Here is a 46,236-nt window from a genome sequence, read left to right on the forward strand (position 1 = left end):
GGATTGGTAGGCCTGATTCAGCGCATAATGCTCTGAATCCAGAGTTTGAAAGCTGTTATTCAAATCCAGAAAATGTTGACTAGAGAAAGCAAAAGCGGACTCAGAGGACGAATCCATTTGCCGTGTTTTGCGCTTGCTTTCTAAGGCTTTTATTTGGTCAACAAGGTGATCATTTTCTACTTTTAATTCAGCGTACTGAGATTCTAGACTGTTTCGTAAACGCCTTTCTTTTGCCAATGCCAACAAAGATTCGGCGTCTGCCTCACCCGACTCCAGCAAAGCAATGGCGCTGTCTTTTTTATCAAGCGCGGTATGAAGGTCCACTAACTGGGCATCATTATTTGCCAACGCTTTTTTTAGCGCCGCAATTGCTTGTTGGTTGTCCCTGTTTGTCTCAGCAAGCTTGCTACGATATTCAGCGAGGTCAGCGGTGGTCGCCTCTCCTTCGATCTGTTTGGTGCCTTGATCTTGGGATGTAGAAGTCGTTGTCGTAGTGCATGCTGACGCCATTAACCCTAAAGCAACAGGAATTAAAATAGTCATGCGCGTTGTCATTATCCGCTCCTTAATAAACCCAAGGTCAACAATAAGTTAGATCACTTATGCCAGATTTCAAGGTGGAATGCAAAAAAGGCGTCAAGTTCGTGTTTTTATTTTGTACACACTAACTCAGTCACGTCGCGACTAGGCACTCTCAAGGCGACAAAAAAATACCCCACGCCAGACATGACGTGAGGTATTTGAAACAGTACTAAAATATCACATTTAGACGTTAAACAAGGCTTTTAGAAACCACCTCATAAACATCTTTAGACAAGTCTTCTGCCAGAATGCGCTCAAGCTCTGCTTTCATTTTAACGCTGAGTTCTGGTTTCAGTTTTTTCCATCTTGTCAGTGGTGTACACAAGCGAGACGCCAGCTGAGGGTTACGCTTATTCAGCACAATGATCTGGTCCGCTAGAAAACGATAGCCGGAGCCGTCTTCTTTATGGAAGCCTGCCACGTTTTGACCAAACCCACCCAATACAGAACGCACTTTATTTGGGTTTTTCAAATCAAACGATGGGTGAGCCATCAAACCTTCTACCACAGCCAGCGCATCGTCAGCATCTTGAGAAGCGCTCAACATCAACCATTTGTTCACGACCAAGGGCTCATTTTTCCATTGCTCATAAAACGCATTGAGCATGCTCGCGGCGTCTGGATGAGCAGAGTGCACAGCAATCGATAAGGCGCCAAATTGGTCCGTCATGTTGTCTGCGTTAGCGAATTGCTCAGCAATGGCGGCTTTTGCCTTGTCATCTGAAGTCTCAGACCAATAAGACAGCGCCATGCTCTTGAGCGAGCGACGCGCGATGTCTTGTGCGCTAGGCTGGTAATCAGAGGTAATGATGTTGTTTTGGTAAGTTTGCGCAAATTGCTCAGATAACGCATTAGCAATTGTTTCTTTTAAGAACTGACGGGCTTTTTTGATGGCCAACGGGTCAATCGTTTCAGCCAACTCAGACAAGTAAGCCTGACTTGGCAAGGCAAGAATCAACGCCACCATAGCAGGGTCCAGAGATTCATCCGCCAATAAGGATCGTAATCCTGCCACCAGCTGAGACTCGATTGCTAACGGTTGACCTGATGACGCCTGCTCAATCAACTGAGTCAGCTCATTGACCGCCAATTGTTGCGCCGCACTCCAACGATTAAAACCATCGCTGTCTGCCGACATAAGCAACAACAATTGATCGGCCGTGTAGTTATAACGCAGTTTCACTGGCGCAGAAAAAGAACGCAACAAGGATGGCACCGGCTTGCTGCTCACTTGAGTAAACTCAAACGTTTGTTCACTTTCGCTCAACAACAAGGTTACATCAGTGGATTGCTCGCCTTGGTATTGCGCTTGAATTTCTTGCCCTTGCTCATTCAACAGACCAACACGAATTGGAATATGAAGCGGCAGTTTCGTAGGTTGCCCAGGGGTCGCTGGCGTTTCTTGTTTTATCGTGAGTAGATAACGCTGCTCTTCTGGAAGATAGGTATCTTCAACCGTTACAATCGGAGTACCCGCTTGAGAATACCAACGCTTGAACAAGGTCAAATCAATGCCTGAAGCATCTTGCATGGCCGCGACAAAATCATCACAGGTCACGGCTTGCCCGTCATGGCGCTCGAAGTAAAGGTCCGACCCTTTACGGAACAACTCCTCACCCAACAAGGTATGTATCATACGGACAATTTCAGAGCCTTTCTCGTACACAGTAAGGGTGTAAAAGTTAGAAATCTCAATAAACGAAGAAGGACGCACGGGGTGTGCCATTGGGCCTGCGTCTTCTGCAAACTGTGCGGTTTTCAAAAAGGAGACGTCTTCCACTCGCTTAACCGTTGCAGAGTGCATGTCAGCCGAGAAAGATTGGTCACGGAATACCGTAAAACCTTCTTTCAAACTTAACTGAAACCAATCACGACAGGTCACGCGATTGCCCGACCAGTTATGGAAATACTCGTGCGCCACGACCGCTTCAACACGTAAGAAGGCGTCGTCTGTGGTGGTTTTAGGGCTGGCTAACAAACAAGAAGAGTTAAACACGTTCAACCCTTTGTTCTCCATTGCGCCCATATTAAAGTCGTCTACCGCGACAATCATAAAAATATCAAGATCGTATTCACGTCCGTATTTTTCTTCATCCCAACGCATAGAGCGTTTCAGCGCTTCCATGGCGTAATCCACTTTGTCGATGTTATGGGACTCAGTGAAAATTTGCAGTTTTACATCACGACCACTTTGTGTGGTGAAACGGTCATTTTTTACCGCCAAATCACCCGCTACCAAAGCAAACAAATACGCAGGTTTCGGGAAAGGGTCATGCCAAACCACGACGGTTTTGCCTTCGTCGGTTTTAGCGCGTTCAATCTCGTTACCATTGGACAGCATCACAGGGTAACGCGCTTCATCAGCAATGATGGTCGTGGTAAACACCGACATCACATCAGGGCGATCAAGGTAATAGGTAATGTGACGGAAACCTTCCGCTTCACATTGGGTACAAAACATCGACGAAGAACGATACAAGCCTTCGAGACGCGTGTTGTTTTGCGGCTCAATCAAGGTTTCGCAGGTCAATATAAAGCTGTCTGCGGTGGCGGTGATAATCAACTTATCGTCCACCAACTGATACTCTTCTGGCGGTAAGGCATAACCGTCCATCGCCACGCCAATCAGCTTAACATCTTCACCGCCATCTAAAACAAGAGGCGCATTGGATTTACCATCCAAAGGGTTACGGCGCATGTGCAATCTGGATGTGACCACTGTGGTGGCTTCATCTAGGTCAAACGTCAGTTCGGTTTTATCAATGAGAAAAGGAGGAACCTTATAATCTTTTAAATAAATTGCTGAGGGTTGGCTCTCTTTCATTTGCTCTCTCCTAAAATGTCAGTGATGCTTGGTAACCGGTGTATTTACGAATGTTAATAACGCCCGTGTCGAGTATCCAGTACTGCCCTTTTATCCCCATTAGCACCCCTTCTATTTCAGGTGTTTTTTCCGCATTCAGACTGGTGACCTTAGTCGGGTATTCTAAAACGGGGTAGGTAAATTCGTGCGTTTCGTTTTCATCAGAAAGGTCAATAATGGATTGCAAGCCAAATTCATGTTGTAAGGCATCTAAGCCATCATAAAGTAAGCCAATTAACCGTTCTTGTTCATGTTCAAGATTGAGCTCTACCGCGGTGCCTTTGAGCATGTTGCGCCAATTGGTTTTGTCCGCCACTTCATTTTTAAATAAGGTTTCCACCAGACCAGACATGCGGCGGTTCACCACACGAAACAAGGCACGCCCCTGGGTGGCGCCTTGATCTAGCCAACGTGTTGGCAATTGATCGCCACGGGTAATCCCCACTTTAAGACCAGATGAATTGGCCAAGTACACATAGTGATCCTGTAAACAGTATTTTTCTGCCCATTCTGGCTCACGGCAAGTGCCCAAGTGATAATGGCATTTTTCTGGGCTCATAATACAAGTATCGCAAGCGGCCAGTTTTTTAAAGCAGGGAAAACAAAAGCCTTGGCTAAAAGACTTTTTAGTCACTCGACCACAATGGGTGCAGTTAATCGCGCCTTTAAAATGCAGCGCAATTTTTTGGCCAATCAGGTCGTTCATATTGAGGCTGTCATCGCCTAAGGTTAACCTGTATTGAACTTGTCCTTGAGGCGCCGTCGCCGACATTTTTTTCAGATTGCCAGACAACATTAAGCGTTTTCCTCAGGGCCATCGTTCACCCATTTAATGCTGTCCACCTTGTCTTGATTATCGGCTTCAAATTTGGCTTGTTTGCTACCACGATCAATATAGCCAACACGGCTTTCTTCAGGCTTATTGTTGTAGTCATAAGTGATCACAGCCTGTAAGCACAGCTCGCTTTGCTCTTTTGTTAAGCGTACGCCATTAGGCCATTTACCCAATTCAACCGCTTGCTTTAGGCTGACATAAACCTCTGGAGACATGTTGTCGATCATTTCTTTAAAATTCATGGAATACTCTCATTAACCGTCGCCCAAACAATCAGGCGTTTTTAAATTTTTTTAAAGGCCGTAAAACGGGTGATTAACCAATACAGCACCGCCAATACCAAGCCCGCCCCTAGACCAATCGTATGGGCGGTGTTTGCGATCCGGCCAAGGCCGATCATCTCAGGAAATTGGGTATAGCCGATCGCCAGCCAAACCATAAAAAATATCATCAATGGCTTGCTGACAATCATCGGCCAGCGTGGGCTCAGCACAGGCATCAGCCAAGCAAAACCAATCACCCCATACACCACACCAGAGAGCCCGCCAAACAATGGGTTCCCCGTCAATTGATATTGCAAAACATTACTAATGATGGCGATCACCACAACACCAAGCGTCCAAACCAAAGACCCCACTATTTTTTCAAGACGGCGACCAACATCCCAAATCCATAAGGTGTTAAACACAATGTGCATGATGCTGAAATGCAATAAAGCAGGAGACAATAAACGCCAATATTCACCGCGTGCCAGCACTTCTGATAAGGGATAAAAGCGCAGTTGATTGCCGACCACATCAAATGGACTAATGGTGAAATAACTGAGCGTTGACAGTTCTGAACCAAGCTGGGTAACAAAGGCAATCAATATCGCCGCGAGAATCACAATCGCGGTGGCTGGTGCGTCCCGTAGTTGACTAAGAAGGCCACCAGAACGACGCGAAGGTGCGGCGGCTTGATTCCGCTCGACCTTAGGTAAGGCACTGGGGTTTTCTTGCCAGAGTTGAATTAATTGCAGCGTCGGTGTTTGGTGTGAAGGGTCGGTGATCCACAGTTCCTGTCCAGTCTTGCCCATCACAATTTGATGGCCTATTTTCAATCGCCATAAGGTCTGGCTAAGCAACGCTGGATCTGCATTTTCATCAAATTGATAAACTAACAACATAATTGACACTGCACCTTTTCACACCGTTATAACAAATCAACTGGCCCTCAATGAATCCTTGCCATCATCGAGGGCTACTCTTGAGAAACCGCTCGTTATCTAAGGTCGATAACTGCTTTGCCAACCAAGTTTATCGCGACACACATTATAAAAATCGTGATTTTTAGGGTGTATCAAACGAATATTACCGGCCTTTTTGGTGATGTGGATTTCGTCACCTGGCGCTGCGGTAATGTTTAGCTGTCCATCACAACTGACGCTTGGGTAGGTCAAGTTCGATTCACAAACAACGATACGAATGCGTGCATTAGCATCGATCACTATCGGGCGATTACTTAATGTATGAGGGTGCATAGGCACTAAAACAAGCGCATCAAGCTTTGGCAGCATAATTGGGCCACCAGCAGACAAGGCATACGCGGTAGAACCGGTTGGCGTAGCAACAATCAAACCATCGGATTTTTGGTTCATCACAAACTGATCATCAATAAACAGATCAAAACGTATCATTCGTGCTGACTTACCTGGGTGCAACACAAGGTCATTCAGTGCAATGCCTTCACCGCTCGGACGGTTCTTACGCTTAATCTTGGCTTCGATCATAAAACGCTTTTCTTCATGGTACTCACCACGAAAAATAGGCTCCAACTCTTCTTGAAAAGAATGCGGGGAGATGTCCGTTAGAAACCCTAAGGTGCCACGGTTAATACCAATCACAGGAACATCGTAGTTACTAATGGCTCTAGCAGCGCCTAAAAAGCTGCCATCGCCGCCGACAACCATCACTAAGTCACAATGATTGCCCAACTCTTTCAACGGGGAAGAATCCACTTTAATGCCGGGCAGCATAGTGGCTAAATCGTGTTCTAATACCGGTTCTGAGCCCTTTTCTTGCAGGTATTCCATCAGCTTCTTAACGGTATCAAGAATCTGAGGTTTATCTAATCGAGCTATTATTCCAACACGCCTAAAAAGACCCATGTGTCATTCTCTTTCTGTCTGTCTGTGTAATGGTAAGCAACTTGATAGGCGATTTAAGATCGCTTTTATTATGAAAAGCCTTCAACCAAGTGCCGCGCCACTTTAACATGAAGGCCTTACTTTTCGCCATCCAGAGAAGAGGCGATATATGGATTCAAGGCCGCTGAATACCCTCTCCACCCTTGCAAACCACCCGTATGAATCAATAAGGTACGTTTATGGGGCCATTTTCCATCACGAATCCTATTCATGACATGAAAAAGGGTTTTGCAGGTATAAACTGGGTCCAGCTGTTGAGCTGGGTTTGCGTCTGTAAAAAGCCTCAGAAACTGCTGCAATGCCTGACTCTGCTTAGCGTAGCCGCCTTCGTGAGCATCACTATGAAACGTCATTCTCTCTTCCAAAGCCGCAATATTCGTTTGATCCTCAGACACTAAACTGGCCAAAGAGAGGATCTCATCCGCTTGCGCAGCGGCCCCTTTAAGCGCACTAACAACGTGTAAATACGGGGTTTTCTCTGACGCCAATAAACCTGCCGCCGTGGTTCCTGTGCCAGCCGACACCACCCAAGCGTCACATTCACTGTCTAAATAGTCTATATCGTCCGCCCAATCTTGGCAGCCTTTGGCCCCTAATACCCCGCCGCCGCCTTCTGGGACCCAATAAATGCCTTCATATTGCCCATTAAGGTAAGACACCAACTCTGATTGTTCTGCTAGACGATAGTCTTGTCGAGTACAAGGCCACAAACTGACGCCCGCATTTGCCACATCGTACAATGTCGGCGTCAACCTAGGCTGAAGTTCGCCTCGCACCACGGCAATCCCCGCCATCTCAGTATCACGTAATGTGGCGGCAAAGGCGTGCAGATGGTTGGAATAAGGACCACCAAAGGTGGCCATATAGCGAGCCCGAATGCGTTTTGCTTCGCGTAAATGGTACTTTAATTTGTGCCACTTGTTGCCTGGCGCTTGCGGGTGTTCAAGATCGCCACGGTAAATAAAGAGCTCACAAGAAGCGTGTGGATGTTGCCACTTGGTGGGAATATGAAGCGGTTGGATAATAGACAAAAAAAGGCCTCGGCTAAACAGTCGAGGCCATAATATCATAAGCGGAAGTCAGTAAAATAAGGGAAACTCATTCCCAACTTAATGATCTTGGTTTTGACAGACCTTTTCCCATTAAGTTCCTTTCGTGAAGCTCATAAAAGATTCATCCGACAAAAGCATTATCTTCATCATTTCTTTGTTAAAATCCCCGCAGCCATCATTTGCGGAGAATGAAACACCATGATTCCATCACTTTCTGAGGTCTCGCCGATTCAGGCCAAATACCTTTCCTTTATTACACGTTTAAAGGCTTCAGGATTCTCAGGCGATAGTAATTTGGATTACGCCAATCGCGTGGTGCTTTCTACCGACAACTCCATTTATCAAGTGCTACCTCAAGGGGTCGTCTACCCTAAAAACACATCAGACTTACAGCAGCTTGTGACCCTTAGCAATGAGCCCGAATTCCACGACATTGTATTAAGCCCTCGTGGTGGAGGCACCGGCACCAACGGCCAGTCTCTCAGCGATGGTTTGATAGTCGATGTGTCTAAATACATGAATCGCATACTAGACATCAATGTGGAAGAAGGTTGGGCGCGCGTGGAAGCAGGCGTGGTTAAAGACCAACTCAACGCCGCGGTGAAACCTCATGGCTTATTTTTCGCGCCAGAACTCTCCACCAGCAACCGCGCGACCATTGGCGGCATGATTAACACCGACGCCAGCGGCCAAGGCTCGGTGACTTATGGCAAAACCCGCGATCACGTTCTTGAACTCACCACGGTACTTCTGGATGGCGGCTTACTCATCTCATCGCCTATTGACGATGAGGCACTGACCTCAATACAAAATGGTAGCGACTATGCCGCCCACGCTCATCGTGTTGTTGACGCCATTCAAAAAAGCAAAACGGCCGACATTGACGCAACATTCCCGCCATTGAACCGTTGTTTAACAGGGTATGATTTGGCCCACATTCGCTCAGACGATGGTTTGTTTAACATCAACTCTGTGCTGTGCGGCTCAGAAGGCACGCTGGGCTTCATTACTGAGGCCAAGGTGAATTTGCTGAGCATCCCAAGTCACGCCGCCTTAGTCAATATCCGCTACAGCAGCTTCGAAGCCTCGTTACGTCACGCCCGTGAATTATTAACGGCGCAGCCCACATCCATAGAAACCGTCGATTCAAATGTCCTAGCGCTTGCCAAAGGCGACAATATTTGGGGTTCTGCGGCGGAGTTTTTTCCCGACCTACCAGGGCAAGACATACAAGGCATCAACCTGGTGGAATACACAGGCAACAACGAGCAGGAAGTGGCCGACAAAATAAAACGACTGACAGATCAGTTGGATCAATTCGCAAAAAACGGCGACAGCAGTACGCTGGGCTACACCATTGCGATGGGGCACAATAATGTCAAAAAACTGTGGGCGATGCGCAAAAAATCAGTGGGATTGCTTGGCAACGTACAAGGGGAAAAGCGTCCTATTCCTTTTGTCGAAGACACCGCCGTACCGCCAGAACATCTAGCGGATTTCATTATGGAATTTCGCGCGGTACTCGACAGTCATCAAGTCCAATATGGCATGTTTGGTCATGTCGATGCTGGCGTGTTGCATGTGCGTCCTGCTTTGGACTTAAAAGACGAATCACAAGAACCCATGATCCGAGAAATCACCGACAAGGTGGTGGCTTTGACCCAAAAATACAATGGTTTGCTGTGGGGCGAACACGGCAAAGGGGTTCGTTCTGAATACGCCCCCGCTTTTTTTGGCGACTTATACCCCTGCATTCAGCAAATAAAAGGCGCTTTTGACCCGAGAAACCAACTTAATCCTGGCAAAATTGCCACGCCTTTTGAACTAGCGGCTGATTTATTAAAAATAGACGCGGTTCCGCTGCGCGGTCAATTCGACCGTCAGATCCCGATTCGAAATCGGGAGCAATTCAAAGACGGCCTCTACTGCAACGGCAATGGTGCCTGCTACAACTTTGACCCTAATGACGCCATGTGCCCTTCTTGGAAAGGCACCCGTGACCGTCGCCATTCACCCAAAGGGCGCGCATCCCTCATGCGAGAATGGCTCAGAGGCATGAGCGCTCAAGGGGTAGACACCCAAAAAGCCAGCAAAGAGGCCAAAGACAGCCATTTTCTGATGAGCTTTATTCCACGCCTCAAAAACACACTTGCCAAACGCCGTGGGGATTATGATTTCTCCCATGAAGTGCATGATGCCATGATGGGCTGCTTAGCCTGCAAATCTTGTGTTGGGCAATGCCCTATCAAGGTGGATGTGCCTGAGTTTCGAGCTAAATTTTTAGAACTCTATTACGCTCGCTATTTGCGCCCGATGAAAGACTATTTGGTTGGCTCATTGGAATTTATGATGCCGACTCTGGCCATTTTCCCACAACCTTACAATTGGTTGGTCAGTCGGCGCTGGGTCAATCATTTAACAAGCAAATATTTTGGCTTAACAGACAACCCAAAGCTGAGCCCCATTAATTTAAAGAAAGAGATGTCGCGACGCGGCATTCGACTTGCCACCCCACTGGCAATTGAAGCCCTGAACCCCAAAGACAGAAAACGTGCGGTGATTGTCGTGCAAGACGCTTTCACCAGTTATTTCGAAACCGAGCTGGTGCTCGACACCATGGAAATGCTGACACGATTAGGCTTCCAGGCCTATCTGGCACCTTATTTACCCAATGGCAAACCGCTGCATGTTCACGGCTTTATGAAAGCCTTTCAAAGAACCGCACGCAAAAACTTGGACATGCTACAAAGCCTATCCTTCTATGGTTTGCCTTTTGTGGGCATTGATCCCTCCATGACACTGACCTATCGCGCCGAATACATGAAAACCTTCAGCGACAGTCGCCAAGTGCCGAGCATCCAATTAATGCAAGAATGGCTCGCCAGCAAAACAGAGCATTTAAACAAGCAGCCATTGTCTTTAGATGGCAGCGTGTATCATCTCATGACCCACTGTACCGAGAAGACCAACGCCAGCGCATCGATCAAAGACTGGCAAACGGTTTATCAAACCCTAGGTTTGGAGCTGATCGTTGAAGATGTGGGCTGTTGCGGCATGGCTGGCACTTATGGCCATGAAGCCGCCAACCAAGACACCTCAAAAGTCATTTATGAGCTTTCTTGGAAAGAAAAGGTCACGAATCCGGCGCTAGCAGGTAAACTCCTCGCCACGGGCTACTCTTGCCGGAGCCAAGTGAAGCGCTTTGATCAAGTCCGCATTCTGCATCCAGCACAAATGTTGCTGCAGCACCTTCGTAGCGCTTCAACAAAAGCACCATAAACACCATAAACACCCGATATTGACACTGTTCGGCCGACAATTTACCGGCCTTATTTTATGAAAGGACAAACATGAATTATTTAAACTTGCTGCACGATAGCGCGGACGAGTACGGCCCTATTCGAGTCTTTGATGATGGGAAATTTCGCATCCTGTCGTTCGCCGATGGTGACGAACAAAGTCGTATTAAATTGTCTACGCCACATATTTTGCAGCATGAATACACACAAGCCATGACACTGGCTTTGTTGTTTAACCAACCCAAACGCATAGGCATTTTAGGCCTTGGCGGTGGCACACTTCTAAGCGCCTTATACCATGCGGTTCCCAGCGTACAAATTACGGCCGTAGAGTTACGCCAAGAAGTCATAGATGCGGCCGAAATGTATTTTAAAGTACCAAAAGGCAAACGCATTCAAGTTGAGAATGCGGATGCGCAAGCTTATATCGAAACCGGCTTCGATAAAAAAGTGGATATCTTGATGACCGACCTATACAACACGGACGGCATGGAACGCGGCGTACTGCAAACCACCTTTCTTGAGAATTGTGCGAAAAACATCAAGGAGAATGGCTGGTTGGTGCTCAACTGTTGGCTGGATCACAAAAACGATACTGAGCTAATCGACAAATTAAAGCGCATTTTTAGCGATGTCAGAGCACTCGATACCGGCAGTGGCAATTGGGTGGTGCTGGCAGGCAAACAGAAAAATGAGCTAAACGGCAAAGAACTCAAAGCCTGCGCACAAAAAATCAGCGCACAACTCGGCTTTCCCCTGTCTCGCTGGCTATCTAAAATGTACAGTGTCTAAAATGCACAGCGCCTAACCTGCAACACAAACAAAAAAGCTTACTCATTAAGTAAGCTTTTTTGCTCTCTATTATCCGTCATTCAAACGTTTAATTCAGTGCAACACCTTAAACAGACAACACACTGTCGACCAGTGCCTTCGCCTCTTCTTCCAGTTTTGCCAAATGGGCTTCAGAGACAAAACTCTCAAGATAAATCTTGTACACATTTTCAGTCCCGGATGGACGCGCTGCAAACCAGCCGTTTTCAGTCGAGACTTTTAATCCCCCAATGGCCGCGTTATTACCGGGCGCATGGGTCAAAACACTGACAATTTTTTCCCCTGCCAATGTTGTCTGCGTCACGTTTTTCACATCCAGCGCCGCCAAAATGGCTTTTTGCTCTAAGGTCGCAACTACGTCAATGCGCTTATACAAGGGCGTACCATAGCGCTCTGTCATGGCATCGTAATGCTGCTGTGGATCTTTGCCCGTTACCGCCAAAATTTCAGCGGCCAACAAAGCCATGATAAAACCGTCTTTGTCTGTCGTCCAAACAGAGCCGTCTTTACGCAAAAAAGACGCACCGGCACTTTCTTCGCCACCAAACGCCATGCTGCCGCTATAAAGCCCTTCAACATACCATTTAAAACCAACAGGCACTTCACACAAGGTGCGCCCTAAACCTTCTACCACACGGTCAATCATGCCACTTGAAACAAGCGTTTTCCCCAATTGAGCCGTTTTAGGCCAATGAGGTCGGTGCGACGCCAAATACTCTATCGCAACAGCAAGAAAGGCATTTGGATTCATCAAACCAAAGCCTGCACAGACAATACCGTGGCGGTCATAATCTGGGTCATTGCCCACCGCAATATCAAAATCGTCTTTGAGTTTCAGTAAGTTCTGCATCGAATAAGGCGAAGAACAATCCATGCGGATACGACCGTCTTTGTCTAATGGCATAAAGCGGAACGTCGGGTCTACGTCTCGATTTACTAAGGTAATATTAAGACCGTATTTTTTCGCCATTGGCTCCCAAAAATGGATGCCGGAGCCACCCATTGGGTCTACCCCTATTCTAATGCCAGCGTCAGCAATCGCCTGCATGTCCACTACATTGTCTAAATCATCAATGTAGTGGGTAATGTAATCGAACGGCTCAATTAAGCCACTTGCTGCCGCTTCTTTTTGGTTCAAATACAAGACACCAGACAAGCCATTGGCAAGCAACTCATTGGCGCGCTTAGCCACCCAATCGGTAATGTCTTTATCCGCAGGACCACCTTGCAGCGTATTGTATTTAATGCCGCCGTCTTCTGGTGGATTATGAGAAGGGGTAATCACAATGCCATCACTCAAATCTGAGGCGTCTGCCGATGCATTGTGAGTCAGAATCGCATGGGATATCACAGGCGTAGGGGTAAAACCGCCAGACTCTTGCACGCGCACTCTCACCCCATTGGCGGTTAAAACACCCAGGGCGGTTTGATAGGCGGCTTCTGATAAAGCGTGTGTATCTTTGCCCAAGTACAAAGGGCCAACAATATTCTGTGCTTTTCGGTATTCTGCGATGGCTTGGCAAATGGCCAAAATATGCTGTTCATTAAAGCTGGTTTTTAACGCGCTACCACGATGTCCTGAAGTACCAAAACTGACCTGCTCTGTAGGATTCGCCACATCGGGCTTATTGATAAAATACGCGGTCATTAACTCAGGAATGTTAACCAAAGACTGGTGAGACGCAAGCTGTCCAGCTTGAGGATGAATTGCCATATGAAAAAGCCTCATTGAGCAGTAAAAAAGGGATAGTGATTAGTCTCCCTCATATTTACAAGCGTTTCAACGAGTTATCATAACTTCATTAGATAATTCATGGATCTTACCAAACCCTGATACGCCGTTTTAGAGCGGCTAGCCACTCACGATGACGCCTCCACATCGATCAACAAAATAGTATTGTCATTTAGCTGTACCGATAAAGTCTTGCAAGGCGTACTCGTTTCAATATCTAAATATTCTTGCGACAACACCCTGCTTTCACCGGCAAACAATTGATAAAAATAGGCACGCCAAGACCAGTTATAACCTTTGAATCTCGCGTCTTCTATCCACACATCGCCCTCCATAGGACGCGCATAGTTTACCGTCAATTGCTCACCCGTTGAGTCAGCCGCGTAAAAACGTATCACCCCATTTATGGCTCGCAAACTCTGTGAGACAAACTTAACATCCACAATATCCAGCATTTTATGGTGTTGTTGAATGGACTCGACTGCTTGCATCAAATGCTGATAAGAAGCTCTCGCTTTCTGTGCTTTTTCTTTTTGTGCCGCAAAAAAGCGTGCACGAAGCTCAGCCACTTGCTGGCTAAAAGCATGACAATCGGCAAAATCTTCTGTCGCCTGAGAAAACAAAAAACCCTGCATATGGCGCGCGCCACAACGTAAACCAAAGAAAAACTCTTCTTCTGTTTCAACGCCTTCACACACAATAACCGCACCACTTTTTGCACAAAAAACGACCAGAGATTCGACCGCCGATTCCGCCATTCCACCCTGAGCGCCTTGCTGAAACAAGCGCATGTCTAGCTTAATAATGTCTGGTTCTAAAGCGATGACTCGATCAATCTGTGAGAAGCCGGCACCAAAATCATCAATCGCAATGCGCACCCCCGCTTCACGATACAACTTCACCGCACGACACAAGCTGTCTAAGTCACCATTGAGTTCAATCAATTCAATCACTATGCGACTGGGGTCCACCTTGTGACGATGCAGCATATCCAGCGTCGGCAAAGCGTCTGTCGTGGTCGCCGTTAACCATTGCGGCGATATATTGAGTGTCATGCGGGTTTGATCTGGAAGCTCATGAGCCCGCCTCACGGCTTTTTCACGAACTAGGCGATCTAGTCGCCTCTTGTCTTCTGTACTAATACCTTCATCAGTAAATAAATGCCCCGCAGACACGGCTTCGCCATTCGAATTGACATAACGCGCCAGCGCTTCATAGCCTGTCACTCGACCACTTGATACTTCCACAATAGGCTGAAAAAATGGCTTTATACTATCCCATTCCTCTTGCACGTTTTCAGAAGTACTGAATACCACATTTTGCACACTCCGCTCCTACTAAACCAGTTAACCGACGCTCACTTCAAACGTACTGACTAACGTGGATAGGTCCGCCGACCGATTTTTGACTTGATTAGAACTCATTTGTAACTGCTGCATACAGTTACTCATTTGTTCAGCGCTAGCGGCAACACTGAGAGTATGATCACCATGCTGATGGCTATTGCTAGAAATAAGTTCAATCACATTGAACATATTATCGGCTACTTTTGCGAGCGCTTCACTATCATTTGATGCAACTTCATTATTCACCAAGCTTTGGTTTACTTCATGAACGCCCGCTTCCATATACTCAACAGCCTGATTGGTTTGCACCATGATGCCTTCAACCACCTTACCAATGTCCGCAGCGGCGGCGGCAGTACGCCCTGCTAAGGCGCGCACTTCATCGGCAACGACAGAAAAACCGCGACCATGCTCGCCAGCCCTAGCCGCTTCTATTGCCGCGTTTAACGCCAGTAGATTCGTTTGGCTGGTAATGTCGGCAATCTCTTCTACAAAGCGACTGACATTGGAAGCATTGTCATTCAATGCCATGACAGAGGAGGCAGAAGATTGCACCACATCGCGAATGGTTTCTGTGCTTTGGCGCACGCCTTGGTATTGTTTATGGGCCTGCTGAACCGCCTCCTGCATCTTGCGTTTCATTTCTTCGGCGGTTTGCGACGCCACCGCTACCCCTTCCGCCTGCTGATTGACCAGTGTTAAGGATTCTTGGGCGGCTTGACGAACTTGAGAAGAAGCCGTGAACGCTTCTCGATTAAAGCTTTGCATTTCATCCGCCAGCGAATTCACCTCCCTCGCAGACACAATCACCTCACCAACTATGCTGTCTAATTGATCGACAAAGCTATTAATCCAACGCCCCATCTCTCCGACTTCATTGGTTGGTAATCGACTCAGTTCCATGCGCTGCGTTAGATTGCCTTCGCCTTCAGAAAGCTCTTTGATGACTTTTGTCATGCCAACTAATTGGTTCGCCGTTCGCCGCGCTCCCAAACGATCCAAACACACCAAGGCCCCCAAGCCACCGATCAGACTTAATACAAAATACAGGCTCGTATTTGGCGCGAAGAAACTGGCTAAAACGTATTGAAATACACAAACACAAAGCATCACCAAGGCGTATAAACAAAAATTCGAATAGGAGATAGACCGCGTTCTGTACACCTCTTCCAAATCCGCCTCGCACATCATGCCCCAGGTATCATCAGAGCCTGGCATGACGAACGTCACCCCTTTGCCGATAACAGGTATGTGCCGATAATCCGAATAGCCTGGGTATTTAACATAGAGGTTTTCGCCATTTTTAATGGTCTCTCGAACCCCTGGGTGCAACTCCCCTGTTGCCGGATCGGTGAATTTTAATTCAAGTTCAGTATGCTGCTTAACCGTTACCACCCCAAAAGCCGTTGTCACACCTTGTTTGAGATTTTCACCAAGAAAAAAAGCATCGTCTTCAAATCGAGACCGCGACAACGCCACCCCTTTCTGAATGCTCTTATCAAATACAGAGGACACCATGAACAAATAGTTATCACCAGACTCATGGTAGATATGACCCGCTTCTCGCTGAATCAGATCACCAATCACATCATTCGGCACCCGGACACACAAGCAACCTTGAAATACATTGCTGCGAGAAACGATCGGCAAATAAAACATTAAGGTGACGGCGTCATGAAAACTCGAGGTCGAAGCGCCAAGCGCTAAGGTGATGTCATCAGGGTAAGGGCCGTGCAAAAAACGCCCCTTTTTACTCCGCTCAAAGGCATCAAGTTGCGTGTGCTTAGTCCCTATTCTTACTTTATGAGTCGAAGCGACCAAGCCTGCTTGATCATTACAAAGGAACACTTCGGAGGCATCAGGTAAGCCTTGCTTTAACAAGGGCAAGAAAGCCGCCAACTCATCAATCTCTGTGATTTGGTGCTGGGCAACCTGATTCATTCTCGACCAAACTGTGTTCGCCCAAGTTGTTAAGATCCTAACCCTGGTTGCGGCAACCCCTTCAAAGGTGCTTTCAACGCTGGCTTGCGATTTTCGATTTAATAAACAGCTCCATTGCATTTTTAACTTGCCGGTTGATCCAAAAACAGGCAACCAGCTCTTTTCAGCCGCACTTAAATTCATCTTATCGCTTTCCAACGGTGCCATATTTGGCTCTCCCACCTACTGCTTAAAAATGTGTCATTGTCTGTATAGCGTAAAGAGGCAATCTACATGCCAACTAATTTTAAGCGTTTAACAGCCACACTAAAGGGCCTCTTAAACGATCAAAAAACGAACAAAAAACAAATAAAAACAAAGACTAAACAGTAAAAGCTCACTGCTTTTACAGGGACTACTAGAAGAGTTATCTGAGCAATTTGACAAGGGTAGAGGATCCTACTTTGTTTACGATTTATTACATCTGAGCAACCATTTCTGTATTTACATTTTAAATCCAAATAAAAAGCAGCCTCACCTTTGTTCAAGCCGCCATAGGTGCACAATAGGAGGGCGATAAATTTAATGCGCACCAATGCAAAGCAAAGTGTTCAAGCTTGATTTCTCGCAGCTATTTAAATAGTTAATCTAACAAGGTATTTTAACTATTTATTGGCGATACTTAGTGTTGTCGATAGTTCGACTTGAACGCTTAACAAGAAGAGTAATCATCTATGGAAGACAAACGCGCTTTAATCCTATCCGGAGGTGGTGCTAGAGCAGCATACCAAGTAGGCGTTCTTTCCGCGTTAGGTAAGATGGTGGAAAAAGGCAGCCCACTGCCCTTTCCAATTTTATGCGGCACCTCTGCCGGCGCACTCAACGCAACCATGCTAGCCACCAACGCGGACAACTTTACCAAAGCGGTGTCTAAACTTGCGTTTGTCTGGCGTCATCTTACCCCTGATCAAATATACACAATGGGGCGCTGGCCGATTGCCAGCTCGGTGACCAGAACATTACTCGCTCTTTTTCATCTACAAAACCGCCACAGCCCAATCGCCCTAATGGACAATGCCCCATTAAAAGCGCTGCTGGAAACCTTCATTGAGTTTCCCAATATCGACACCGCCCTCAAACAGGGACACCTAAGCGCACTTGCCGTCACCGCCATGAGCTACAGCACTGGCGAATCCACGACATTTTTCGAAGCAGAACGAAACATAAAGCCATGGCAAGGCAACCGCCGCAAAGGCATGATCGACAAGCTCACGGTCGACCATTTACTCGCCTCCAGCGCCATTCCAACCATTTTTCCCGCCCATAAAGTACAAGGTCATTATTACGGCGACGGCGCCATTCGTCAGAAATCCGCCATTTATCCAGCGTTGCAACTGGGCGCCAAGAAACTTTTTATTATTGGTGTGAGTGGCAACAGAAGCCCTAAAAAGTGGTCTAGCAAACACACAGATAAGCCTTCAAACGCTCCCAGCATGGCGCAAATACTAGGCCAATTACTTAACAGCGCCTTTATCGACAATTTGGAAGACGATATTCGTCAGCTAGAAATAATGAATAACCTGATCCGTGATTTGCCTGAGGAGAAAAAACAGCATCACGCCTTGCCCACAGAAACCTTAATCATCTCCCCTTCTGAGGAACTGAACGCCATTTCTGAGCACTACATACACACGTTGCCCAAAAACGTTCGTATCCTACTCAAAGCAACGGGAGGCTCCATCTCACAAAATGCCAGCTCTGCCGCCAGCTACTTGCTCTTTACCCCAGAATATTGTCGAGCACTGATCGAGCTTGGTTACAAAGATGCCATGTGGGAGAAAGATCGCATTCAAGCCTTTTTACACGAAGGTACGCCGTCACAATGACATTTCAAGAATCAATGCCTGTGTCGGACAAAAACAAAAAAAGCCGCTAGAAGCGGCTTTTTATTGATCTGTGATCTTAACTCAGATGGCTTATTTTAATAAACCATCTGCCCTTTTAATCAAAGGCTAAGACGACGAAGATCGCTCAACATTGAATTCAAGAAGGTCATGAAACGACCTGCATCACCACCATTTACTGCTCTGTGGTCATAAGACAGACACAAAGGCAACATAGTGCGAGGCTCAAATTCTTTGCCGTTCCAACGTGGCTCAACGTCCGCTTTGGAAACACCAAGAATTCCCACTTCAGGACAGTTCACAATTGGTGTGAAACCTGTACCGCCGATGGCACCCAGACTAGAGATAGTGAAACAACCGCCTTGCATATCAGCTGGTTTAAGCTGCTTATCCAACGCTTTCTTGATCAAAACACTGGCTTCTTTAGCAATTTCAACAACAGATTTTTTATCTGCATCGCGCAATACAGGAACAACAAGACCCGCAGGGGAATCTACCGCGATACCAATATGCACGTATTTTTTCTGAACGTAGCTTTCGCCATCGGCCATCAAAGACACGTTGAATGATGGGTTTGCCACCATCGCTTGAGCAACCGCTTTAATCAGGAATGGAAGTGGCGTTAATTTAACACCTTGTTTTTCCATTTCGCCTTTCAAGCCCTTACGGAAAGACTCTAGATCCGTAATGTCAGCTTTATCGAACTGTGTTACCTGAGGAACAACCAAAGCATTACGCACCATATTTTGGGCGGTAAGCTTTTGGATCTTACTCATTTTAACAACGTCAATGTCGCCAAACTTACTAAAGTCTTGATCAGGCACTGTTGGCAAGCCTGCACCTGTTGCTACCGCAGATCCAGCTGGGGCAGAAACGGCTTTTTGAACCGCAGCTTTAACATAAGCGTGTAGATCTTCTTTCGTGATACGACCACGAGGGCCTGTCGCACGAACAAGAGACAATTCCACACCCAGTTCACGCGCCAACATACGTACTGCAGGGCCTGCATGTACATTTTTAGACGGTGTCGCTAGAACCGCAGCTTGATCAACATTCGCCGCCGCAGGAGCGGCTTTAGGAGCAGCTGCTTGCGCAGGTGCCGCTTCTTGCTTAGCTGGTGCTGCTTTAGGCGCTGGCGCAGAAGTGGCTTCAAATTCTAAATCAAGAATTGAGTCCCCTTCAGACACTTTATCGCCTTCTTTAACGGCAATGGATTTCACAACACCTGTTTTAGGTGAAGGAATTTCCATAGAAGCTTTATCTGTCTCGAGCACGATAATAGAATCGCCTTCGTTGACAGAATCTCCCACTGCAACCGCTACTTCAATGATCTCAACCCCTTCTGCACCACCAATATCAGGTACATTTACGGTTTCAACACCACCAGCAATGGTTTCTTGAGTCGCTTCAACAACAGGTGCAGCCGCGCTTGCTTCTTCAGCAGGTGCCGCTGCAGCTGGCTGTACTTCTGCCGCCGTCTCAGTGGTAATGACCAACATATCTGAACCTTCAGATACGGTGTCCCCTACGCTAAGCAGGATTTTGCCAACTTTACCGCTGAATGGAGCAGGAATGTCCATCGACGCTTTATCCGTTTCAAGAACGATTAAAGAGTCACCTTCTGCGACGGTATCGCCTTCGGCAACACAAATCTCAATGACTTCAACGTCTGTTGCGCCACCAATATCTGGCACAGAGACTTTTTCTTCACTGCTAGACGTTGCGGCAGCGGCTTGTGGCGCGGCCTGCGGTGCTGGCTCAGCTTTCGCTTCTTCTGCCGGCTCGTCTGCTTTCGCTGGCGCAGCCTCAGCACCTTCTACTTCAAGAACTAAGACTTCAGAACCTTCTGAAACCTGATCGCCTTCTTGAACAGAAATACTGACTACTTTACCCGCGATCGGAGAAGGAACGTCCATAGACGCTTTGTCCGTCTCCAATACAATAATAGATTGGTCAACTTCTACGATGTCACCAACTTTTACACTGATCTCGATAACATCAACATCAGCTGCACCACCAATATCCGGTACTCGAATGATTTCAGTACTCACGGAAATCTCCTTTGTCATATAGACGCATCAAACTGAATGACTAACCAGACTTGAGCAAGGCTCAAGTCTGGTACCTAGCTTGTTTATAATTAGCAAGTAACTGGGTTTGGCTTCTCTGGATCTAGACCAAATTTAGCAATTGCTTCGCTAACTACAGATGCATCAATTACACCGTCTTTCGCCAATGCACTCAAAGCAGATACAACGACCCAGTAGCGGTTGATTTCGAAGAAATGACGCAATTTAGCGCGCGTATCACTTCGACCAAAACCGTCTGTACCAAGCACGTTATACGTACCTTTCATGAATGGGCGAATTTGATCAGCAAACAATTTAACGTGGTCTGTAGAGGCAATCACAGGACCTTTGTCTGCCAAGCAAGATTCTACGTATGACTGACGCGGCTCGCTTTCTGGGTGAAGCATATTCCAACGACTTGCGTCTAAACCTTCACGGCGCAATTCATTGAAAGAGGTCACACTCCAGATATCAGAGTTAACACCGTAATCATTAAAGAGAATTTCAGCCGCCGCTTCTACTTCACGAAGAATAACGCCAGAACCAAGCAATTGAACTTGTTTCTTATTGGCTTTCTTCTCATGAGATTTCAGCTTGTACATCCCTTTGATGATGCCGTCTTCGACACCTTCTGGCATGTCTTCATGAGCGTAGTTTTCATTCATTACGGTTAGGTAATAGAAAACACTTTCTTTCTCTTTGTACATACGACGCAAGCCATCTTGAACGATAACAGCCACTTCATATGAGTACGTTGGGTCATAAGAGACACAGTTAGGAATCAAGCCAGCTTGAATATGAGAATGCCCATCTTCGTGCTGTAGACCTTCACCGTTCAGCGTAGTACGACCTGCAGTAGCACCAATCAAGAAGCCTCGAGCTTGTGAATCACCCGCTGCCCAAGCCAAGTCACCAACACGTTGGAAACCAAACATTGAGTAGTAGATGTACACAGGAATCATCGGCAGATTGCTGTTACTGTAAGAGGTAGCCAAAGCCAACCATGCAGAGAATGCGCCAGGCTCATTGATCCCTTCTTGAAGAATTTGACCTTGAGCAGACTCTTTATAATACATAACTTGAGTGTGATCATGTGGCGTGTAACGCTGACCTTCAGAAGAGTAAATACCCAACTGACGGAACATACCTTCCATACCGAAAGTACGCGCTTCATCCGCTACGATTGGCACAACACGTTCACCAATGGCCTTGTCTTTCACCATCACGTTTAAGGCACGTACAAACGCCATAGTCGTAGAAATTTCACGACCTTTTGTGCCGGCAATTTGTGCTTTAAACGCATCCAATGAAGGCACTTCAAGCGCTTCACAATCACGACGACGAACCGGGAAATCTCCGTGCAGCTCTTTACGACGCGCACGTAAGTATTTCATTTCAGGGCTGTCTTCCGCTGGGCGGTAGTAAGGCAGATCCTTCAATTCTTCATCGCTGATTGGAATACCAAACTTGTCACGGAATTGAGCCAAAGACTCTTCATCCAGTTTCTTCGTTTGGTGAGCTGTGTTTTGAGCTTCGGCCGCTTTAAACATGCCGTAACCTTTAACGGTTTGCGCCAAGACAACCGTTGGTTGACCTTTATGAGTCGTCGCTTCAGCGTAAGCTGCGTAAACTTTATAAGGGTCATGACCACCGCGGTTAAGGTTCATAATGTCATCATCAGACATATCCTTAACCATCTCTAGCAATTCTGGGTATTTACCGAAGAAATGCTCACGCGTGTAGGCGCCACCATTGGCTTTGTAGTTCTGAAGTTCGCCATCGCAAACCTCATCCATACGTTTTGCCAACAAGCCTTTGTCGTCTTTTTCAAACAGAGCATCCCAATGGCGGCCCCATAAGCATTTAACAACATTCCAGCCTGCTCCACGGAACACGCCTTCTAATTCTTGGACAATCTTGCCATTACCACGAACAGGACCGTCAAGGCGCTGCAAGTTACAGTTGATGACAAAGATAAGGTTGTCTAGTTTTTCGCGACCAGCAAGTGCAATGGCACCCAAAGATTCTGGCTCATCACACTCACCATCACCTAGGAACGCCCAAACCTTACGGTCACCTTGATCAATCAAACCACGGCTATGTTGGTATTTCATAACGTGCGCTTGGTAGATCGCTTGTAGTGGCCCAAGACCCATAGAAACGGTCGGGAACTGCCAGTAATCAGGCATTAACCAAGGGTGTGGGTAAGAAGAAAGTCCTTTCCCATCTACTTCACGACGGAAGTTATCAAGTTGCTCTTCAGTCAAACGCCCTTCGATGTAAGATCGAGCGTAGATGCCTGGAGAAATATGACCTTGGAAGAAAACCATGTCCGCTTCTTGCTCACTGTCTGAACCACGGAAAAAGTGGTTGAAGCCAATGTCATAAAGCGTTGCTGCTGAAGAGAAGCTGGTAATATGACCGCCAAGAGTGGAATCTTCACGGTTTGCTTTCATTACCATTGCCAGTGCATTCCAACGGATTATGGAACGAATGCGACGCTCCATAAACAAATCTCCCGGTAACGGCTTCTCATTTTGAGGAGCGATAGTGTTACGGTAAGACGTTGTAATGGAGGCTGGCATTGCTGTGCCTGCTTTCGCAGCCTCTTTTGTCAAACGATCCAAAATGTATCGTGCGCGATCAGGACCTTCTTCTCGAAGGACAGACTCGATTGCATCAACCCATTCTTTTGTTTCGATCGGATCGATATCTTCGAGGATATGCTGCTCCGTCATAGTGTTAATAACCCCCGCTATTAGGACAGATCTCAAACCTACCAAGGACTTTTATTGTTTACCTTGGAGGCGACTTAAACGAACCAGCGGAATTTATATTAATAACACTATAAAAACCAGCCGACACGAGAAAAAGCGATACCTGACCTTTGTTTATCGGTATCGTTTTTTCTCTTTATCTAGACAGCGTTGTTATTATTTTAGAATTTGCTGTCCACTCGACTACCAAAAAGAAATTGGTAGGTTCGTTTCCATATGGGCCTATATCTACTAAGCCCTTAATTCCCTTACTATGAAATTAACACCCCGTTTTGCAGAGTGATCATAGAAAGTTCAATAAACTGTTCACCACATTGTTTGTCGTTGTCAAAATAGTCATCTGCAAACGCATTCCCTATTTCGATTTGCCAGATAGTGGGCAAATCGGTGGTTCACTCTTCCTTTATAGGTATTCAAATCAGGCGTAAGGTTAACACCTAATCGCGAAATCGCCTAGACACCTACCTCAAGATTGAATAACTTCCCCACTATAAAAAGCTCGCACATTCAGCAATAGTGGCCTTTTTTTGACTAAGGCCACTCAGCAAGCCCTTTAAAATACTGGGCGCCAAGGGAACCATTCACAAAGAATATCCCAATCATAAGCAAAATCTATTTAGGCCAAAGGCGATCATTTATTAAACGATTCTGTCTTTTTTATAACGATCGCTTTGTTGCGCTTTTGCCTTCTCAACAATAAATAGAACACTTTATAACCAATCTTTCCTTTCTCTCCACTGCCCATTGCCCCCTTTTATTTTACTAATTCACTTAATTCGCCTTTTCATCATTTGAATATCCATGAAAATTGCACAAGTGGGCGCTTCTCACACTGACGACTTCTTAGATTATCGCTACAATGGGCACTTTCTCGACATTAGAATAGGAAATAACATGACACTGTTGAATGCAGATTCACTCGAGCACATGACATCGAACGTCACTTTTGCTTTAAAAGAAGACGTAGGTGCGGGTGACATTACCGCCCAACTTATTCCAGATGACCATGAGATTACGGCGTCAGTCATCTCCAGAGAATCTGCTGTCTTATGTGGCCAAGACTGGGTAAACGAGGTTTTCAAACAGCTCGGTCATGATGTGACGCTAGAATGGCACGCCAACGACGGTGATCAACTAACCGCAAACCAACCTTTTTTAACACTAAAAGGCCACGCTCGTACTATTTTAACGGGCGAGCGCACGGCATTGAATTTCATTCAGACCTTGTCCTATACCGCTACCATTGCACGTCAATACGCAGAAGATGTCGCGGCCACGAACCTTACTATTCTTGATACACGAAAGACGCTACCAGGCTTACGCAGCGCACAAAAATACGCGGTTAAAGTCGGCGGTGCACAAAATCACAGAATTGGACTTTTTGATGCCTTCTTGATCAAAGAAAACCACATTATGGCAGCAGGCTCGATCACCAATGCGGTCAACATGGCCAAGCAAATTGCGCCAGGCAAAACCATCGAAGTGGAAACAGAAAGCTTGGCAGAGGTTGCCCTAGCCGTGGAGGCTGGCGCCGACATTATTATGTTGGACAACTTTTCCTATGAAGACATGGCAACCGCTGTCACCCGCTTTAAAGGACAAGTAAAATTTGAAGCATCTGGTAACATGGATCAAGAAAAGCTAAAACGGGTTGCCCAAACAGGGGTGGATTATGTTTCCATTGGCGCCCTCACCAAACACGTTCAAGCCATCGACCTCTCTCTTCGAGTCCATAAATAAGGAACATATGATGAGCGACAGTATATTAGTCATTAATTGCGGCAGCTCTTCTCTGAAATTTGCTGTTCTGTGTGACGAAGGACAATCCGTATTGCTCGAAGGCATTGCCGATAGACTCGGCTATACCAACAGCACTCTTACGTTTAAAAAAGACGGCAACAAAGAGTCTATCCACCTTAAAGAAGGCACTCATAAGAGCGCCGTCGCCGAAATCAAAAAGTGGTTAAGTGACAGACCGGCTATTTTGGACAGCCTAACAGGGATTGGTCACCGGGTCGTACATGGTGGCGAGACCTTTAGTCAATCTGTGCTGATTGACCAATCTGTCATAGACGGCATTGCTGAATGCGCGAATTTTGCGCCCTTACACAGCCCAGCTCATATTATCGGCATGAATGTGGCCATTGAACTCTTCCCGGGCATACCGCAAGTTGCCGTGTTTGATACCGCGTTCCACCAAACGCTCGCAGCGGAACAGTACCTTTACCCGATTCCTATGGCACTGTATCGACAGCACCACTTTCGCAAATACGGTTTTCATGGCACCAGCTATCGCTACATTAGCCGCCGTTTGGCAGAACTTGAACCAAACAGCCTACAACAAGGTGTGCTTGTCGCGCATTTAGGCAACGGCGCCAGCACCTGCGCAATCAATAAAGGCCAATCCACAGACACCAGCATGGGGATTACGCCACTTGAAGGCCTTATGATGGGGACGCGCTGTGGCAGTTTAGACCCAAGCCTGCTTTCTTTTATTGCTGAAGCGGAAGGCATTTCCTCGGCCGACGCATTGGATGTATTGAACAAAAAAAGCGGTTTGCTGGGCATCTCCGAACTGTCCAATGATTGCCGAACCTTAGAAGAAGCCATGGCACTGGGCAATGAACAAGCCAAATTAGCGCTGGATATGTTTGCCATCCGAACCGCCAAATACCTTGTTAGCGCCGCCACCACTCTCGACAGCATTGATCATTTGGTCTTTACCGGTGGCATTGGTGAAAATTCCTCCTATGTTCGCGCGGCCATATGCCAACAATTAAAAGCCTTTAATATTTACATTGATGGTGATAAAAACTCTTTACGGGGGGCGACGATGAGCATTGAGTCAAAACAGAGTCATGTCAAAGTCTGGATCATCCCAACCAACGAAGAACTTATGATTGCTTTGGATACCATCCACTTAATTCGTCAATAATTTATATTAACCAACACTCGTACAAGTAGGACCCCTTAATTATGTCGACAAACGTGTTAATGACAGTACCGACCGGACCCGGTGTTGGTTTAACATCCGTCTCTGTTGGACTGGTTCGTGCCCTAGAGCAACAAGGTTTGAAAGCGAGTTTTTTCAAACCCATCGCCCAGCCACACCCAGGCGATAGCGGCCCAGACAAATCAACCGCAATGGTCGCACAAGGATCAACGCTCACACCGGCCGAGCCAATTCCCTTGCATGAGGCCGAACGATACCTATACAACGACAATATCGAAGAGTTAATGGAAGAAATCGTTGGTCGCTTCCAAGCCAGCGTAGAGCCAGATTCCACCGTCATCGTCGAAGGTCTTGCGCTTATCTCAGGGCACCCTTATGCAACCCGCTTGAACAAAGCCATTGCGCGAACCCTTGATGCAGGCTTAGTGCTGGTCACCGCCCCTAATAATATGCGCGTGAACGAACTTGAGCATCACGTTGAAATTGCCGCTGGGTCCTACGGTGGCATTAAAGCCCCTGACGTCATTGGCTGCATTTTAAACAAAACCACTCCGGGTTCATTAGGCGTTAAATCCTATGGTGACTTATTTGCTCAGCGCGGTATTTTTAAACGCAACTTCAGTCTTCTAGGGCAAATTCCCGTTTCTGAAGAACTCACCTACCCGCGAGTCAAAGACGTTGCAGACTTTTTACAAGCCAAAATAGTCAACGCTGGCGAGATGGAATCGCGACGTGTTCAGTCCTACACTTTGTGCGCCCGTGGCGTTGAAAACATGCTGGAAGCTCTGCGTCCAGGTGTTCTGGTATTCACCCCTGGGGATCGTACCGACATCATCATGGCGACCGCCATTGCCGCGCTTAACGACACTAAAATCGCCGCTCTGGTATTAACCGGTGGCTATCAGCCTAGTGACGCACTAATGGTCTTGTGTGGCAAAGCCATGGCGAAAGGCTTGCCAGTGCTTTCTGTGACGACCAATAGCTGGGAAACGGCGATCACCATGCAGTCGTTTAACCAAGAAATCCCCTTGGACGACAAAGAACGCATATTGACCGTTAAAGAACACATTGCCCGCTGTATTGATCATGACTGGGTCAATTCTTTTGCGATGAACCAAGAAGAAAGAAAGCTGTCTCCCCCAGCGTTCCGTTATCGCTTAATAGAGCAAGCTCGATCCCTCAACAAGCGAATCATTCTTCCTGAAGGTGAAGAAATTCGCACGATACAAGCGGCGTCCATTTGCGCTGAGCGTGGCATTGCACGCTGTACGTTATTAGGCAAAGAAGCTGAAATTCTTCGTATTGCACAAAATAACGGCATTGAGCTTAGCCATGGCGTCGAAATCTTAGACCCTGAGAGCATTCGTGAACGTTATGTTGCTCCTATGGTTGAGCTGCGCAAACATCGCGGACTGACTGACATCATTGCCAGAGAGCAACTCGAAGACAATGTGGTGCTCGGTACCATGATGCTGCAAACCAACGATGTTGATGGTCTTGTGTCTGGTGCGATCCACACCACCGCCAATACCATACGTCCTGCCCTACAGCTCATTAAAACATCAAAAACTGCGTCGCTAGTCTCTTCCGTTTTCTTTATGTGCTTACCAGATCAAGTACTTGTTTACGGTGATTGCGCGATCAATCCAGACCCTACGGCCGAACAGCTCGCTGAAATTGCAATTCAAAGCGCCGATTCCGCTACCGCGTTTGGTATTGCGCCAAAAGTCGCCATGATCAGTTACAGCACCGGTGGTTCTGGTAGCGGCAATGATGTGGATAAAGTGCGAGAAGCAACCGCGATTGCACAACAGCGCCGCCCAGATTTGCTGATTGATGGGCCTTTGCAATACGACGCCGCCATCATGGAAAAAGTCGCCAAACAGAAAGCGCCTAATAGCAAGGTAGCAGGCAAGGCAACCGTGTTTATCTTCCCTGACCTCAACACAGGAAATACCACCTATAAAGCCGTGCAACGAAGCGCAGACGTAGTCAGTATCGGCCCAATGCTGCAAGGCATCCGCAAACCCGTTAATGATTTGTCTCGTGGCGCCTTGGTGGATGACATAGTCTACACCATTGCGATTACGGCCATTCAAGCTGGCCAAACCAACCAAGGCAACGCATAACCTGCCATCGATGATGGCTGGTGATTGAATGCCACAGAAATAGGCTAACGCCTTCCCATAACCTGATGAAAGCCATTTCATCAGGTTATTTTTTTATCTGCTGATCTCTCTCGTTTTTTAATGCCTGTCTTTCCTTAGCCGACCCTCAGCGTTTCTAGCGCGTCCATTTGATTGCAAAAATTCACACAAGCAAGTGGTGTTATTCCACAAATAGGCTAGTGTTTTATTAACGATTAGCAGGAAGCTAACGTCCCTTACCCTCTTCAAGGAGTGAAGAAATGAACCGTCTACGCGCCCATCAAGGTGGATTTACGCTATTGGAATTAATGGTTGTCATTGCCATTATTTCTATTCTTGCCGCCATCACCGCCCCAACGTTTACCCGTCAAATCACAAAAGCAAAACTGGTTGAAGCTCAAAATATAGCCACCCAAAGTCAATCGTTTATTGAGGAGTACATTCTGCTCAACGGGACCTTCCCATCCACCACTGAGTTCGCTGCCATAGCGCCCACGGTCGCAAGCGATTCTATTGTGAAAAGTATTGCGGTAAGCGATCAAGAAGAAGGCACTGGCAGTGTGACTGTGACACTCAACAGCGACACCGGCATTAGCGAGGGGAACTATTTCAAATACAGCAGAGATGACAGCAATGATTGGCAATGCGTCTCCGATTTAGACAGTAAGCTCCTTCCCCCGCAATGCAGCACGGTAGAGGTCGAATAGTCATGACTTTAGAGGAGATTTTAGCCAGTGCCATCAAGCTTGCTGCCAGTGACATACACATAGAACAAACTGCCGCTGGCATCCATGTCAATACACGACAATATGGCGTCATTCACGTACTGGCGAACTTAGGGGCAGACAATCCATTGATCAATCGTATTAAAATGCGAGCCAACTTAGACCTGTCTGAAACGCGCAGAACTCAAGAAGGCCAATTCAGTTTTACCTACCAACAACAAACGACGTTTGTTCGCGTAAGCCTTATCGCCACCATAAAAGGAGAAAAAGTTGCATTACGTCTGCTGCCCGAAAAAACACGCTTCAACCTTGATAGCATAGGACTGCCCGATTCTTTGCAAGTACAGCTGGTCAATCAATTGGAAAAGCCAAATGGATTAATTCTCGTCTGCGGGGCGACTGGCGCGGGCAAAAGCACAACGCTTTATTCTTGTTTAGATTATTTGAACAATGAGAAACGCACTATTTTTACCATTGAAGACCCAGTAGAGCATGAAATAAGCGGACTCTTTCAATGTGAACCAAAGCCAGAAATCGGCCTCAATGCCATCCATCTGCTAAAAGCGTTTTTACGACAAGACCCAGACATCATTATGGTGGGGGAAATCAGGGACGCAGAAACCGCCAATCTTGCGATTAATGCATCGTTAACAGGCCACCTAGTGTTAGCCACTTTGCATACGAATTCTACGCTGGATGCGATCCATCGCTGCCGCAGCTGGCAAGTCGACTTTTTTTCACTTGTCAGCTCCCTCAAGCTGATCATCCACCAAGCCATGGAATACCGCTCCAGCAGTCAAAGTGCGCTGTTTAGTGGCTTGTTGCCTTTGTGGAAAGAAACCTTGCCAATAGATTACCAGCAACTTATTGCTACCCCTTCATTGTGGCAGGCGTATAGCCATAAAAACTCAGGGGGAGCAGATGCCTTGGTTTAGCGTCAAATTTGATGGCACGACTTACTATCGATACGCCGTATCAGAACACCGTTTGTTACTGCATTATGTGTCGTTAGGGCAATGGAATATAGATTGTCGACGCTATACACCACGACACTTCAACTACAAAACCTTGCTTCTCTTTTTCACTGAAATTAACAGTGCACTGCAAAATGGACTGCAACTTAACGAAGCAATACACAGCCTTTCTGAGTCCTCCAGTAACCCAATCTTAAATAAAAACTGCTTGGCGATCTGCCATGAGCTGCATACCGGAGAAGCCTTTAACACTATTTTATCGAGACTCTCAAATCAACGCTGCCAGCCTTACTGCCAACTCATCGTTAGCGATGGCTCAAGAGAAGATTGCGAGCAAAGCATTAAAACCTCAATAGAACAACTTACGTCGCTTCTCGCGTGGTCTGCAAAACTGTTAAAAGGCATTACCTACCCCTTTTTTATCATGCAGGTCGCGCTGGCAATCAATTTGCTTCATAGCCTGTTTGCCAGCACTGACGCCCCTTCTAATCTACTACTCAACACAAGCATGTATTTAATAACGAGCTTTGTCCAAGCCATAATAGTGATCAATTTCATCAATGGAAACGCCAGTAACTGGTTTGAGACTTTCAACGCAAGCTTTCGCTTAACAAAGTTATTGGCGTTATTGAACGCCAGCCGTAAAACAGGCAAGCCCTTGCAGCAAGCACTGTACAAAATGCCTCTGCACTTTAATCACGCCACATTAAAGGAAGAGATTCTTTTTACTTACTACTCGTTACAACTCGGCAACAGCTACCAAACTAGCTTTCCCACAAGTTGGTTTCCCAAAGAATCCGCTTTAGCACTCGATGCCGCCAGTCAAAATGGGGACATCGACAGGGCCCTAACATTGGCAGCACAAGAGCATGAACGACAATGCCAGCAGGTGATTTATTGGTTTGAAAAGATCGTCCCTGCCTGCTGTCTTTTTATTGCCGCAGGCTTTGTTGTGTCCGCGTTATTGTCCATCTACCAACCTTTATTGGCACTGTCTTAATGACGCTCACGCTATTATCAGTAGCGCTGTATGCGTTCAGCTTACTGTGTCTTGGTAGTTTTGCGGCGCTGTTTTCCATTCGCTGGCCTGCCGTTAATCTCTACTTAGCCGAAAAAGAAGCCCATGAGCTGCTCTCTCTTAATTTTATAAAAACACCGCCCAAAAACAGTGTCTTTGGACGCTCCTACTGCCCCCATTGTCATCACACCCTAGGCTGGAAAGACACAATCCCTCTGTTTAGCTATTGTTATTTAAAGGGGCAATGCCGCTATTGCGCCAAGGCAATTTCAGCCTATTATTGGCGCATCGAAATACTGTTTTTGATCACAGGGCTTCCTCTTCTGTGGTTACCGCTCAGTCTTTATGAGCTGATTCTTAACACCGTTATTATCAGTGCACTGCTCAGCGCGGCCATTATTGATTACCAGCACAGACTCATTCCAAATGAATGCAGCGGCCTTGCCATCGCAGCCGCTTTAGCGCTAAACATAGGCACCCCTAATCTAGATGCGTCTATTTTAGGGGTCTTGTTGGGATATGCGATTGTTGCCCTGCTTAGAGAGTGCTATCTTTATTATCGAAACAGAGAAGGCATTGGACTTGGCGATGCAAAACTGCTTGCAGCGCTAGGCGCTTGGACATACATGGAATCGTTATTCTCTATTCTTTTGTATGCCAGCCTTTTAGGTATTGTATATACCGCTATTTATTATAAGACAGGCAGGCAAAACATACCGTTTGGCCCTTTTTTAGTCATTTCAGGCATCGCCCACTTTTATTGCATTCACTTATGAAACAGAATCATTTATCGCCCATTGTTGGGCTTGCTGGCGGCATAGGGTCAGGCAAAACCACCGTGACTCAACGCTTCAACGCACTTGGTATTCAAAGCGTCGACGCGGATGACGTTGCCCGTGAAGTTGTCCTTCCAGGATCAGACTGCCTTAACCAAATCGTAGCGCGCTTTGGCGCCAACATTCTATTAACCGATGGCAATTTAGACCGTAAAGCCCTGCGCGACATTGTCTTTAAGCACCCAGACGAAAGGCGCTGGCTTGAGTCCATTACACACCCAAAGATTAAACAATCCATCGCCGAACAACTGGCCAAAGCCTCTTCTCCTTATGTGTTATTGGTGCACCCTCTGTTGTTCGAAACTGGCCAACATAAAATCTGCCAACTCGTGATTGCCATTGACGTTCCTAAAGCGCTACAAATAAAGCGCATTATTCACCGAGATGACAGCACTGAAGAGCAAGCTCAAAGCATTATTAATGCCCAGATAAGCAATTCAGAACGATTAAAACAAGCGGACTTTATCCTTAAAAACGATAGCAATTTGATTGACTTAGATGATAAAGTCATGGAATTAAACCAGTGTATTTTAGAACGATTGAATGTAAGAGATTAAAAGAATGACCCTGATTGCCTGCCCTACTTGCCAAAAGAAAACGCCTTGGTCCGAAGAAAACAAAGACAGACCTTTTTGCAGTGCAAAATGCAAGCTAATCGATCTAGGGGAATGGGCAAGTGAAAGCTATGCGATTCCACAACAAACCTCAGAGGAAGACGATATTTTTTCTGAGGACTTAGCGATGGACCCTAATAAGTCGTTTCTCTAACTTAACTAATAAGATACGGATTATCTACAATGGGACTGACTGATTTCTCAAGCCACAAAGCCTTGCTCATAGAAGACATGGCCGAAGCCAGAATAATGCAAAAAAAGATGCTAACCGACTTTGGTTTCCAATCGATTGATATCGCCATGAAAGCGGAAACGGCTATCGATCTACTTAAAACACAATCTTTTGACCTTATTCTATCGGATTACAATCTAGGCAATGGCAAAGATGGTCAGCAGCTACTTGAAGAAGTACGACATTCCAAACTTATCCCAAATACCGCAACGTATTTAATGGTTACCGCCGAAACCTCGATTGAAATGGTGATGGGTGCAATTGAATTTCAGCCGGATGGTTATATTACCAAACCTTTTTCACAAGCGCTATTACAACGCCGACTTGGAAAGCTTTTAGAAATGAAAGCCAAACTAAAACAGGTCAATATTGCACTTGATAAAAAAGACTTCCCTAAAGCCATCGAAGAAGCCTATAAGGTCATCGAAGTGCACCCTTCTCTAGAAGGAAAATGCCATCGAGTCATCGGTGAATGCTACTTAGAGATGAAAGAATACCGACAAGCAAAAGAGATTTTTGCGAGCGTGTTAAAAAATCGAAAAATGCCTTGGGCAGTCTTCGGTGAAGCCAGAGCCTGCTTCTACCTTAATCAACTAGAGCAATCTGAAAGCAAGTTCCGTCAATTAATGCTCGACAACCGTTTCTTTGTCAGCGCTTATGATTGGTTGGCCAAGATTAAAATTGCACAAAAAGACAATGCGGCAGCACAAGCCATTTTAATTGACGCGATTGAACGCTCGCCAAAAAACCTATTACGTCAGATGGAGCTGGGCAAACTCAGTTTAATCATTAAGGACTACAATACCGCGGAATTGGCGTTTAGACGCGCGGTATCGCTGGCCAAACACTCTTGCTATAACACGGCTGAAATATATTTAAATCATCTCTCTACTTTCGCCAAACTGTCAGAAGAAGCCCCTCTTTCATCACGCCAGAAAGAAACGTTTCAGTCTACATTGAAAAAAATACACCAATTGTTTTTTGATGACCCTGCGGTGAGAGCACAAACTTACTCCTATGAGACTGATATTTACCTTAACAGCAAAGACCCCAACAATGCGAAGAACACTCTTCAGCTATGGATTCGTGATGTGGAAACAGGCATAGCACTGGCTCCGACCAATCAGCAAAACACCCACTATAAACTCGTTCTTGAAGGTTAATCATGAAAAAGATGGACATAAGCACAATTCTTGCCAGCGCCATACATGAAAGCAAAAACCAAGTAGGCACTCTTCTTTATCAACTGCAAGGCCTCAAGGAAGCGCTACCAAGCAATAATGCTAACGAATCTAAAGTCACCATGATTGAAGAGTCGCTTAAAAAGCTAAACGACGAATGGGTGGAATATCTTTATCTCTACAGACTCGCATCTAATGGTTATGAGCTGCACGTAGACACTTTTTTACTGGATGAGTTTTTAGACGACCAAGTGTTCGCATTATTAGCGTCCGCTAATGCCAAACACCTTGATCTAAGCTATCACTGTGAAAAGAGTCTAACCGGTACTTTCGATGAACGCTTAATGACCGCGGTCGTGGGAACCGCTGTCTACAATGCACTGCGCTTCGCGAAATCCAAAATTGAAATCCACGCCAGCATCGAAAAAAACTTTTTGGTGATCAGCGTTGAAGACGATGGCCAAGGCTTTAAAGCCACACCAGAAGACGAAGATACCCTGAACTCCAACACGGGATTGGGGCTTTATTTTGCCCAGCTGTCTGCCAACGCTCATGTGTGCAATGAGGCGGAGGGTTATATCAAAAAAGAGCAATCCACATCATTAGGCGGTGCAAAACTCGCGATTTATCTGCCTCAATAAATCGCTTTCATCGGCTGTCTTATAGGCTTTTAGCGCCTGTTAAGGGAGAAAAATTTCAAATCGACTACCGCCTAGCACTGACTCATTATTCAAATGAACCCAGCCACGCTGTTCACGGTTTTGATGCATGTTGGCAACCAGGTAACAATAATACCAACCCAGCATCTGATTGGTTAATCCCGAGAAATCTTGCTGTTCTATTATTTCTGAGAAGTGCTGAAGACGCTCTTCTGGATACCCCCTGCCGTTATCATCAATGATGATTTTGGTGCCATCTTCGGTTTTCTGTAAATCAATTTGAATAACGCCGTCGCTATAGCGGATGGCATTAACAATGGCGATGTCCAAAATATGGCTGACCAAATTGATGTCCACATAGCCACTAATGTCATCATTGGCAATGACCTTGATCGTGACCCCAACGCGGCGACAGAGAACGTCATGAGAAATCACTTGCTCCTCAATAAGCTCTAATAAGTAGGCATCAGTCAATCGAAAGGTGAGTTCATTTTTTTCGAGCAGATACAAGTTATGCAATTGCTCTATACCATTCTGCATACGACTAATTTCATAGTGAATGGAGGTTAAATCTGTCTCTTCTGGCGTCTTGGAGGATGAGCCCAACGGCATTTTCTCCAACGTATGCTGTAATAAATTCACAGATTGTTTCATGTCATTCATAGAGGCTATCATGACATGATGAAATTCATTTTTTATCGAGTCTCTCATGCTGAATCCTGAGGGTTATATTTTGTAATAAATGTTTTAAGCGTTTGGAGACGAGAGAACTGTTTATGATTCTCTCCCACATGATTCAACCGTTGAAAGGCTTGATGACATCGTTCTAATAGCCTGTCACTGCCTTGATCCGCTGCCATTTTTTTAATCACTGTTTGCACCAAGTTTAAATTAAGACCTGGGTGGTTAGGAGAGATTAAGAGTGCCTCTTCAAACACGGCAAGGGCCTCATCGTACTCTTGTTTCGCATAGTGATTTAACGCCTTAAAATTGAGCGCTTTAGTTTTTGCTCGAGCCCCCATAGGAAGCGGCTCATCAATAAAGTCCAAAATAGCCTGCTCTTGCTCTGACGATAGCTGTTGAACAGTGCCTTCAGATTGCCATTGGGCATTTGCCTCTTCTTTCTTGCCTGCCAAGTAAAGTGTTTTACCTAATTGAACCGAAATGTCAGGCGTTTTTAATTCAGGGGCTTCTTCGATCATTTTAATCGCGGCGTCTAAGCTTGCTAGCGCCTGCTTAGCATGACCTTGAATGCTGTATAATCGGCTTTCACAAAGGGCTTTTTTGAGACGCACATCATGTTGATCTGAATACTTTTTAGAGACTCTATTAAGAACCAGCAACGCATCGTCGGTCATTTTTTTACGCTCTCTACCTTCTAGCTCGACCGATGCCTCAGACAACAAATCAGCCAACTGGAAATATTGCTCTGGTGATTCATTAATCGTGTTCGCCGTCAGCTTCAATGCCAGATTACTGGCCTTGACCGCACTGTGAACATCACCATTCTCGCAACTCAACTCCATCATCTTTTTTTGTCGCAGCGCCACCAAGGGAGACAGTTTGACGCTTTCCTCTAGCGCTTGCTGAGCTTGACTAAAGCGCCCTTTTTTCTCAAAGCAAAAGGCCAACAAATCGTACCCTGTGGTGCTCTGTGGAAAGCTTTTTAATGTTGACTCTAAGCACTGAATCGCAGTATCCCAATCATGGCGACCAATATGCATTTTGGCCATGCCTAGCATCGCCCAATCAATATCGCGAGATTCTAACTCAGTGCTACAAAGTTGCGTCAGCGCTTGCCAAGATTCTGTGGCCAAGAAAGCATCCACCAAGGCTTTTTTACACCAAATAGAGTAGCGACCTTGGCCCGCAATATGTTCCTCACATAACCGTTGCAACTGAGGGTAGTCTTTCTTTGCTTGAGCTTCTTTCATGTTCGCAAGCGCCTCATTTTGCGCAAACAAACGCTCTAACCTTTTGCTTAACACTCCCTGAGTAAATGGCTTACCAAGGTACTCATCAGGGTGTGACTCCATAATGCCAAATACCACATCGCGACTTGTTTCTGCGGAAATCACAATGAAAATAGCATCACTTTTTAATAATTTAAGTTGCCGTAATTCTTCTAAAACTTGCTGGCCATTTTTGCCATGGCCTAACCGGAAATCACACAATACCAAGTCATATTTTCGCGCACGGCACGCCTCAATCACCCCTTTCCCTGTGGAAGTTTGGTCGACTAAGGCGAAGCCAAGCGCCACTAGCATCTGCCGTATGGATTGTCGGGAGTTTTCAAACTCATCCGCCACCAGCGCAGAATAGCTCCCATAGGAAAGAGCGTTTTTAATGGGCCCAGATCGTATCCGTGTATTTATGTCTACCATAGTCTCTCTTTTAGTTTGTTGATTTCAGATGACTGACTAATAACTGCCCAGCGTCTTGAATATGCTTTTTTAGCAGTGATAATGCCGACGAGTGATCACCCGACTCAATCAATTCAAGTAATACTGCATGCTCTTTTTGACTGTGGTCTTTGTAGTTCATTGGCCCATATTGGAAGCCCAAATAACGGCTGGCTTGCTGATTTAGGGAACACACTGTCTTGTATAAGGTTGGTCTATTAGCAGGAAAATACAAGATCTTATGGAACGCCCAGTTTAATTCCCCTTTTTCCAGTAAGGTGAGTCGGGCGTTATCCAATAACCCTAAGGTGGCTTTGGCACGCCCAATATCATCCGCTTGAATACCCTCAAACGCATAAGAAAAAAGTCTGGGCTCAAGATCTGCACGCATCAAATAAAGATCTTCTGCTTCTTGCCAGTTCAGATCTGGGATAATGTGCCCAGCTTTACCATGAGGAACCAACCAGCCCTCTGCTTTCAATTGCAAAAGCGCATCACGAACTGGAATGCGACTCACCCCATAACGATCAGATAATTCCACTTGCCTTAATGGACGTCCAACGGGCAATCGGTTGTTTAATATATCGTCCTTTATTTTTTGATACAGTAGCATTGACTCAACCTCTAGTTACTTTTTGTAAGTTTGGCTGCTAACAAGAAGACACTACCCAATACAATCCCCCAAAAAGCAGACGCAATTCCCGCAAAAGATACGCCAGAGACGGTTACTAAAAAGGTAACTAAGGCCGCTTCACGGTACTGATCATTAGACACCGCACTTTTTAAATTCATACCTATGGTCCCTAATAAAGCAATGCCCGCCAATGCCGCTATCATGCTTTTTGGAAACACTGAAAACAGAGCAACCACCGAGGTACCCGCTAATCCAGCAAGCAGATAAAAAAGCCCTGCAGATAAACCCGCAATATAACGTCGCTTAGGGTCCCGATGGCACTCATCGCCCGAGCAAATCGCCGCGGTGATGGCGGCCAAATTAAACGCAAAGCCACCCAAAGGCGCCAACACAACAGAAGCAAGCCCTGTCCAGCTGATCAAGGGAGACACTGGTGTGTGGTATTGACTGCTGCGCATAACCGCAACACCGGGGATATTTTGTGAGGTCATAGTGACGATAAACAGAGGAATACCAATGCCAATCAAAGCATTCACATTCCACTCAGGCCACACCCATACAAATTGACCTACAGACAGCGGAATATGGCTCAACATAGCATCATCCGAACGTACGACGCTCAAAATAACACCGACTATAAACACAATCAAAATCACGTAACGAGGCAAAAAATACTTAACCACCAAATACGTCACCAACATGGCCGCCACTAAAAATGTGTCTGTTTTTAACGACTCAAAAATCCCCAAACCGAACTTAAACAGTACCCCTGCCAACATCGCACAAGCAATGGGCAAAGGCACTAACCGCATTAATCGATCAAATAAACCTGTGACGCCAGTAAGCAGCGTTAAGGCGCCGGCAAAGATAAACACGCCAATAGACTCTGCGTATGTGATCTGCCCCAAACTGGTTGCCAATAACGCGGCCCCAGGCGTAGACCAAGCCGTAATAACCGGGGCTTTATACCACAAGGAAAGAAAGAAACAGCTCGCCCCCATGCCAAGCCCTAGGGCCATGATCCAAGAAACAATTGTGTGTGAATCTGCCCCCGACGCCTGAGCAGCTTGAAAAACAATGGCAACAGAACTCGCAAAGCCAACCAATACCGCAATAAAACCAGCCACCACGGCACTAAGACTTATATCTTTGAATACAGACAACGCTTATCTCCCCAATCTAGTTTTTCATTAGCACCACTATATTTCAAAAAATATATTTTTGTATACATTTTTAACTGATCGACCTAAAAACAAAAAAGCCGTCACCATGCTTTGTAGGATAATTTCAAAAAATATTTTTTTGTATACATTTTTAACTGATCGACCTAAAAACAAAAAAGCCGTCACCATGCTTTGTGGGATAATTTCAAAAAATATTTTTTTGTATACATTTTTAACTGATCGACCTAAAAACAAAAAAGCCGTCACCATGCTTTGCATGATAAACGGCTTTGCGGTGGTCCACTTTTGTTGGCGATAACGCCCTGTATTGCTTTGCTTTTTATTAGGCTTCTTTTATTGACCTAGGTAAGCATTCAAAAATGCTTTGGTTCGTGTTTCTTTAGGGTCTGTAAAAATTGCTTCCGGCTTGCCTTCTTCCACAATGTTCCCGTTATCAAAAAAGCACACCCGATCACTGATTTCGCGAGCAAAATACATTTCATGGGTCACCAAGAGCATAGTGAAGCTTTGCTCTTTGGCTAAGTTTCTAATCACATCCAGCACTTCATCCACTAACTCTGGGTCTAAGGCCGATGTGATCTCATCCAATAATAAAATAGAAGGACGCATGGCCAGTGCCCTAGCAATACCAACGCGTTGTTTTTGTCCTCCCGATAAGTCATTTGGGTAACTGTCTGCCTTATCTGATAAGCCCACTAACTCCAATAGCTCTTCTGCAGATTTTTCCGCCTCTTGTCGAGACAAACCCTTAACTCGCATTGGTGCTTCGGTGATATTGCGCTTTACCGTCATATGAGGAAATAAGTTAAAATGCTGAAACACCATACCTAACTGATCACGCATTTTATGCAAATGCTTGTTAGAAGCCGGCACATAGGCTCCATTCCACAACATATGCCACAACGACTCCCCTCCAACATTAATGTAACCACCATCAATCCCTTCAAGAGTCATCAAAATCCTCAGCAAAGTACTCTTTCCTGATCCACTGGGGCCAATGATGGAGACAATTTCATTCTCTTCAACACGAAAATTAAAACCGTCGAAAATGGTGGTGTCACCAAACTTCTTTTGTACATTTTTAAATTCAATAATAGGCTGACTCATCGCAAGTTAAATCCTTCTTTTGGAAAACGCCTTTCAATGTGATGGATACTGTAGGCCGCCAACAAACTGAAACATAAGTACAAAACCCCAACTAGGGTAAAAGGCTCTAGGTAGCGGAAATTTTCAGAACCGATAATTTTTGCCACTTGCAGCATTTCCAATAATGTAATGGCCGATAACTGTGGGGTTTCCTTAAACATGGCAATAATGTAATTGCCCGTGGCGGGGATCATAGGGCGAATTGCTTGAGGTAAAATGATGTCTTTATAAGTGTCTAGCGTGGTTAGATTCAGCGCTCGTGAAGCCTCCCATTGGCCTTTATCTACGCCTTCAATTCCGCTGCGAAACACCTCAGACAAGTAGGCTCCATAGTGCACACCAAGGGCGATTACCCCGGTCACTAAGGGCGACATACTGATGCCAAACTCAGGCATGACGTAATACAAAAAGAATATTTGAATGAGCAAAGGAGTACTGCGGATAAACTCCATCAACCAATACACGACAATGCGTATTAGTTTGCTCGGACCACGTCTTAATAGGGCAAAAATCAAGCCCACTGTGACCGCCAATAAACTGCCTAATAAAGTGGCTAACAAGGTTACTTTTGCCGCCGATAATATCATTGGCAAGACTTGCCAAACAAAAGCCCAATCCCAGGTAAGTTCAATCATTAGTTCACCCCTCCGCGGCCTAAACCTCTGCTTAGACGCTTTTCAAGATAGCGAAAAAATAGGGATAAACACTGAGCGATAGCGAAATATAACACCAACACAACGCCAAAAATCTCACCCACTTGCAATGTCATGTCAGCCAATGATTTGGCCTTAAAGGTTAGATCTGCGATTGTGATCAGAGAGACCAGCGAAGTGGCTTTGACCAATTCAATAGACAAATTGCCAAAGGGAGGAATCATATTAACGAGAGCTTGCGGCAGAATAATATACACTAAGCGCTGCGATGCTGAAAAATTCAATGCGACCGACGCCTCATACTGCCCTTTAGGTACTGCCTGAATAGCACCCCGAACCACTTCTGTGCCATAAGCGCCTATGTTTAAACCAAGCGCAAGGACACCGGCGGTTAAAGCATCAATTGAAACGCCAAAGAAAGGCAGCACAAAATAAATCCAATACAACTGAATCAATGCAGAAGTGCCACGGAAAAATTCTATGTATACAATAGCCAACTGTTTAAAAGGAGCTGGGGCATAGAGTCTAATCAAGCCAAAAACAAACGCCATCAAAGCCGCCAGCGGCAGAGCCATGGCCACGATCTGAATCGTGACCACGGCTCCCTGGAGTAGTACGGAGACAATTTCTCCAAGTTCCATTGCAACAACTCCCTATTATTGGCAAAGCGCTGCGGTGGTCACATCGCCTGGCAATGTGTATTTACCAAAACCATATGGTTTCACCAAAGCAAGATGTTCTTTACTACCAATAAAGCTCGCTAATTGCTGGTTGAAAGCATCACGCAACGTCTCGTCCCCTGGGCGGAAACCAAACGCGCCATAACCTTTAACGGATTTACCTTTAATAATTAAATCATCAAACGGCTGAGCCAATTCGACATGACTGTCTTTGTTAGCCAACGTCGCCATAGTAAGGCTAGTGCCTGCAAGGGCATCGATACGGCCAGCTTTCAATGCCGCCACACCGGATGGGTAATCTGGTAAAGTGACAATTTTGTTCATGGCAATGCCAAAGTCTCTTGCATAACCATACTCTACCGCGCCAGACATAACGCCCAGCTTCACTGATTTTTCTTTTACATCAGCGTAACCATTTAGTTTTTCTGGGTTGCCATTTTTGACGATAAAACCTTCACCAATGCTGTACGTCGGATTTGAGAAGAGTACCTGTCGGCAGCGCTTTGGGGTGACATACATACCGGCAGCAATCAAATCAAATCGCCCTGCTCGCAACCCTGGGATCAAAGCCCCAAACTCAGTCACGACAACCTTAATGTTTTTCACACCCAACTCATGAAGCACATGAACCGCAATACTAGGGGCTTCACCTGCCGGCTTTCCATCCGATGTGGTATAGCCATAAGGCACTTCATTGGCAACACCGATTGTCACACTGCTTTTTTCTTTAATGGTGCTCAAGGTGTCTGCTGATGCAGAAACGGTGACAAAAGAAAGCACCAAACTAATTAGAGATATAAGATATTTATTTACAAAAAAACTCATAAAGGACCTCTTCCATTGTGGTTCGTTAACATTTCTTATACATTTTCCCTTATTACACTAAATAAATTGAAGGAACTATTCAAGAATTAATTAGTCCTGTAATATTTTTAACTGTTATCTTATTTCGTCTATTTTTACTGATTTCACCTCGCCTTATGTCCTATTTCTGCTGCCACGGTATAATGTGAACTCCAGCCAAGATCAAACATGACAAGATTGTGCAAACCACCTATTAAATTTGCATATCGAGATATATCGATATAAGTTAACTCCATCTGCTTAGGTTAAAGAAATGACTCAGAACGATTTAGATAGCATCATCAAAGCGCTTTCGAACCCCGCGCGCCGTGATATTTTAGCGTGGCTCAAATCGCCAGAAATTGAGTTTCCAGAACAATGCAGCAACTACGAACATGGCGTTTGTGTCGGACAAATATTTGAAAAAGCCGGTCTATCTCAATCTACCGTGTCATCACATTTAGCCAATCTTCAACGGGCTGGTCTGGTCAGTTCAAAACGACAAGGTCAATGGGTTTATTACCAACGGAATGAAGAGTGTATTGCAGAATTTGCAGACTATTTAAAACAAACTTTATAAATATGGAGCCGTCATGTCTCAGCTATTCGAACCTATTACGGTAGGCCAATTAGAACTTAAAAACCGTATTATCATGTCCCCTCTCACACGCTGCCGCGCGAGTGAAGGAAGAGTACCAAACGATTTAATGGTCGAATATTACACTCAACGCGCTTCTGCTGGCTTAATCATCAGTGAAGCAACGTCTGTTGACCCAATGGGCGTTGGCTACCCTGATACACCGGGCATTTGGTCTGATGAGCAAGTTGAAGGCTGGAAGAAAATCACCCACGCTATTCATGAAAAAGGCGGAAAAATTGTTCTACAATTATGGCATGTAGGGCGCATTTCTGACCCTGTCTATTTAAATGGTGAACAACCTGTTGCACCAAGCGCCATCGCAGCACAAGGGCATGTCAGCTTAGTCCGCCCTATTAAAGCCTTTGTAGAACCGAGAGCGCTGGAAACTGACGAAATCAAACACATCGTTGAAGCCTACCGTGTAGGCGCAGAAAACGCTAAAAAAGCCGGTTTCGATGGTGTAGAAATTCATGGCGCGAATGGCTATTTGCCTGACCAATTTTTGCAATCGTCCACTAATCACCGTGATGATCAATACGGTGGCAGCTTAGAAAACAGAGCCAGATTCTTACTTGAGATTACTGACGCCGCCATTGACGTCTGGGGTGCTGATCGCGTTGGGGTTCACTTATCACCTCGTTGCGATGCTCATGATATGGGCGATGATAACCCAAGCGAAACATTCGGCTATGTTGCCAAAGCTCTAGCAGAAAGAAATATCGCCTTTATTTTCACCAGAGAGCATTTTAATGAGCCTGGTTTGACAGCCCAAATCAAAGAACAATTTGGCGGCGTCGTCATAGGCAATGAAGCGTTAACAAAAGCACAAGCAGAAGGACTAATCAAAAGTAACACCATTGATGCGGTTGCCTTTGGTAAAGCCTACATAGCCAATCCTGACCTTGTCACACGACTTGAGCAAGATACTGAACTCAATGAACTGGACACCAACACCATGTATGGTTCTGGTCCAGCTGGCTACACTGATTATCCGTTTTTAGAAACAGAAACAGCTTAATTCAGAAACATTGTAAGCTAAATAAAAATACCAGATTAAGAAGACATTGAATTAGATTTTATGTTTTCGATCTGGTATTTTTTTGCCCGCCTATTGCGCTTGGAGTCACAGACAAAGGTTCACGGCCACTTATGACCGTTTCATAGGAATCACCAAAACCTATAGTTGGCTTTTGTAATGATTACTTACCAATGCTGAACTTCTGAGAATCCAAAATCTAAGCTATCAATATTTTTCATTGCCTGATCGTGAATGTAACGCGTCAAGTAAAGTCTGGAAAGTCCAAACAGATAAAATTGATAGCTCAGTAAATCCATTTCTAATAAATATAGAGTAGGCGCTTGCTTCTAAATCTTTAAGTATCTTAGCTAAGAAATGAGAACCTAAGGCCGCTGAGCCTTCAAACCGTCTATAAATATTCTTACATATTGATCGAAACTGTCGTCCAACGGATTATCATAGCCATTTTGCCACCTTAGAACAAAAGCTTGATTCAACATAGTCGGAAGATGCTTTACTAAGTGTGGGTAACTTGCTTCACTTAGCTCCTCGGCGCCTGTACGCAATGCTTCTTCCCACTCCGCTTGATCTTCCTTTGGTAATTGCCCAAACTCCATTGAAGCAAAACCACACATACAAGAGATGACACTATTGTATAAAGGAACTATCTGTTTTGATGAGAAACCGGCCTGCTCAAGCGCACCTAAGATGCCCTCTAACAATGCAGGCTCTTGATAAGCGTTAGAGAGCAAGCGGCCACCTATAAGCTCTGCCATGTAAGGTCTTTGCTTCACCATTTCACGGTAGTTATAAAAGAGTTGATGTAACCAAACATCCCAAGCCAGACTCTGTTCCTGAGGCGGCACAGCTGCCATAGCATCGCTCATAAGCTCACCTAACAAGGCATTTTTATTCTTAAAGTACCAGTAGATCGCGGATGGATAAGTTTCCATGTTTCTCGCAACATCTCGGATACTAAAAGCATCAATGCCCTTTTCAGCAATCAAACTTAATGCGACATGCATAATGCTATCTTTCGATAAAGATACTGTATTCTCTTTTCTTTTCATCTATTCAATAAAACCTTCGAGAGCTAGGGAGCAAGCAGCTCCTTAGATGCATTAAATACCCCACGTATTGGATAAGTATCATAGACGATATGAAGTTTGCTAATTAGACCTGTAGTTGAACAGATCTCCAGCACATCCACCACATCGAAAGGTGCAGGTTCGCCATCGGCCAACACCCAATCAAAATGAAACCAAATAGAGATCAATTTAGTTTCTGATGACACACTACTCCCTTCCATTACACCTTTAAGAGTAAGCTTTGAGGTAGATGTGTCTTTAAAAAGTTCTGGATAAAACTCTGCAGCAGATCTCTCACCGTATAAAGGAGAATTCACACAGCCTGCTTTACTAAAAAGAGCCAAAACTTTGGTCGTGCTGGCTTCCTCGAGTGCCTGTAAGTAACTTTTCGCAATTTCTTGTGGAGACATGAGAACCTCATTAGCTTATTGTTCACTGGACAATTGATTGTACACCGAACAATAAACTTAAAGATAGAAACTTTCAAAAATGCGATTCGTAAATTAGTCCAAGCATTATCGGTAACAGTGGCTCCTGCGGAACCATTTCCGCATAAATGCGTACCTACAGTTGGTCATCGGAATTTATTGGATCTGTTGTTTAAAATTAGGGAAGGTTGTGGGTTTGCATTTACGCTGACGCGTCGAGGCACGAGACAGGCACAAGTAAATGAAAGACCATAACCGATCCATCCAATGACCCAGAACAAAAAAAACCTGATAGCGTTAACTATCGGGCTTCTCCTTATTTGACTCTTGATAATGACCTATGCTTATCCCGTTGCGGGACTCTCACATGCGTTCCTTCATAAGAGCCCCACACGGGTGTAAGGTTATTATGCTCTACTCTTTATTTCAGGCATAAAAAAACCCTGGCCAGCTTAGCTGATCAGGGCTTCTCTTTATATAAATCTTGATAACGACCTACTCTCACATGGGATCCCCCACACTACCATCGGCGATGACGCTTTTCACTTCTGAGTTCGGGATGGGATCAGGTGGTTCAACGTCTCTATGATCATCAAGAAAACTGGTATGTTTTATTAGCAATTGGCTAATAAAATCAAATTTTCTTATGCCTGATAATTCAGGACTTCTTAATTATAAGCTTGACGACGACCTACTCTCACATGGGATCCCCCACACTACCATCGGCGATGACGCTTTTCACTTCTGAGTTCGGGATGGGATCAGGTGGTTCAACGTCTCTATGAT

38 protein-coding genes and 2 rRNA genes (1 of these 40 only partly in view) are annotated in these 46,236 nt (G+C 45.6%); 16 read left to right on the plus strand and 24 right to left on the minus strand.

All coding sequences use genetic code 11. From position 1 onward, the window contains the following. The 7 genes from E0D71_RS14535 to E0D71_RS14565 all read right to left on the minus strand — a co-directional run. Positions 1–555, minus strand: partial view of a hypothetical protein gene (locus tag E0D71_RS14535; protein WP_133004039.1) — the 5' end (the start) only. Its footprint begins 1,104 nt before the window's first position; the window shows 555 of its 1,659 coding nt (coding positions 1–555); it begins with the start codon at positions 553–555; its stop codon lies beyond the left edge, outside the window. A 217-nt stretch (positions 556–772) separates the two neighbouring features. Next, entirely contained in the window at positions 773–3,406 is a 2,634-nt protein-coding gene (pepN, locus tag E0D71_RS14540; RefSeq protein WP_133004040.1) for an aminopeptidase N, read from the minus strand. A gap of 10 nt (positions 3,407–3,416) precedes the next feature. Beyond that, positions 3,417–4,241 carry a DUF2797 domain-containing protein gene (locus E0D71_RS14545; protein ID WP_133004041.1) on the minus strand — a complete coding sequence of 275 codons (825 nt, stop codon included), beginning with the start codon at positions 4,239–4,241 and terminating at the stop codon, positions 3,417–3,419. Then, complete coding sequence (locus E0D71_RS14550) at positions 4,241–4,522, minus strand: DUF1315 family protein (protein WP_133004042.1); 282 nt, start codon at positions 4,520–4,522, stop codon at positions 4,241–4,243. The genes E0D71_RS14545 and E0D71_RS14550 overlap by 1 nt, the downstream gene beginning before the upstream one ends. Before the next feature lie 41 nt (positions 4,523–4,563). Further along, on the minus strand, positions 4,564–5,445 hold the full coding sequence (locus E0D71_RS14555; RefSeq protein ID WP_133004043.1) for a rhomboid family intramembrane serine protease: 882 nt from the start codon (positions 5,443–5,445) through the stop codon (positions 4,564–4,566). 99 nt (positions 5,446–5,544) lie between these two features. Next, positions 5,545–6,426, minus strand: coding sequence for an NAD(+) kinase (locus E0D71_RS14560; protein ID WP_133004044.1), 882 nt, complete (start codon positions 6,424–6,426; stop codon positions 5,545–5,547). A 116-nt stretch (positions 6,427–6,542) separates the two neighbouring features. Next, the gene (locus E0D71_RS14565; protein WP_133004045.1) at positions 6,543–7,496 is read right to left on the minus strand and encodes a cysteine desulfhydrase; all 954 of its coding nucleotides are present in this window, start codon (positions 7,494–7,496) and stop codon (positions 6,543–6,545) included. A 219-nt stretch (positions 7,497–7,715) separates the two neighbouring features. Between E0D71_RS14565 and E0D71_RS14570 the strand changes: the two genes are divergently transcribed. Together E0D71_RS14570 and E0D71_RS14575 are read left to right on the plus strand one after the other, a co-directional pair. Then, positions 7,716–10,796 (plus strand): FAD-binding and (Fe-S)-binding domain-containing protein, encoded by a 3,081-nt coding sequence (locus E0D71_RS14570; RefSeq protein ID WP_133004046.1) that lies wholly within the window; start codon positions 7,716–7,718, stop codon positions 10,794–10,796. Positions 10,797–10,867: 71 nt separating this feature from the next. Then, a complete protein-coding gene (locus E0D71_RS14575; protein WP_133004047.1) occupies positions 10,868–11,608 on the plus strand; it encodes a spermidine synthase in 741 nt (246 codons plus the stop codon). A 106-nt stretch (positions 11,609–11,714) separates the two neighbouring features. Here the strand turns inward: E0D71_RS14575 and pgm are convergent, their stop codons facing one another. The 3 genes from pgm to E0D71_RS14590 form a co-directional block, all read right to left on the minus strand. Beyond that, positions 11,715–13,361 (minus strand): phosphoglucomutase (alpha-D-glucose-1,6-bisphosphate-dependent), encoded by a 1,647-nt coding sequence (pgm, locus tag E0D71_RS14580; RefSeq protein ID WP_133004048.1) that lies wholly within the window; start codon positions 13,359–13,361, stop codon positions 11,715–11,717. A 146-nt stretch (positions 13,362–13,507) separates the two neighbouring features. Continuing rightward, positions 13,508–14,704: an EAL domain-containing protein gene (locus tag E0D71_RS14585; protein WP_133004049.1), complete on the minus strand. Its 1,197-nt coding sequence runs from the start codon at positions 14,702–14,704 to the stop codon at positions 13,508–13,510. Positions 14,705–14,725: 21 nt separating this feature from the next. After that, complete coding sequence (locus tag E0D71_RS14590; RefSeq protein ID WP_133004050.1) at positions 14,726–16,873, minus strand: methyl-accepting chemotaxis protein; 2,148 nt, start codon at positions 16,871–16,873, stop codon at positions 14,726–14,728. A 506-nt stretch (positions 16,874–17,379) separates the two neighbouring features. Between E0D71_RS14590 and E0D71_RS14595 the strand changes: the two genes are divergently transcribed. Beyond that, positions 17,380–18,531, plus strand: coding sequence for a patatin-like phospholipase family protein (locus E0D71_RS14595; RefSeq protein WP_133004051.1), 1,152 nt, complete (start codon positions 17,380–17,382; stop codon positions 18,529–18,531). Positions 18,532–18,650: 119 nt separating this feature from the next. On the opposite strand, the gene aceF is transcribed toward E0D71_RS14595, so the two are convergent. Both aceF and aceE read right to left on the minus strand, forming a co-directional pair. Next, positions 18,651–20,600, minus strand: a complete 1,950-nt coding sequence (aceF, locus tag E0D71_RS14600; RefSeq protein WP_133004052.1) for a pyruvate dehydrogenase complex dihydrolipoyllysine-residue acetyltransferase — start codon at positions 20,598–20,600, stop codon at positions 18,651–18,653. Positions 20,601–20,689: 89 nt separating this feature from the next. Continuing rightward, positions 20,690–23,356: a pyruvate dehydrogenase (acetyl-transferring), homodimeric type gene (gene aceE, locus E0D71_RS14605; protein WP_133004053.1), complete on the minus strand. Its 2,667-nt coding sequence runs from the start codon at positions 23,354–23,356 to the stop codon at positions 20,690–20,692. 933 nt (positions 23,357–24,289) lie between these two features. On the opposite strand from aceE, the gene nadC reads away from it, so the two are divergent. The 11 genes from nadC (at position 24,290) to E0D71_RS14660 (ending at position 34,716) form a co-directional block, all read left to right on the plus strand. After that, entirely contained in the window at positions 24,290–25,135 is an 846-nt protein-coding gene (gene nadC, locus E0D71_RS14610) for a carboxylating nicotinate-nucleotide diphosphorylase (RefSeq protein ID WP_133004079.1), read from the plus strand. A gap of 10 nt (positions 25,136–25,145) precedes the next feature. After that, entirely contained in the window at positions 25,146–26,330 is a 1,185-nt protein-coding gene (locus E0D71_RS14615) for an acetate kinase (RefSeq protein ID WP_133004054.1), read from the plus strand. Positions 26,331–26,371: 41 nt separating this feature from the next. Then, positions 26,372–28,477: a phosphate acetyltransferase gene (gene pta, locus E0D71_RS14620; protein WP_133004055.1), complete on the plus strand. Its 2,106-nt coding sequence runs from the start codon at positions 26,372–26,374 to the stop codon at positions 28,475–28,477. Between the two features lie 278 nt (positions 28,478–28,755). Further along, complete coding sequence (locus E0D71_RS14625; RefSeq protein WP_133004056.1) at positions 28,756–29,202, plus strand: pilin; 447 nt, start codon at positions 28,756–28,758, stop codon at positions 29,200–29,202. Positions 29,203–29,204: 2 nt separating this feature from the next. Then, positions 29,205–30,155, plus strand: a complete 951-nt coding sequence (locus tag E0D71_RS14630) for an ATPase, T2SS/T4P/T4SS family (protein ID WP_133004057.1) — start codon at positions 29,205–29,207, stop codon at positions 30,153–30,155. Beyond that, complete coding sequence (locus tag E0D71_RS14635) at positions 30,142–31,194, plus strand: type II secretion system F family protein (RefSeq protein ID WP_133004058.1); 1,053 nt, start codon at positions 30,142–30,144, stop codon at positions 31,192–31,194. The genes E0D71_RS14630 and E0D71_RS14635 overlap by 14 nt, the downstream gene beginning before the upstream one ends. Then, positions 31,194–31,988 (plus strand): A24 family peptidase, encoded by a 795-nt coding sequence (locus tag E0D71_RS14640; protein WP_133004059.1) that lies wholly within the window; start codon positions 31,194–31,196, stop codon positions 31,986–31,988. Before E0D71_RS14635 ends, E0D71_RS14640 begins: the two co-directional genes overlap by 1 nt. Next, positions 31,985–32,605, plus strand: a complete 621-nt coding sequence (gene coaE, locus E0D71_RS14645) for a dephospho-CoA kinase (protein WP_133004060.1) — start codon at positions 31,985–31,987, stop codon at positions 32,603–32,605. The genes E0D71_RS14640 and coaE overlap by 4 nt, the downstream gene beginning before the upstream one ends. A 4-nt stretch (positions 32,606–32,609) precedes the next feature. Then, a complete protein-coding gene (gene yacG / locus E0D71_RS14650) occupies positions 32,610–32,816 on the plus strand; it encodes a DNA gyrase inhibitor YacG (protein WP_133004061.1) in 207 nt (68 codons plus the stop codon). A 29-nt stretch (positions 32,817–32,845) separates the two neighbouring features. Next, the gene (locus tag E0D71_RS14655; protein WP_133004062.1) at positions 32,846–34,057 is read left to right on the plus strand and encodes a tetratricopeptide repeat-containing response regulator; all 1,212 of its coding nucleotides are present in this window, start codon (positions 32,846–32,848) and stop codon (positions 34,055–34,057) included. Between the two features lie 2 nt (positions 34,058–34,059). Next, positions 34,060–34,716, plus strand: coding sequence for a HAMP domain-containing sensor histidine kinase (locus tag E0D71_RS14660; RefSeq protein ID WP_133004063.1), 657 nt, complete (start codon positions 34,060–34,062; stop codon positions 34,714–34,716). 39 nt (positions 34,717–34,755) lie between these two features. Here the strand turns inward: E0D71_RS14660 and E0D71_RS14665 are convergent, their stop codons facing one another. From E0D71_RS14665 to ehuB, 8 genes are all read right to left on the minus strand, one after another. Further along, positions 34,756–35,445 carry a HAMP domain-containing sensor histidine kinase gene (locus E0D71_RS14665; protein WP_133004064.1) on the minus strand — a complete coding sequence of 230 codons (690 nt, stop codon included), beginning with the start codon at positions 35,443–35,445 and terminating at the stop codon, positions 34,756–34,758. Further along, the gene (locus E0D71_RS14670) at positions 35,442–37,118 is read right to left on the minus strand and encodes a tetratricopeptide repeat-containing response regulator (protein ID WP_133004065.1); all 1,677 of its coding nucleotides are present in this window, start codon (positions 37,116–37,118) and stop codon (positions 35,442–35,444) included. The genes E0D71_RS14665 and E0D71_RS14670 overlap by 4 nt, the downstream gene beginning before the upstream one ends. 10 nt (positions 37,119–37,128) lie before the next feature. Next, on the minus strand, positions 37,129–37,749 hold the full coding sequence (locus E0D71_RS14675; RefSeq protein WP_133004066.1) for a GntR family transcriptional regulator: 621 nt from the start codon (positions 37,747–37,749) through the stop codon (positions 37,129–37,131). 11 nt (positions 37,750–37,760) lie between these two features. Beyond that, entirely contained in the window at positions 37,761–38,933 is a 1,173-nt protein-coding gene (locus E0D71_RS14680) for a benzoate/H(+) symporter BenE family transporter (protein ID WP_133004067.1), read from the minus strand. Positions 38,934–39,287: 354 nt separating this feature from the next. Beyond that, positions 39,288–40,061 (minus strand): ectoine/hydroxyectoine ABC transporter ATP-binding protein EhuA, encoded by a 774-nt coding sequence (gene ehuA / locus E0D71_RS14685; protein WP_133004068.1) that lies wholly within the window; start codon positions 40,059–40,061, stop codon positions 39,288–39,290. Further along, the gene (gene ehuD, locus E0D71_RS14690) at positions 40,058–40,735 is read right to left on the minus strand and encodes an ectoine/hydroxyectoine ABC transporter permease subunit EhuD (RefSeq protein WP_133004069.1); all 678 of its coding nucleotides are present in this window, start codon (positions 40,733–40,735) and stop codon (positions 40,058–40,060) included. The genes ehuA and ehuD overlap by 4 nt, the downstream gene beginning before the upstream one ends. Then, positions 40,735–41,394 carry an ectoine/hydroxyectoine ABC transporter permease subunit EhuC gene (gene ehuC / locus E0D71_RS14695; protein WP_133004070.1) on the minus strand — a complete coding sequence of 220 codons (660 nt, stop codon included), beginning with the start codon at positions 41,392–41,394 and terminating at the stop codon, positions 40,735–40,737. The genes ehuD and ehuC overlap by 1 nt, the downstream gene beginning before the upstream one ends. A gap of 15 nt (positions 41,395–41,409) precedes the next feature. Beyond that, positions 41,410–42,258, minus strand: coding sequence for an ectoine/hydroxyectoine ABC transporter substrate-binding protein EhuB (gene ehuB / locus E0D71_RS14700; protein WP_133004071.1), 849 nt, complete (start codon positions 42,256–42,258; stop codon positions 41,410–41,412). A gap of 292 nt (positions 42,259–42,550) precedes the next feature. On the opposite strand from ehuB, the gene E0D71_RS14705 reads away from it, so the two are divergent. After that, on the plus strand, positions 42,551–42,856 hold the full coding sequence (locus E0D71_RS14705; RefSeq protein ID WP_133004072.1) for a metalloregulator ArsR/SmtB family transcription factor: 306 nt from the start codon (positions 42,551–42,553) through the stop codon (positions 42,854–42,856). Positions 42,857–42,869: 13 nt separating this feature from the next. Further along, positions 42,870–43,934 (plus strand): alkene reductase, encoded by a 1,065-nt coding sequence (locus tag E0D71_RS14710; protein WP_133004073.1) that lies wholly within the window; start codon positions 42,870–42,872, stop codon positions 43,932–43,934. Between the two features lie 383 nt (positions 43,935–44,317). On the opposite strand, the gene E0D71_RS14715 is transcribed toward E0D71_RS14710, so the two are convergent. The 4 genes from E0D71_RS14715 to rrf (E0D71_RS14730) all read right to left on the minus strand — a co-directional run. Then, positions 44,318–45,004 (minus strand): TetR family transcriptional regulator, encoded by a 687-nt coding sequence (locus E0D71_RS14715; RefSeq protein WP_133004074.1) that lies wholly within the window; start codon positions 45,002–45,004, stop codon positions 44,318–44,320. Positions 45,005–45,027: 23 nt separating this feature from the next. Beyond that, complete coding sequence (locus E0D71_RS14720) at positions 45,028–45,432, minus strand: hypothetical protein (protein WP_133004075.1); 405 nt, start codon at positions 45,430–45,432, stop codon at positions 45,028–45,030. Positions 45,433–45,932: 500 nt separating this feature from the next. Then, positions 45,933–46,047, minus strand: a 5S ribosomal RNA gene (gene rrf / locus E0D71_RS14725). A gap of 81 nt (positions 46,048–46,128) precedes the next feature. Beyond that, a 5S ribosomal RNA gene (gene rrf, locus E0D71_RS14730) occupies positions 46,129–46,236 on the minus strand; the annotation flags it as partial.

This window comes from Marinomonas sp. KMM3893, assembly GCF_004352855.1.
GTDB classification, from domain to species: Bacteria; Pseudomonadota; Gammaproteobacteria; order Pseudomonadales; family Marinomonadaceae; genus Marinomonas; species Marinomonas arenicola.

Excerpts from the sequence above, each read along its gene's own strand:
- pgm (WP_133004048.1), bottom strand. The coding sequence starts at position 13,361 with ATGGCAATTCATCCTCAAGCTGGACAGCTTGCGTCTCACCAGTCTTTG.
- E0D71_RS14615 (WP_133004054.1), top strand. The coding sequence starts at position 25,146 with ATGAGCGACAGTATATTAGTCATTAATTGCGGCAGCTCTTCTCTGAAA.
- E0D71_RS14670 (WP_133004065.1), bottom strand. The coding sequence starts at position 37,118 with ATGGTAGACATAAATACACGGATACGATCTGGGCCCATTAAAAACGCT.
- E0D71_RS14635 (WP_133004058.1), top strand. The coding sequence starts at position 30,142 with ATGCCTTGGTTTAGCGTCAAATTTGATGGCACGACTTACTATCGATAC.
- E0D71_RS14625 (WP_133004056.1), top strand. The coding sequence starts at position 28,756 with ATGAACCGTCTACGCGCCCATCAAGGTGGATTTACGCTATTGGAATTA.
- E0D71_RS14655 (WP_133004062.1), top strand. The coding sequence starts at position 32,846 with ATGGGACTGACTGATTTCTCAAGCCACAAAGCCTTGCTCATAGAAGAC.
- E0D71_RS14675 (WP_133004066.1), bottom strand. The coding sequence starts at position 37,749 with ATGCTACTGTATCAAAAAATAAAGGACGATATATTAAACAACCGATTG.
- ehuB (WP_133004071.1), bottom strand. The coding sequence starts at position 42,258 with ATGAGTTTTTTTGTAAATAAATATCTTATATCTCTAATTAGTTTGGTG.
- ehuA (WP_133004068.1), bottom strand. The coding sequence starts at position 40,061 with ATGAGTCAGCCTATTATTGAATTTAAAAATGTACAAAAGAAGTTTGGT.
- E0D71_RS14720 (WP_133004075.1), bottom strand. The coding sequence starts at position 45,432 with ATGTCTCCACAAGAAATTGCGAAAAGTTACTTACAGGCACTCGAGGAA.
- ehuC (WP_133004070.1), bottom strand. The coding sequence starts at position 41,394 with ATGGAACTTGGAGAAATTGTCTCCGTACTACTCCAGGGAGCCGTGGTC.
- ehuD (WP_133004069.1), bottom strand. The coding sequence starts at position 40,735 with ATGATTGAACTTACCTGGGATTGGGCTTTTGTTTGGCAAGTCTTGCCA.
- E0D71_RS14570 (WP_133004046.1), top strand. The coding sequence starts at position 7,716 with ATGATTCCATCACTTTCTGAGGTCTCGCCGATTCAGGCCAAATACCTT.
- E0D71_RS14550 (WP_133004042.1), bottom strand. The coding sequence starts at position 4,522 with ATGAATTTTAAAGAAATGATCGACAACATGTCTCCAGAGGTTTATGTC.
- E0D71_RS14630 (WP_133004057.1), top strand. The coding sequence starts at position 29,205 with ATGACTTTAGAGGAGATTTTAGCCAGTGCCATCAAGCTTGCTGCCAGT.
- E0D71_RS14545 (WP_133004041.1), bottom strand. The coding sequence starts at position 4,241 with ATGTTGTCTGGCAATCTGAAAAAAATGTCGGCGACGGCGCCTCAAGGA.
- E0D71_RS14710 (WP_133004073.1), top strand. The coding sequence starts at position 42,870 with ATGTCTCAGCTATTCGAACCTATTACGGTAGGCCAATTAGAACTTAAA.
- nadC (WP_133004079.1), top strand. The coding sequence starts at position 24,290 with ATGACACTGTTGAATGCAGATTCACTCGAGCACATGACATCGAACGTC.
- E0D71_RS14575 (WP_133004047.1), top strand. The coding sequence starts at position 10,868 with ATGAATTATTTAAACTTGCTGCACGATAGCGCGGACGAGTACGGCCCT.
- pepN (WP_133004040.1), bottom strand. The coding sequence starts at position 3,406 with ATGAAAGAGAGCCAACCCTCAGCAATTTATTTAAAAGATTATAAGGTT.
- E0D71_RS14665 (WP_133004064.1), bottom strand. The coding sequence starts at position 35,445 with ATGAGAGACTCGATAAAAAATGAATTTCATCATGTCATGATAGCCTCT.
- E0D71_RS14555 (WP_133004043.1), bottom strand. The coding sequence starts at position 5,445 with ATGTTGTTAGTTTATCAATTTGATGAAAATGCAGATCCAGCGTTGCTT.
- E0D71_RS14660 (WP_133004063.1), top strand. The coding sequence starts at position 34,060 with ATGAAAAAGATGGACATAAGCACAATTCTTGCCAGCGCCATACATGAA.
- pta (WP_133004055.1), top strand. The coding sequence starts at position 26,372 with ATGTCGACAAACGTGTTAATGACAGTACCGACCGGACCCGGTGTTGGT.
- E0D71_RS14640 (WP_133004059.1), top strand. The coding sequence starts at position 31,194 with ATGACGCTCACGCTATTATCAGTAGCGCTGTATGCGTTCAGCTTACTG.
- yacG (WP_133004061.1), top strand. The coding sequence starts at position 32,610 with ATGACCCTGATTGCCTGCCCTACTTGCCAAAAGAAAACGCCTTGGTCC.
- E0D71_RS14715 (WP_133004074.1), bottom strand. The coding sequence starts at position 45,004 with ATGAAAAGAAAAGAGAATACAGTATCTTTATCGAAAGATAGCATTATG.
- E0D71_RS14590 (WP_133004050.1), bottom strand. The coding sequence starts at position 16,873 with ATGGCACCGTTGGAAAGCGATAAGATGAATTTAAGTGCGGCTGAAAAG.
- E0D71_RS14560 (WP_133004044.1), bottom strand. The coding sequence starts at position 6,426 with ATGGGTCTTTTTAGGCGTGTTGGAATAATAGCTCGATTAGATAAACCT.
- coaE (WP_133004060.1), top strand. The coding sequence starts at position 31,985 with ATGAAACAGAATCATTTATCGCCCATTGTTGGGCTTGCTGGCGGCATA.
- E0D71_RS14595 (WP_133004051.1), top strand. The coding sequence starts at position 17,380 with ATGGAAGACAAACGCGCTTTAATCCTATCCGGAGGTGGTGCTAGAGCA.
- E0D71_RS14705 (WP_133004072.1), top strand. The coding sequence starts at position 42,551 with ATGACTCAGAACGATTTAGATAGCATCATCAAAGCGCTTTCGAACCCC.
- aceE (WP_133004053.1), bottom strand. The coding sequence starts at position 23,356 with ATGACGGAGCAGCATATCCTCGAAGATATCGATCCGATCGAAACAAAA.